Source organism: Streptomyces sp. NBC_01669, assembly GCF_026339735.1.
Lineage (GTDB): Bacteria > Actinomycetota > Actinomycetes > Streptomycetales > Streptomycetaceae > Streptomyces > Streptomyces yanii.
Window position 1 is genome coordinate 3795049 of the sequence record NZ_JAPEQG010000001.1, and the last position, 57671, is coordinate 3852719.

General features: G+C 71.4%; 47 protein-coding genes, 1 pseudogene and 1 riboswitch (2 of these 49 only partly in view). Of the genes and pseudogenes, 17 read left to right on the forward strand and 31 right to left on the reverse strand.

Features of this window, described 5'->3' with window-relative positions:
- On the reverse strand, positions 1–705 hold the 5' portion of the coding sequence (locus tag OG972_RS16715) for a PLP-dependent aminotransferase family protein (RefSeq protein ID WP_266982386.1). The gene continues 699 nt to the left of window position 1, outside the view; the window shows 705 of its 1404 coding nt (coding positions 1–705); the start codon lies at positions 703–705; the stop codon falls past the left edge of the window.
- Positions 706–752: 47 nt separating this feature from the next.
- On the opposite strand from OG972_RS16715, the gene OG972_RS16720 reads away from it, so the two are divergent.
- Positions 753–1265 carry a carboxymuconolactone decarboxylase family protein gene (locus OG972_RS16720; protein WP_266982388.1) on the forward strand — a complete coding sequence of 171 codons (513 nt, stop codon included), beginning with the start codon at positions 753–755 and terminating at the stop codon, positions 1263–1265.
- Between the two features lie 70 nt (positions 1266–1335).
- Positions 1336–2064 (forward strand): isocitrate lyase/phosphoenolpyruvate mutase family protein, encoded by a 729-nt coding sequence (locus tag OG972_RS16725; RefSeq protein ID WP_266982390.1) that lies wholly within the window; start codon positions 1336–1338, stop codon positions 2062–2064.
- 16 nt (positions 2065–2080) lie between these two features.
- Here OG972_RS16725 and OG972_RS16730 read toward each other — a convergent pair whose 3' ends face one another.
- The 6 genes from OG972_RS16730 to OG972_RS16755 all read right to left on the reverse strand — a co-directional run bounded on the left by OG972_RS16730 (position 2081) and on the right by OG972_RS16755 (position 9414).
- Entirely contained in the window at positions 2081–3481 is a 1401-nt protein-coding gene (locus tag OG972_RS16730) for a radical SAM protein (RefSeq protein ID WP_266982391.1), read from the reverse strand.
- A gap of 149 nt (positions 3482–3630) precedes the next feature.
- Positions 3631–4620 carry a malate dehydrogenase gene (locus tag OG972_RS16735; RefSeq protein WP_266982393.1) on the reverse strand — a complete coding sequence of 330 codons (990 nt, stop codon included), beginning with the start codon at positions 4618–4620 and terminating at the stop codon, positions 3631–3633.
- A gap of 182 nt (positions 4621–4802) precedes the next feature.
- Complete coding sequence (locus OG972_RS16740; protein ID WP_266982395.1) at positions 4803–5849, reverse strand: XRE family transcriptional regulator; 1047 nt, start codon at positions 5847–5849, stop codon at positions 4803–4805.
- Positions 5850–6310: 461 nt separating this feature from the next.
- On the reverse strand, positions 6311–7531 hold the full coding sequence (locus OG972_RS16745) for an NADP-dependent isocitrate dehydrogenase (RefSeq protein WP_266982397.1): 1221 nt from the start codon (positions 7529–7531) through the stop codon (positions 6311–6313).
- Between the two features lie 160 nt (positions 7532–7691).
- Entirely contained in the window at positions 7692–8504 is an 813-nt protein-coding gene (locus OG972_RS16750; RefSeq protein WP_266982399.1) for a DUF3017 domain-containing protein, read from the reverse strand.
- Positions 8505–8535: 31 nt separating this feature from the next.
- The gene (locus OG972_RS16755) at positions 8536–9414 is read right to left on the reverse strand and encodes a bifunctional methylenetetrahydrofolate dehydrogenase/methenyltetrahydrofolate cyclohydrolase (RefSeq protein ID WP_266982401.1); all 879 of its coding nucleotides are present in this window, start codon (positions 9412–9414) and stop codon (positions 8536–8538) included.
- Positions 9415–9652: 238 nt separating this feature from the next.
- Here OG972_RS16755 and OG972_RS16760 point away from each other — a divergent pair, with 238 nt between their 5' ends.
- Together OG972_RS16760 and OG972_RS16765 are read left to right on the forward strand one after the other, a co-directional pair.
- Positions 9653–10243, forward strand: coding sequence for a hypothetical protein (locus tag OG972_RS16760; RefSeq protein ID WP_266982403.1), 591 nt, complete (start codon positions 9653–9655; stop codon positions 10241–10243).
- A gap of 134 nt (positions 10244–10377) precedes the next feature.
- The gene (locus OG972_RS16765) at positions 10378–10953 is read left to right on the forward strand and encodes a hypothetical protein (RefSeq protein WP_266982405.1); all 576 of its coding nucleotides are present in this window, start codon (positions 10378–10380) and stop codon (positions 10951–10953) included.
- Between the two features lie 240 nt (positions 10954–11193).
- Here the strand turns inward: OG972_RS16765 and purH are convergent, their stop codons facing one another.
- Together purH and purN are read right to left on the reverse strand one after the other, a co-directional pair.
- Entirely contained in the window at positions 11194–12747 is a 1554-nt protein-coding gene (gene purH, locus OG972_RS16770; RefSeq protein ID WP_266982407.1) for a bifunctional phosphoribosylaminoimidazolecarboxamide formyltransferase/IMP cyclohydrolase, read from the reverse strand.
- Entirely contained in the window at positions 12734–13390 is a 657-nt protein-coding gene (purN, locus tag OG972_RS16775; RefSeq protein ID WP_266982409.1) for a phosphoribosylglycinamide formyltransferase, read from the reverse strand. The genes purH and purN overlap by 14 nt, the downstream gene beginning before the upstream one ends.
- 321 nt (positions 13391–13711) lie before the next feature.
- Here purN and OG972_RS16780 point away from each other — a divergent pair, with 321 nt between their 5' ends.
- Positions 13712–14584, forward strand: a complete 873-nt coding sequence (locus tag OG972_RS16780) for a hypothetical protein (protein ID WP_266982411.1) — start codon at positions 13712–13714, stop codon at positions 14582–14584.
- On the opposite strand, the gene OG972_RS16785 is transcribed toward OG972_RS16780, so the two are convergent.
- Positions 14574–16271 carry a DUF6350 family protein gene (locus tag OG972_RS16785; RefSeq protein ID WP_266982413.1) on the reverse strand — a complete coding sequence of 566 codons (1698 nt, stop codon included), beginning with the start codon at positions 16269–16271 and terminating at the stop codon, positions 14574–14576. The genes OG972_RS16780 and OG972_RS16785 overlap by 11 nt on opposite strands.
- A gap of 125 nt (positions 16272–16396) precedes the next feature.
- Between OG972_RS16785 and OG972_RS16790 the strand changes: the two genes are divergently transcribed.
- Positions 16397–17617 (forward strand): helix-turn-helix domain-containing protein, encoded by a 1221-nt coding sequence (locus OG972_RS16790; protein ID WP_266982415.1) that lies wholly within the window; start codon positions 16397–16399, stop codon positions 17615–17617.
- Positions 17618–17725: 108 nt separating this feature from the next.
- Here the strand turns inward: OG972_RS16790 and sucD are convergent, their stop codons facing one another.
- From sucD to OG972_RS16830, 8 genes are all read right to left on the reverse strand, one after another.
- On the reverse strand, positions 17726–18610 hold the full coding sequence (sucD, locus tag OG972_RS16795) for a succinate--CoA ligase subunit alpha (protein ID WP_266982417.1): 885 nt from the start codon (positions 18608–18610) through the stop codon (positions 17726–17728).
- 21 nt (positions 18611–18631) lie between these two features.
- Entirely contained in the window at positions 18632–19813 is a 1182-nt protein-coding gene (sucC, locus tag OG972_RS16800; RefSeq protein ID WP_266982419.1) for an ADP-forming succinate--CoA ligase subunit beta, read from the reverse strand.
- Positions 19814–20176: 363 nt separating this feature from the next.
- Positions 20177–21307: a hypothetical protein gene (locus OG972_RS16805; protein WP_266982421.1), complete on the reverse strand. Its 1131-nt coding sequence runs from the start codon at positions 21305–21307 to the stop codon at positions 20177–20179.
- A gap of 106 nt (positions 21308–21413) precedes the next feature.
- On the reverse strand, positions 21414–22364 hold the full coding sequence (locus OG972_RS16810; RefSeq protein ID WP_266982423.1) for a hypothetical protein: 951 nt from the start codon (positions 22362–22364) through the stop codon (positions 21414–21416).
- A 104-nt stretch (positions 22365–22468) separates the two neighbouring features.
- Positions 22469–23611, reverse strand: a complete 1143-nt coding sequence (locus OG972_RS16815; RefSeq protein ID WP_266990537.1) for a VWA domain-containing protein — start codon at positions 23609–23611, stop codon at positions 22469–22471.
- A gap of 89 nt (positions 23612–23700) precedes the next feature.
- Positions 23701–26112 (reverse strand): DUF5682 family protein, encoded by a 2412-nt coding sequence (locus tag OG972_RS16820; RefSeq protein WP_266982425.1) that lies wholly within the window; start codon positions 26110–26112, stop codon positions 23701–23703.
- Positions 26109–27221, reverse strand: coding sequence for an AAA family ATPase (locus OG972_RS16825; protein WP_266982427.1), 1113 nt, complete (start codon positions 27219–27221; stop codon positions 26109–26111). Before OG972_RS16825 ends, OG972_RS16820 begins: the two co-directional genes overlap by 4 nt.
- A gap of 111 nt (positions 27222–27332) precedes the next feature.
- On the reverse strand, positions 27333–27779 hold the full coding sequence (locus tag OG972_RS16830; RefSeq protein WP_266982429.1) for a hypothetical protein: 447 nt from the start codon (positions 27777–27779) through the stop codon (positions 27333–27335).
- 133 nt (positions 27780–27912) lie between these two features.
- On the opposite strand from OG972_RS16830, the gene OG972_RS16835 reads away from it, so the two are divergent.
- Both OG972_RS16835 and OG972_RS16840 read left to right on the forward strand, forming a co-directional pair.
- The gene (locus OG972_RS16835; RefSeq protein WP_266982431.1) at positions 27913–29316 is read left to right on the forward strand and encodes an SWIM zinc finger family protein; all 1404 of its coding nucleotides are present in this window, start codon (positions 27913–27915) and stop codon (positions 29314–29316) included.
- A 377-nt stretch (positions 29317–29693) separates the two neighbouring features.
- Positions 29694–31292 (forward strand): DUF5691 domain-containing protein, encoded by a 1599-nt coding sequence (locus OG972_RS16840; RefSeq protein ID WP_266982433.1) that lies wholly within the window; start codon positions 29694–29696, stop codon positions 31290–31292.
- A gap of 167 nt (positions 31293–31459) precedes the next feature.
- Here the strand turns inward: OG972_RS16840 and OG972_RS16845 are convergent, their stop codons facing one another.
- Positions 31460–31873, reverse strand: coding sequence for a cobalamin B12-binding domain-containing protein (locus OG972_RS16845; RefSeq protein WP_266982434.1), 414 nt, complete (start codon positions 31871–31873; stop codon positions 31460–31462).
- A 351-nt stretch (positions 31874–32224) separates the two neighbouring features.
- On the opposite strand from OG972_RS16845, the gene OG972_RS16850 reads away from it, so the two are divergent.
- On the forward strand, positions 32225–33088 hold the full coding sequence (locus OG972_RS16850; RefSeq protein ID WP_266982436.1) for a triacylglycerol lipase: 864 nt from the start codon (positions 32225–32227) through the stop codon (positions 33086–33088).
- A 303-nt stretch (positions 33089–33391) separates the two neighbouring features.
- Complete coding sequence (locus OG972_RS16855) at positions 33392–34873, forward strand: M23 family metallopeptidase (protein ID WP_266982438.1); 1482 nt, start codon at positions 33392–33394, stop codon at positions 34871–34873.
- Positions 34874–34958: 85 nt separating this feature from the next.
- Here OG972_RS16855 and pcrA read toward each other — a convergent pair whose 3' ends face one another.
- A complete protein-coding gene (gene pcrA, locus OG972_RS16860; RefSeq protein ID WP_266982440.1) occupies positions 34959–37412 on the reverse strand; it encodes a DNA helicase PcrA in 2454 nt (817 codons plus the stop codon).
- Positions 37413–37669: 257 nt separating this feature from the next.
- Positions 37670–37834: riboswitch (cyclic di-AMP (ydaO/yuaA leader) on the forward strand.
- On the opposite strand from pcrA, the gene OG972_RS16865 reads away from it, so the two are divergent.
- Positions 37833–39005, forward strand: a complete 1173-nt coding sequence (locus OG972_RS16865) for a C40 family peptidase (protein WP_266982441.1) — start codon at positions 37833–37835, stop codon at positions 39003–39005. (Overlaps the previous riboswitch by 2 nt.)
- Before the next feature lie 71 nt (positions 39006–39076).
- Here the strand turns inward: OG972_RS16865 and OG972_RS16870 are convergent, their stop codons facing one another.
- Positions 39077–39430 carry a hypothetical protein gene (locus tag OG972_RS16870; protein ID WP_266982443.1) on the reverse strand — a complete coding sequence of 118 codons (354 nt, stop codon included), beginning with the start codon at positions 39428–39430 and terminating at the stop codon, positions 39077–39079.
- 354 nt (positions 39431–39784) lie between these two features.
- Here OG972_RS16870 and OG972_RS16875 point away from each other — a divergent pair, with 354 nt between their 5' ends.
- A complete protein-coding gene (locus OG972_RS16875) occupies positions 39785–40834 on the forward strand; it encodes a C40 family peptidase (protein ID WP_266982444.1) in 1050 nt (349 codons plus the stop codon).
- A gap of 19 nt (positions 40835–40853) precedes the next feature.
- Positions 40854–41201, forward strand: a pseudogene (locus OG972_RS16880) (GNAT family N-acetyltransferase); the annotation flags it as partial.
- A 1-nt stretch (position 41202) separates the two neighbouring features.
- Here OG972_RS16880 and OG972_RS16885 read toward each other — a convergent pair.
- A complete protein-coding gene (locus OG972_RS16885) occupies positions 41203–41898 on the reverse strand; it encodes a response regulator transcription factor (protein ID WP_266982445.1) in 696 nt (231 codons plus the stop codon).
- Positions 41895–43181 carry an ATP-binding protein gene (locus OG972_RS16890; RefSeq protein WP_266982447.1) on the reverse strand — a complete coding sequence of 429 codons (1287 nt, stop codon included), beginning with the start codon at positions 43179–43181 and terminating at the stop codon, positions 41895–41897. The genes OG972_RS16885 and OG972_RS16890 overlap by 4 nt, the downstream gene beginning before the upstream one ends.
- Positions 43182–43377: 196 nt before the next feature.
- On the opposite strand from OG972_RS16890, the gene OG972_RS16895 reads away from it, so the two are divergent.
- Positions 43378–44688, forward strand: coding sequence for a PspC domain-containing protein (locus OG972_RS16895; RefSeq protein ID WP_266982449.1), 1311 nt, complete (start codon positions 43378–43380; stop codon positions 44686–44688).
- A complete protein-coding gene (locus tag OG972_RS16900) occupies positions 44675–44938 on the forward strand; it encodes a hypothetical protein (RefSeq protein WP_266982451.1) in 264 nt (87 codons plus the stop codon). The genes OG972_RS16895 and OG972_RS16900 overlap by 14 nt, the downstream gene beginning before the upstream one ends.
- Here OG972_RS16900 and OG972_RS16905 read toward each other — a convergent pair.
- The 4 genes from OG972_RS16905 to guaA form a co-directional block, all read right to left on the reverse strand.
- Positions 44845–45354 carry a DoxX family protein gene (locus tag OG972_RS16905; protein WP_266982453.1) on the reverse strand — a complete coding sequence of 170 codons (510 nt, stop codon included), beginning with the start codon at positions 45352–45354 and terminating at the stop codon, positions 44845–44847. The genes OG972_RS16900 and OG972_RS16905 overlap by 94 nt on opposite strands.
- A 133-nt stretch (positions 45355–45487) precedes the next feature.
- A complete protein-coding gene (locus OG972_RS16910) occupies positions 45488–46753 on the reverse strand; it encodes a hypothetical protein (RefSeq protein ID WP_266982455.1) in 1266 nt (421 codons plus the stop codon).
- Between the two features lie 113 nt (positions 46754–46866).
- Complete coding sequence (locus tag OG972_RS16915) at positions 46867–47637, reverse strand: class II aldolase/adducin family protein (RefSeq protein ID WP_266982457.1); 771 nt, start codon at positions 47635–47637, stop codon at positions 46867–46869.
- 166 nt (positions 47638–47803) lie between these two features.
- Entirely contained in the window at positions 47804–49399 is a 1596-nt protein-coding gene (gene guaA, locus OG972_RS16920) for a glutamine-hydrolyzing GMP synthase (protein ID WP_266982459.1), read from the reverse strand.
- 383 nt (positions 49400–49782) lie between these two features.
- Here guaA and OG972_RS16925 point away from each other — a divergent pair, with 383 nt between their 5' ends.
- Complete coding sequence (locus OG972_RS16925) at positions 49783–50091, forward strand: chorismate mutase (protein WP_266982461.1); 309 nt, start codon at positions 49783–49785, stop codon at positions 50089–50091.
- A gap of 787 nt (positions 50092–50878) precedes the next feature.
- Entirely contained in the window at positions 50879–51895 is a 1017-nt protein-coding gene (locus tag OG972_RS16930) for an LAETG motif-containing sortase-dependent surface protein (RefSeq protein WP_266982463.1), read from the forward strand.
- 95 nt (positions 51896–51990) lie between these two features.
- On the opposite strand, the gene OG972_RS16935 is transcribed toward OG972_RS16930, so the two are convergent.
- The 4 genes from OG972_RS16935 to OG972_RS16950 form a co-directional block, all read right to left on the reverse strand.
- Positions 51991–53817: a GMC oxidoreductase gene (locus OG972_RS16935; RefSeq protein ID WP_266982465.1), complete on the reverse strand. Its 1827-nt coding sequence runs from the start codon at positions 53815–53817 to the stop codon at positions 51991–51993.
- A 48-nt stretch (positions 53818–53865) separates the two neighbouring features.
- Positions 53866–55482 carry a succinic semialdehyde dehydrogenase gene (locus OG972_RS16940; RefSeq protein WP_266982467.1) on the reverse strand — a complete coding sequence of 539 codons (1617 nt, stop codon included), beginning with the start codon at positions 55480–55482 and terminating at the stop codon, positions 53866–53868.
- Positions 55483–55660: 178 nt separating this feature from the next.
- Positions 55661–57205 carry a serine/threonine-protein kinase gene (locus OG972_RS16945; protein WP_266990538.1) on the reverse strand — a complete coding sequence of 515 codons (1545 nt, stop codon included), beginning with the start codon at positions 57203–57205 and terminating at the stop codon, positions 55661–55663.
- Between the two features lie 192 nt (positions 57206–57397).
- A protein-coding gene (locus OG972_RS16950; protein WP_266982469.1) for a serine/threonine-protein kinase crosses the window boundary here: on the reverse strand, positions 57398–57671 show its 3' portion. It continues 1373 nt past the right edge of the window; 274 of the gene's 1647 nt are visible here — the last part of the coding sequence; the start codon falls outside the window, past its right edge — the gene reads right to left on this strand; it ends in the stop codon at positions 57398–57400.

Genomic DNA, 57671 nt, shown 5'->3' on the forward strand with positions numbered 1-57671 from the left:
TTCCCCGGTCCGGGAGCCGAGTCCGTCGAGCGGCAGGCAGGGGGTGCGCAGTCCGGCGTCAGCGAGCAGCTTCCAGTGCATGTCCAGTCCGTACGACTCGACGGCCACCTCGCGCACCCGTCGCTGCCGCAGCACCTTCCCCATCAGCATCAGGCCATGGACGAAGCCGGAACAGATCACGATCCGCTCCGGGTCCGCGTACACGCCGCGCGCCCGCGCCAGATAACCGGCCAGTACGGTGCGCAGCTCGATGCGTCCGTGCGGATCGCCGTATCCGAAGGCGTCGTTGGGCGCGGCGGTCAGGGCGCGCCGGGCCGCCTTGAGCCAGTCGGCGCGCGGGAACGTGGAGAGATCCGGCGAGCCGGGCATCAGGCTGTACGCGGGCCGTCGGCGCACCGGCCTGGAACGCGGCGCCGTCGTGGCCACCGGACGCGGTTCGGCCCGCTGCGCGACCCTCGTACCGGAGCCCTGCCGGGCGGTGAGCCACCCCTCGGCGACCAGTTCGGCGTAGGCGTCGGCGACGGTGTTCCGGGCGATACCCAGGTCCGCGGCGAGGGTGCGGGAGGACGGCAACCGGGTACCGGGTGCCAGCCGCCCGGTCCGTACGGCCTCCCGCAGCGCGTCCATCAGCCCGGCCCGCAGCCCTGCCGCACCGGTCGGGTCGATGTGCAGGTCGGCTCCGAAAGTGGCCCAGGAATCCGTCATGGAAATGGACCATACCCGTGCGCCATCCACCCCGTAGCGTCGTACCCATGACCACGAACGAGCACTCCCACCCGAGCTCCGACCACGCCCCCGAGCACAGCGCCCGCCTGCACTGGGCCCAGCTCGCCCCCGATGTCTACAAGGCCATGGTCCGGCTGGACGCCGCGTCCCGTAAGGGCCTCGACCCGGTCCTCGCCGAACTGGTGAAGGTCCGCGCCTCGCAGCTGAACCACTGTGCGTTCTGCCTCGACATGCACACCAAGGACGCGCTCGCGGCGGGCGAGTCCGTCGAGCGGATCGTTCAGCTCAGTGCGTGGGAGGAGTCGCAGCACTTCTACACGGAGAAGGAGATCGCGGCGATCGAACTGACGGATGCCGTGACGGTCCTGACCGACGGTTTCGTGCCGGACGAGGTGTACGAGAAGGCCGCGAAGCACTTCGAGGAGGCCGAGCTCGCCCAGCTGATCGCCGCCATCACGGTGATCAACGCCTGGAACCGGTTCGGTGTGACCACCCGGATGGTCCCGGGTCACTACACCCCGGGCGCCAGCAAGCACTGACCCGGATCCGGCAGATCCGGTCCGGGCCGCGCCCCGGTCCGTCAGCTCACCCCACCCCAGGAGCCCCGCGATGACTGTGTCCGTCCTCCGCGCGCTGCACCACGGCCGCGCCCCCGGCGATCCGCTGGTCCTCCCCGGCCCGTGGGACGCCGCGAGCGCCCGCGTCTTCGCCGACGCGGGCTTCCCGGCGCTCGCCACCCCGAGCGCCGGGGTCGCGGCCTCGCTCGGGTACGAGGACGGGGCGACGCCCGCCGCCGAGATGTTCGCGGCCGTCGCCCGGATCGTGCGCGCCGTCCCCGTACCCGTGTCGGCGGACATCGAGGCCGGTTACGGACTGCCGCCGAAGGAGCTCGTGGAGCGTCTTCTGGCCACCGGAGCGGTCGGCTGCAATCTGGAGGACTCCGCGGACGGTGTCCTCCTCGACCCGCAGCGGCAGGCGGACCGGCTGGCGGAGGTACGGGCGGTGGCGGGCGAGGACCTCTTCGTCAACGCCCGCGTCGATACGTACGTACGCGGCGTCCCGGACGGCACGGACCCGGAGGCGGAGACGATCGCCCGCGCCCGGCTGTACGCGGCGGCCGGCGCGGACTGCGTCTACCCGATCGCCGCGCCGCCCGAGTCCCTTCCCCGCCTGGCCGCCGCCATCGCGGCCCCGCTCAACGCACTGGCGCTGCCGGACGGCCCGACCCCGCGCCGGCTCGGCGAGCTGGGCGCCACGCGCATCACCTTCGGCCCCGGCCTGCAGCGCCGGGCCATGGCAGCCGTGCGGGAGATGGCCGACCGGCTGCACGCCGGCTAGCCGGCCGGGCGGCGCATCACCGCGAGTCGGGCGAGCCGGCCGTGGCCTGTCGTCCGCCGAAGGCCGCCAGGGTCCGCTCCAGCATGGGCATGGCCCGCACCACGTTGCGGGAGCGGATCAGGGCGTCCCAGGCGGGTTCGAACTTCTTCCAGCCGCCGGCGTACGCCAGGTGCCGCAGCCGCTCGTGCGTGCCCGGCTGGGCGGACGCGCCGCGCCAGATGTTGGACCACCGGTAGAAGTCCCGGTAGGCGCGCCAGTAGCCGTCCTCCAGCTGACGCGGAGTCATCCCCGTCGGCCGGTACACGACATGGCGGGTGTCGTAGAGGTCCCAGTCCCGATGGACGATCCGGTCCTCGGCCTCCATCTGCTTCCACAGACCGGTGGACGGGTACGGCGTCATGATGTGGAAGGTGGCCGTCTCGATGCCCTGCTCGACGGCCCACTCCACCGTACGGTCGAAGACGTCCGGCCCGTCGTGGTCGAGTCCGAAGACGAAGCTGGCGTTGACCATGACACCGGTGTCGTGGAGCCGGCGGACGGCGGCGGCGTAGTCCTTGCCGATGTTCTGGTCCTTGCGGCGCTCGGCGAGATTGGCGCTGTTGACGGTCTCGAAGCCGACGAACAGGCTGCGCAGTCCCGCGTCGACGGCCCGTTCCAGCAGATCCGGCTGGAGTACGGACTTGACGGTTCCGGCCGCCTGCCAGAGCCTCCCCATGCCGGCCATCCCGTCGAAGAGCGCCTCCGCGAAGCGCCGGTTTCCGAGCAGATGGTCGTCGAGGAAATACAGATGGCGGCCGGGCAGCCGCTCGATCTCGGCGAGGGCGTCGTCCACGGCCTGGGTGTAGAAGGACTTGCCGCCCTCGAAGAAGGCGTCCTTGTAGCAGAAGTCGCAGTGGTGCGGGCAGCCGCGCGAGACGACGATCGAGTTGGGCACCAGATACAGGTGGCGCTTGATCAGATCCCTTCGCACAGGGGGCAGTCCGGCCAGCGTGCGCAGTGTGGAGTCGTAGCGGCGGCCCGGCACACCGTCCCGGAACTCCTTCAGGAAGAGGGGCCAGGTGTCCTCCCCCGGCCCGGTGAAAATCGTGTCGGCGTGCTCCGACGCCTCGTCGGGGAGCGAGGTCACGTGCAGGCCGCCCATGGCGACGTGCACGCCACGGGCGCGGAAGTGGTCGGCTATCTCGTAGCCGCGCCGGGCGGAAGTGATGTACGGCTGGACGACGAGCAGGTCGGGGCTGTCGAGCGCCTCGATGTCGACCCGCTCGACATGTTCGTCGAGGAGCGTCACCTCGTCGTCCGGGTCCAGGTAGCCGGCGAGGGTCGCCAGGCCGAGCGGCGGGAAGAGCGAGTACTTGATGGGCCGGAAGAGCGGGCTGGTCGCCTCGGTCAGGGCCGGAAGAATCATCGTCACACGCATGACCACACAGACCCGGTCGGGGCGCGATCAGTTCCCGGGCGGGGCGTACGGGTCCGCATACACGGCCGCCCCCGGCAGCAACGGCTGCCGGGGGCGGTGAGGTACGCGAAGGACGTACGGGCCGGATCGGGAACGACCGGATCCGACGGTCAGATCAGGCCGAGCTCGCGGACCGCGTCGCGCTCCTCGGTGAGCTCCTGCACCGACGCGTCGATGCGCGCGCGGGAGAACTCGTTGATGTCCAGGCCCTGGACGATCTCGTACTTGCCGTCCTTCGTGGTGACCGGGAAGGACGAGATGAGGCCCTCGGGCACACCGTAGGAGCCGTCCGACGGGATACCCATCGAGGTCCAGTCGCCGGCGGCGGTGCCGTTGACCCAGGTGTACACGTGGTCGATGGCGGCGTTGGCGGCCGAGGCGGCCGAGGACGCGCCGCGGGCCTCGATGATCGCGGCGCCGCGCTTGGCGACGGTCGGGATGAAGGTGTCGGCCAGCCACGCCTCGTCGTTGACGAGCTCGGCGGCGTTCTTGCCGGCGATCTCCGCGTGGAAGATGTCCGGGTACTGGGTCGCCGAGTGGTTGCCCCAGATCGTCAGCTTCCTGATGTCGGAGACGGCGGCACCGGTCTTGGCGGCCAGCTGCGAGATCGCGCGGTTGTGGTCCAGGCGGGTCATCGCGGTGAAGCGCTCGGCCGGTACGTCCGGGGCGGCGGCCTGCGCGATGAGCGCGTTGGTGTTGGCCGGGTTGCCGACGACGAGGACCTTGATGTCGTCCGCGGCGTTGTCGTTGATGGCCTTGCCCTGCGGCTTGAAGATGCCGCCGTTGGCGGAGAGCAGGTCGCCGCGCTCCATGCCCTTCGTGCGCGGGCGGGCGCCAACGAGCAGGGCGACGTTCGCACCGGCGAAGCCGACGTTGGCGTCGTCCGTGATCTCGATGTTGCGCAGCAGCGGGAAGGCGCAGTCGTCGAGCTCCATCGCGGTGCCCTCGGCGGCCTTCAGCCCCTGCGGGATCTCCAGGAGGCGCAGGTTGACCGGCACGTCCGGGCCGAGCAGGTGGCCGGAGGCGATGCGGAAGAGCAGCGCGTAGCCGATCTGGCCGGCTGCGCCGGTCACGGTGACATTCACGGGAGTGCGGGTCATGGCGATCTCCGTTAGACAGCTGGCGGTGGGGGTCCCTGCCCCTGGTGCTGGATATCCCCTGAATCTTGATGTGAAGAGATATCCAGCGATCAGGCTATCCGACCCGGGACCTCCCGGCCGCCCGGCCCCCTGTGGCACCGCACACAGCCGGTCACTCACCGCTCACCGAACCCCGCCCGTTCTCACTCGGCGGCGGCGGTGGTGCACCCCTTCGTACCGGAGGCGAGGGTCGCGCATGCCCTGGCGTCGGCGGCCTTCTTCACTGCGACCATTGGGGTGTACGCGTCCGCGTCGGCGTCGACCGTGCCGTCCTGCCGCGCGGCAGCGCCCGCGGTGATCCGTACCGTGTCCCCCCGGACGGCATCGGTGATGCGGGCCCACGCCGCGCCACACGTCCTGCTGTAGCGCACCTCGACGAGGCTTCCGCCGACCGTGGCGCTGGAGACCGTACGCGCGGACCGGCCGCCGCACCCCATGCCCTCCGGGTCCCGGCCCGTGCAGTCGGCGCCGCTGCACCCGACCCCGGCGGGCGGTGCGGACGCACCGGTCGTCGACGATGCGGACGACGGGTCGGCCGCGGCCTTCCCCCCGTTGTCGTCGCCGCCCGGACGGGTCAGGAGTACCGCGGCGGCCAGCACCAGCAGTGCGCCCACCACACCGGTGACCAACAGGGTCAGCCTGCGGCGGTCGGCCGGCTCCCTCCGGGCGCCGTCGGGCCGGCGCGGCCGGTTCTCCGACTCCGGCGCCCGTGGTGCGTTCCCATGCTGGATCGGTACGGATGGCGGGCGGCCCCCGCCGCCCGCACCCGCGCCTTCACCCTCGTCCACGGCCGTGCCGGTGGTCCGGCCGCCGAAGCGGCGGCTCCTGTCGTCGCCCAACGGGTTCGGCCCGAACTCGCCGAGCGCCGCACGCGCCTGCGCGACCCGGATGCCTTCCATCGTCAGGTCGTGGCGCATCTCGGAGCGGCTCCAGGCCCGCTCCGCCAACTCCCACATGGTGGCCAGATGCGCCTGGTCGGTGCCCGTGACCTCGGCCAGAGCGACGATCGCCCCTTCGGGCGCGAGCAACCGCCCGTTCAGATAGCGCTCCCACGACGTCTTGCTGTAGCCCGTGCGGTCGGCCACCGCTGCGACACTCAGCCCGGTGCGGTCGATGAGCCTGCGCAGCTGGCCCGCAAACTCCCTCACCTGCGGGTCGAGTTCATCCGGTAATGCCTTCCAACGAGGCATTGTTCCCCCCTCCGTTCCCCCGAACGTGCTTGGCGTGCCCCGCCCTTCCGTCGCCCTGTCGTTCCCCCTGCCCCGATACGGCGGTCACCGTTCCGGACTACCCAGAAGGATGCCCGGAGGCAGGCTGCCAGTTCCGGGAGAGGTGGCGCACGGTGGCATTCCGGGGGTCGGCGAGCGCCCTCGCGCGCCCCCTTCCGTGGTGCTCCGTCGCGCCGGACCGCCACCGTTGCGCAGCGATCACACCGTGGCGGAATGGTCACTTCCGTGCCACAGGCCCCTGACCTCCCTTGATCCCTGACACTCCGTCGACAAAGCTGACGTCAGGTCGGGGCAGGGCCGCTCAAGTCGCCACGCTCCGGGGACATCTGTGCTCCGGTGGGCTCCGGCCTCGGGTGTCCGTCCCTTCTCGGGGGAGGGGACGGACACCACAGATCAGCGTGCGGGCAGTCGGGGCGAGGCCATCAGAGCGACGCGATCTTCTTCTGCAGGTTCACATCGAGCACGTCCAGAAACTCCTCCGTGGTCAGCCACGGGGCGTCCGCGGAGATCAGCCGCGCCAGGTCCTTCGTCATCCGACCGCCTTCCACGGTCTCGACGCAGACCCGCTCCAGCGCTTCGGCGAACGCGACCACCTCGGGCGTGCCGTCCAGTCTGCCTCGGTGGGCGAGTCCGCGGGTCCAGGCGAAGATCGACGCGATCGGGTTGGTCGACGTCGCCTCGCCGCGCCGGTGCCGGCGGTAATGACGGGTGACCGTGCCGTGCGCGGCCTCCGCCTCGACGGTCCTGCCGTCGGGGGACGTCAGCACCGAAGTCATCAGGCCGAGCGAGCCGAACCCCTGCGCGACGACGTCGGACTGGACATCGCCGTCGTAGTTCTTGCAGGCCCAGACATAGCCGCCCTCCCACTTGAGCGCCGAGGCGACCATGTCGTCGATCAGGCGGTGCTCGTAGGTGAGACCCGCCTCCGCGAAGTCCGCACCGAACTCGGTGTCGAAGACTTCCTGGAAGATGTCCTTGAAGCGGCCGTCGTACGTCGTGAGGACGGTGTTCTTCGTCGACAGGTACACCGGGTAGGCGCGCGCCAGTCCATAGCGGAACGAGGCACGCGCGAAGTCGCGGATCGCCTCGTCGTGGTTGTACATCGACAGCGCGACACCGGCACCCGGGTACTCGTGGACCTCGACCTCGACGGGCTCGGAGCCGTCCTTCGGCGTGTAGGTCATGGTGAGGGTCCCCGGGCCGGGGATGTTCAGTTCGGTGGCGCGGTACTGGTCGCCGAAGGCGTGCCGTCCGACGACAACGGGCTTGGTCCAGCCCGGGACGAGCCGCGGCACGTTCTGCATGATGACCGGCTCGCGGAAGACGACGCCGCCGAGGATGTTGCGGATGGTGCCGTTCGGCGAGCGGTACATCGCCTTGAGCCCGAACTCCTCGACCCGCTCCCTGTCCGGCGTGATCGTGGCGCACTTGATGCCGACGCCGTACTTCTTGATGGCGTGGGCGGCGTCGACCGTCACCCGGTCGTCGGTGGCGTCCCGGTGCTCGATGCCCAGGTCGAAGTACTTCAGCTCGATATCGAGGTACGGCAGGATCAGCCGGTCCTTGATGAAGGACCAGATGATGCGGGTCATCTCGTCGCCGTCGAGCTCGACGACGGGGCTGGCTACCTTGATCTTGGCCATGGAGCGGACACATCCCTCTCACGCTTCGAGGATTTATCTCGATGCCAAGATACTCGACATCGAGATACATGGTGGCGGCTTTCTCCCCTGCACAGAACCGCGGCCCCCTCGCACCGGTCGGGTGCGAGGGGGCCGCGGCGGGGCCGGACGGGCGGCGATGTCAGCGGATCGTGAACCGGACCGCGTGCTCCAGAAAGGGGATGTCGAGCCATGGCTTGGGCTGCGCCACAAGTGCGAGCATCACGATCAGGACGCCCAGGAGCCCGTACGTCACCAGGTCCGTGAAGCGGGAACGGACCGCGAGCATGCCCACCGAGGGGACGACGCAGCGCAGCACGGCGCCCCCGACGAGGGCAGCGCCGATCAGTATCGTGCCGATCCGGAAGGCCTCGGCGAAGGGGTTCAGGGCGACGATCAGCAGTCCGACCCCGGCCGTGCAGAGCACGGCCAGCAGCGGCCACTGACGGGCCGGGGCCGGCGCGTCCCCGGAGGCGGCCCGGCCGCCGCCCTCGGGGCGGGCGGTGTCCCGGGTGAACGACGGGAACCGCCGCGACCGGCGCGGGGCACCATCGGGCGCGGGGGCGGAGACGGCGTCGTCCGGGCCCCGGTCCGAGCCGTTGCCGTCGGAGCCCTCGCCCTCGGCTCCGCTGTCCGGCTCGCCGCCGCCGGAGCCGCGCGCACCGCCGTCGAAGTCGCCGCCCGCGCCGGCATCCGCGCCGGAACCGGGTGCCGAGCCCGCATCGGCGCCGGAAGCCGGGCCCGCGTCCGCGCCGGGACCGTCCTCCGGCCCGGTTCCCGAGTCGCCGCCCCGCCGCACGTCCGCACCCCGGGCCGGCCGGGCACCGTCGCCCGATGCCGCCCCGCCGGAGGCCTCCACCGCAGTCACTCCCTCACCCGGCGGCGTCGGAATCGTCCGGTCCGCCGCGGCGGCCGGATCGGCCGGACTCGTACCAGGACTCGTACCAGCACCCATGGGGTTCCTTCCGGATCAGGTCAGCATCAGGTCAGCCGGCGGAGCCGGAAGACGCGGCAGCCGCATCGCGCTCGGCCGCCTCGACCACGTTGACGAGCAGCTGGGCGCGGGTCATCGGGCCCACACCGCCCGGGTTCGGGGAGATCCACGCGGCGACGTCGGCCACACCGGGGTGCACATCGCCGACGATCTTGCCGTGCTCGTCCCGGCTGACGCCGACGTCGAGCACGGCCGCGCCCGGCTTCACGTCCTCGGGCTTGATGATGTGCGGTACACCCGCAGCGGCGACGATGATGTCGGCCTGCTTGAGCTGGGCGGAGAGGTCACGCGTACCGGTGTGGCACTGGGTGACGGTGGCGTTCTCGGACTTACGGGTCAGCAGCAGCGGGATCGAGCGGCCGATGGTGACACCGCGGCCGACGACCACGACGTGCGCTCCGTTGATCTCCACACCATGGTGGCGGAGCAGCTGGACGACGCCCTGCGGGGTGCACGGCAGCGGACCCGTCTCGTTCAGTACGAGGCGGCCGAGGTTCATCGGGTGCAGACCATCGGCGTCCTTGGCCGGATCCATCAGTTCCAGGACACGGTTGGTGTCGATGCCCTTGGGAAGGGGAAGCTGCACGATGTAACCCGTGCAGTCGGGGTTCGCGTTGAGCTCCCGTACGACGTCCTCGATCTCCTCCTGGGTGGCGGTGTCGGGGAGTTCGCGCTGGATGGAGCCGATGCCGACCTGCGCGCAGTCGCGGTGCTTGCCGTTCACGTACCACCGGCTGCCCGGGTCGTCCCCGACGAGCAGGGTTCCCAGGCCAGGGGTGATGCCCTGCGCCTTGAGGGCCGCCACGCGGACGGTCAGATCGGACTTGATCGCGGCTGCGGTGGTCTTGCCATCGAGAATCTGGGCAGTCATGGTTCCCATCCTCGCGGATGACCCCGCCCGCATACCAATTCTGGGTGTCGCCGGTGGCCATCAGATTGCGCTTGCACAACACATACGGCTACTGACTGGACAAAAAGCTGATGTCAAGACCACGATGAGCCGCGCAGCACCGCGGGCAGTGTCGGGGGGACAGGCCGTTCTGATTGCGCACCATTCCTCCGCGCGGACCGCGTCGTCCCCGCACATTTTGCAACGGAGGAATTTCGCCATGAGCAACGGCGACCCGAACAACCCCTATGGCCAGCCGCAGGGCGGGCAGCCGGGCTACGGCTACCCCCAGCAGGCCCCGCAGGGCGTGCCGCAGCAGGGTTACGGCTACCCGCAGGCCCCGCCGGTGCAGGGCGGCTATGGCTTCCCCGGTGTGCCCACCGAGATGCCGGGCGGCGTGAAGGCGGCCCGGGTCATGCTCTACGTGATCACTGGCCTGCAGGTCATCGGCGCGGTCATCTTCGCGATCGCCGCTGCGGCCGTGCAGGCCGCCAAGAACGACGCGACGCTCAAGGACGACGTTCAGTTCCAGCAGCTTGCCGACTACTCCGGCAATGCCCTGTGGGGCGTCGTGGCCTTCGCAGTGCTGTGGGGCGTCCTTGCCGTATTCCTGGCCGTGAAGTTCGGCAAGGGGACCAATGGCATCCGCATCACGGCGATCATCTTCGGTGCGATCACCGCGATTCTCGGTATCTACCCGTTCGTCATCTTCGGTCTCGTCCACACGGTTCTCGCCGTGCTGATCATCGTCTTCGTCGCGAGGGCCGACGGCAACGCCTGGTTCAACCGCCAGCAGCAGCCGCAGTACTGATCCGGCCGCGGGCCTGTCGGCCCGCCCTCGCAGCACCGCGGGCAGTGTCGGGGGGACAGGTCGTTCTGATCATGCACCATTCCTCCGCGCGGACCGCGTCGTCCCCGCACATTTTGCAACGGAGGAATTTCGCCATGAGCAACGGCGACCCGAACAACCCCTATGGCCAGCCGCAGGGCGGGCAGCCGGGCTACGGCTACCCCCAGCAGGCCCCGCAGGGCGTGCCGCAGCAGGGTTACGGCTACCCGCAGGCCCCGCCCGTCCAGCCCGGTTACGGCTTCCCGGGCGCACCGGTCGAGATGCCGGGAGGCGTGAAGGCAGCACGGGTGATGCTGTGGGTGGTTGCCGCCTTCCAGATCATCGCCGCCATCATCGCGTTCGCGGGCATGAGCGCCGTCTCCGACGCGGTCGACAATGCCGGCACCACGGCGGCTGACACCCAGACGATCGAGAACTTCGGCAAGGGCATCCTGGCGTTCATCGCCGTGCTCGCCCTGATCTTCGCCGGACTCTCCATCGCGCTGGCGCTCAAGATGAAGTCCGGCGGCAACGCCACCCGCGTCTGCACCATCGTCTACGGCGCGTTCATCTGCCTCGGTGGCATCTTCCAGCTGCCGCTGGGCATCGTCACCATCGCGCTCGGCGTTCTGATCATCGTCTTCGTGGCGAAGTCGGACGGCGCCGCCTGGTTCCAGCGCCCGCGCGCCTGAGCCGAGCGACCGCTGCGGTCGACTCGGCGCACAGTGGCACATGGCCGAAGGCCGTAACCCGCGTGGGTTACGGCCTTCGGCCATTTCTGCGCCCCCGACCGGCGCCCCGGGTCGTACGGGCCCCGCCGGACAGTTCGGACCGCCGACCTGACCCGCGCCGCACGCGCCTCTTCGCCGGGGCAGCGCAAGGGGCGCCGCCCGGAGACCTGCTCCGGGAGACGCCCTCGGCGTTCGGACCGCTCAGTGGAAGAAGTGCCGCGTACCCGTGAAGTACATCGTCACGCCCGCCTTCCTCGCGGCCTCGACGACCAGCTCGTCACGGACCGAACCGCCGGGCTGGGCCACGGCCTTGATGCCGGCCGCGGTAAGGATCTCCAGGCCGTCCGGGAACGGGAAGAACGCGTCCGAGGCGGCGTACGCGCCGCGCGCCCGCTCCTCGCCCGCCCGCTCGACGGCGAGCTTCGCGGAGTCGACGCGGTTGACCTGGCCCATTCCGACGCCGACCGAGGCACCGCCCTTGGCGAGCAGGATGGCGTTGGACTTGACCGCGCGGCAGGCCTTCCAGGCGAAGGCGAGCTCGGCGAGCTCGTCCGCGGAGAGCGCCTCACCGGTGGCGAGGGTCCAGTTGGCCGGGTTGTCGCCGTCGGCCTGGAGCCGGTCGGTGACCTGAAGCAGCGCGCCGCCGTCGATCGGCTTGACCTCGACCTCGGAGCTCGGGGCGTCGGGGCAGCGCAGCACGCGGATGTTCTTCTTGCGGGTGAGGATCTCGACCGCGCCGTCCTCGTACGCCGGGGCGACGATGACCTCGGTGAAGATCTCCGCGACCTGCTCGGCCATGGCGACGGTCACCGGACGGTTGACGGCGATGACGCCGCCGAAGGCCGACAGCGGGTCGCAGGCGTGCGCGTTGCGGTGCGCCTCGGCGACGTCGTCGGCGATCGCGATGCCGCACGGGTTCGCGTGCTTGATGATCGCGACGCACGGCTCGGCGTGGTCGTACGCGGCCCGGCGCGCGGCGTCGGTGTCCGTGTAGTTGTTGTACGACATCTCCTTGCCGTGCAGCTGCTCCGCCTCGGCCAGGCCGCCGGAGCCGGAGGTGTAGAGCGCGGCGGGCTGGTGCGGGTTCTCGCCGTACCGCAGGACGTTGCTGCGCCCGTACGTCGTACCGAAGAAGTCGGGGAAGCCCGAGTCGTCGGCGGCGGCGTAGTCGTCCGCGAACCAGGAGGCGACGGCCACGTCGTACGCGGCGGTGTGCTGGAACGCCTCGGCGGCCAGCCGCTTGCGCGTGGTCAGGTCGAAGCCACCCGCCTCGACCGCGGCAAGCACGTCGGCGTACCGCTCGGGGCTGGTGACGACGGCCACGGACGGGTGGTTCTTGGCGGCGGCGCGGACCATCGACGGGCCGCCGATGTCGATCTGCTCCACGCACTCGTCGGCGGAGGCACCGGAAGCGACGGTCTCCTTGAACGGGTACAGGTTGACGACGACGAGGTCGAAGGGCTCGACACCCAGCTCGGCGAGCTGCTCGCGGTGGGCGTCCAGGCGCAGGTCGGCGAGGATGCCGGCGTGGACGCGCGGGTGCAGCGTCTTCACGCGGCCGTCGAGGCACTCGGGGAAGCCGGTGAGCTCCTCGACCTTGGTGACCGGCACACCGGCAGCGGCGATTTTCCCGGCGGTCGAACCGGTGGAGACGAGTTCGACGCCCGCCTCGTGCAGACCGCGGGCGAGGTCTTCGAGCCCCGTCTTGTCGTAGACACTGACCAGGGCGCGGCGGATGGGCTTATTCACCGACATGACCGAGATGAACCTTTCGTCCCTCAATGCGATAGCCGTTACGGGCGAGCCGCCCCACGACCTCGACGAGCAGCTTGCGCTCGACTTCCTTGATGCGTTCGTGGAGAGCGGCTTCGCCCTCCGGCGTGTCCTCTTCGGTCACTTCGACCACGCCCTGCGCGATGATCGGACCGGTGTCGACACCGTCGTCGACGAAGTGGACGGTGCACCCGGTGACCTTCGCGCCGTACGCGAGGGCGTCACGCACCCCGTGGGCACCGGGAAAGCTGGGGAGCAGGGCGGGGTGGGTGTTGACGAACCGGCCGCCGAACTCGGCGAGGAACCGCTTGCCCACGATCTTCATGAAGCCCGCGGACACCACGAGGTCCGGGCGGTGCGCTGCGGTGGCCGCGGCGAGCGCCGCGTCCCACTCCTCGCGGGTGCCGTAGTCCTTGACCTTGCAGACGAAGGTCGGCAGCCCGGCGAGCTCCGCCCGTTCCAGACCGACGATGTTGTCGCGGTCGGCACCGACCGCGACGACCTGGGCTCCGAAACCCGCAGGGTCGTCACCGATCGCGTCGAGCAGGGCTTGGAGGTTCGTACCCGAGCCGGAGACCAGCACGACCAGGCGGGCCGGGGCGGCGGAGGAGGGCGGGGAGGCCACGGCTGGGCCCTTTCTCGCGTGGTGAAGCCTCGCGTGGTGAAGCAGAGCGACGCTATTTGTACGGTCGTACGAAAGAATCGCTCCCCTCAATACGGGGAACTCTACGAAGGAGTCGACCGTCAGCAACGATACCGGCACATCGGGGGACCCCCACGGGACGGGGGTGAGGGGCCGGACCGAAGAGAGGAAGGGCGTCCGGGCGGAAGGCGCGGGCCACCGCCGCGCTCCCAGCTTTCGGCCCCTGACAGCCGGGAGGTAGCGTCAGGGGACAGCGAACCGTCCGCAGGGCGGAAATGACGAGATGGGGAAGACGTTCACCACATGCCGGACCGACGCCGCCGCACCGCCTTCCGCCTCCCGCTGCCCGAGCGGTCCTCAGTGCTGCTGAGGGAACGCCGGCCCCCCACGGGCCCCTCCTCTTCCCCGGACAAGGACGACAACCCGTTCGCCGCACCGCCGGAGAACCGCCCCGACCAGCCGTGGCAACCCCGCCACCCGTCGAACGGCGGGACCGACGGAGACGGCAACGGGAGCGGAAACGGCGACGGGGCACCCGAGGACGGCTCCTCCGACGACCGCCCCGTCTGGGGCAGTCAGTGGAGCAGCCACCAGCCGGGACGCCAGAGCGGCGGCTTCGGTGGCCGTCCCGGTGGCCAGGGCGGACCGAACGGCCCGGGTGGCCAGGGCGGACCCGAGAACACCCCCGGCGGACTGCGCTGGGACCCGACCGACCCCGCCCAGCGCCGCGCCCGCTACGCGCTGCTCTCCGGCATGTGGGCCTTCTTCTTCGCGATCTTCGATTTCCCGGAGATCGCCCTGCTGCTCGGCGCGCTGGCCGTGTACTGGTCGATCAGCTCACTGCGCGCCAAGCCCAGGAGCGCGACGGCGACGGGCAGCGCGGCCGGCGGCGCCGCCGGTTCCTCCGGTACGGGCTCCGCTCCGGCAGGCGCCCCGGCCTCCGGACCCGCTGCGCCGTACGCGCAGAACCAGGGCAGGCCGCAGACGACGGCCGCGGTCAGCGGGCTCGTCACGGCGCTGCTGGCACTGTCGATCGTCGCGATGACGTTCACGGTGCAGCTGGTCTACCGCGACTACTACACCTGCGTGAACGACGCGCTCACCAAGTCCGGGCAGCTGGCCTGCAACGATCTCCTGCCGAAGCCGCTGGAACCGTTCTTCGGCGTCAAGAAGTAGCGCTTTCTCCCGGCCCACTCGTCGGCCCGGCCTCCGGAGGCCGGGCCGACGGCGTTTCCGGCTCCGTGAGGAGCGGGACCCAAGGGGGATCCTCAACCGCTCGCCCCTGCCACGGATCGGTCGGCAGGAAGTCGTACGCGTCCCGGCCCGCGTGTTCCTCGTCGCGGGACGCGGAGGTGTGTGCGGGGGTGGGTACGGAGGCGTACGCAGGCGCGGTCGCGGACGGCTGTACGGTGCCTGCTCCAGCCGCAGGTCCGGTTCCGGACTCCGTGCCGGCGGCCGCGCCCTCGCCCCCGGGCCCGCGCCGCAGGCGCCACCACCGGCGCCGCTCCTCGCTCGGCCGCCCGGGCGCCTCCGCATCGGCCACCCCAGGTGTCACGGGGTTCACCGCTTTCTCCATCGCCTCGGCGCGCTCCCCCTCACTGCCGGGCTCCCGCAGCCGCCACGCCCTCAGCAGCAGCGCCCCCGGCACACCGAGCAGTGCCGTCCACGCCACCGCCGCCGCCCCGGTCAGCCACCACACGGGGCCGAACTCCGCCAGGGCCCCGGTCCCCAGCGGACCGCCCGCCGCCGCGGTCAGCACCGCCGTACACACGCCGCATCCCAGCGCAGCCAGGGCAGCCGTCAGCGCGGTCCCCCGCAGGCCCCATGCCGGCTCCCCCACGCCACGGGCAGGCGCTGCCCTCCGCACCGTGAACCAGGCGATCGTCACCCCGGCCGCGACCGGTACCGCCGCGGCCGCCCAGTTCGGAGCCGTTCCGGTCCCGTGGGCGGGGACCGCCGCCAGCAGCGGGAAGTTCGGCAGGGCCGGCCGCCCGGTGAAGGCGAGCGGGGTGACCGTGGACGCCGTACCGAGGGCGAATCCCGGCCCCATCCCGTACGCGGCACCCCACACCGCCGCGTCCGGCACGAGCACCAGCGCCAGCAGCAGGACCGCGGCCCGGCCCGCCCAGTCGCCGGAGAGCCCCAGGAACGAGTCCCGCACCGGCTGCTCATGCCACACCAGGGCCACCGCGACGAGCAGCGCCCCGCCACCCAGCAGCACCGCCGTCCCGGCCACCGCCGACCGGAGCACCGCGTCCGCCCGCTCCACGAACCGGGACCGTGCCAGCGCCTCGCGCACCCGCGCCGGCGCCCAGGCGGACGGCGGCCCGATCGGGCGCCCGGCCGCTGCCCACACCCCGGCGGCTGCTCCACCCCCCACCACGAGGGCCATCGGGTACAGGAGCGAGCCCGGCTGCGCGAACATCGGTCCGCCCTTCGCGTAGAGGGCGACCGCCACCGCGACCAGCAGGTATCCGGCCGTCACCAGGCAGAAGGCGCTCCCGCCCGACGGCGGTGTGCGCCCCTCGTCCGGCTCCATCACGTCGCGGGCGGCCCGGTGCACCAGCCACACCAGCACCCCGGTGAGCAGCAGCGGGACGATGCCGACGGGGGCGGGGGCGCCGCTGAGGGTGTCGGTCCTGACGAGTGCCGCGCCGTGCGCCAGCAGCCAGATCCCGGCCGCCGCGTGGAGGGCCCCGCCGGGGCCGCTGTCGGAGGCCGGGGAGCTGATCCACACCACCAGGGCGAGGACGGTGAGCGAGCCGAGTCCGAGCCCCGCGGCAAGCACCCCCCGAACAAAGGCGGATGCCAGTACGGCGGTCCTTCCCTGCTCTGCCGAGAACGACGGGGTGCGTTCGGTCATGTGGATCACATCGCCATGCTCCCAACGACACGCACTTAATCCATGTAACGGGCGATTAGCCGCTGTGTCGCCCAATATACGGTTATGTACATTTTCATCCCGTGGAGGCCTGCCGGGGGTTCCTCATGACTCAGAGCACCACCGACACGGCCGACTCCTCCCCCCTGCCCTCCCCCGAGGAGCGGCGCCGGCTGCGTGAGGCGCAGTCACTGAGTGAGGAGCAGGTCGCTGCGGCCATGGGCGTCACCCCGGCCACCGTCCGGGCCTGGGAGTCGGGCCGCACCAGCCCTCGGGGGCGGAAGCGTGAGGCGTACGCGAAGCTGATCGGCTCGGCCGGTACGGGCGGCACCGGGGCGCGGGGCGCCTCGGAAAGCACCCCTCCGGGCGCCCACGGCAAGCGGGCCGACCTGACGAAGCCGTCGTCGTCCCCGGCGCCGGCAGCGACACCGGAAGGAACGTCAGCGGGAACGGCGGAAACGGCACGGGCGGACGAGCCGCCGACCACCGACCGGCCGGACGCCCCCGTACCCGCCCTCACACCCGCGGAGGCATTCGACGCCCTGTACGTGAAGAACGCCGCCGCCCTTTTCCGCCAGACGTTCCTGCTGACCGGGCGCCGGAGCCTCTCCAGGGAGGCCGTCGAGCGGGCCTTCGAGCAGGCCTGGCAGCGCTGGCCCGAGGTCGCGGTGGACCGGGACCCCGCGGGCTGGGTACGGGCAGCCGCATACGAGTACGCCGTGTCGCCCTGGCACCGGCTGCGCCGGGCGCACCGCCACCCCGACCCGCCACCCGCCGCCCCCGGCGCGCGGGCCCTGCTCGACGCACTGCTCGACCTGCCGCCGTCCTACCGTCGCACCCTGCTGCTCTACGACGGTGTCGGCCTGGACCTGCCGGAGACCGCCGCGGAAACGGAGGCAAGCACACCGGCGGCTGCGAGCCGGCTGATGAACGCGCGTGCCGCGGTGGCGGAGCAGGTGCCCGAGCTGGCGGAACCCTCATCGCCCACCGGACAGTCGGCGCTGCTGCACGAGCAACTGGGCGCGCTCGCCCTCACTCAGCCGGTGGCCGCGATGCCCGCGGCCCGTGCGATCCGTGACGGCAGTGAGCACAAGGCCAGACTCTGGACGCGGGCAGCCCTCGCCCTGACGGCCCTGATCGTCGGGATCGCGCTGATCACCACGGTGACGTCTCCGGTGCGGTACGGGAATCCGCCCGCCGAGCAGGTCGGCGGTGCGTCTCCCCGCAGCGGCCCCCAGAAGCTGACCCCACAGGACCTGAAGCTGCAGAAGAAGCTCCGCGAAGAGCTCGTCCGTGGCCCGGCGCGACTGGTACCGGAGCTGAGGTGACCTCCGGCGCGCTCCGGCCTGCGCACAGGAAACGGCGCGGGCCCGTACCCCCGGAGGAGGGGTACGGGCCCGCGCCGTCTGTGCGGAGGCAGTCCCGCGAAGAGGTGATCAGGCGCCGAGGATCTCGCGCGCCAGCTTGGCGGTCTCGGTCGGCGTCTTGCCGACCTTGACGCCGGCGGCCTCGAGGGCCTCCTTCTTCGCCTGGGCGGTGCCGGAGGAGCCGGAGACGATGGCGCCCGCGTGGCCCATGGTCTTGCCCTCGGGGGCGGTGAAGCCCGCGACGTAACCGACGACCGGCTTGGTGACGTTCTTCGCGATGAAGTCCGCCGCACGCTCCTCGGCGTCGCCGCCGATCTCGCCGATCATGACGATCAGGTCGGTCTCGGGGTCGGCCTCGAACGCCGCGAGGGCGTCGATGTGCGTCGTACCGATGATCGGGTCGCCACCGATGCCGACGGCGGACGAGAAGCCGATGTCACGGAGCTCGTACATCATCTGGTAGGTCAGCGTGCCGGACTTCGACACGAGACCGATGCGGCCGGGCTTGGTGATGTCGCCCGGGATGATGCCGGCGTTGGACTGGCCGGGGGTGATCAGGCCGGGGCAGTTCGGGCCGATGATCCGGGTCTTGTTGCCCTTCGAACCGGCGTACGCCCAGAAGGCGGCCGAGTCGTGGACGGCGATGCCCTCGGTGATCACGACGGCGAGGGGGATCTCGGCGTCGATCGCCTCGACGACGGCGGCCTTCGCGAAGGCCGGCGGCACGAAGAGGACGGACACGTCGGCGCCGGTCTTCTCCATCGCCTCGGCGACGGAGCCGAAGACGGGAACCTCGGCGCCGTCGAAGTCGACGGTCGTGCCGGCCTTGCGCGGGTTCACGCCGCCGACGATGTTGGTGCCATCGGCCAGCATGAGCTTGGTGTGCTTCATGCCGGTCGCACCGGTCATCCCCTGGACGATGACCTTGCTGTCCTTGGTGAGGAAGATAGCCATGGTGTTGGAGTCCCTCGTCCCTTACTTCGCAGCCGCGGCGAGCTCGGCGGCCTTGTCGGCCGCGCCGTCCATGGTGTCCACACGCTGCACCAGCGGGTGGTTGGCGTCGGAAAGGATCCTGCGACCCAGCTCCGCGTTGTTGCCGTCGAGGCGCACGACCAGCGGCTTGGTGACCTCTTCGCCCTTGCTCTTGAGCAGCGCAAGAGCCTGGACGATGCCGTTGGCGACCTCGTCGCACGCGGTGATGCCACCGAAGACGTTGACGAAGACGGACTTGACGTCCGGGTCGCCGAGGATGATCTCCAGGCCGTTCGCCATGACCTCTGCGGAGGCGCCGCCACCGATGTCGAGGAAGTTGGCGGGCTTCACGTTGCCGTGGTTCTCACCGGCGTACGCGACGACGTCCAGGGTCGACATGACCAGACCGGCACCGTTACCGATGATGCCGACCTCGCCGTCGAGCTTGACGTAGTTGAGGTTCTTGGCCTTGGCGGCAGCCTCGAGCGGGTTGGCTGCGTCCTTGTCCTCGAGGGCCTCGTGGCCGGGCTGACGGAAGTCGGCGTTCTCGTCGAGAGACACCTTGCCGTCCAGCGCCAGGACGTCGCCGGAGGCGACCTTGGCGAGCGGGTTGACCTCGACGAGGAGCGCGTCCTCGGCGACGAACGTCTCCCACAGCGTCACCATGACCTCGGCGACCTTCTCGGCAACCTCGGCCGGGAACTTCGCCTGGGCGACGATCTCGCGGGCCTTCTCGATCGTGACACCGGTGTTGGAGTCGACCGGGACCTTCGCGAGGGCCTCGGGGGTCTTCTCCGCGACCTCCTCGATGTCCATGCCGCCCTGCACCGAGGCCATGGCCAGGAAGGTGCGGTTGGTGCGGTCGAGGAGGTACGAGACGTAGTACTCCTCAAGGATCTCCGGCGCGGTCTCGGCGATCATCACCTTGTGGACCGTGTGGCCCTTGATGTCCATGCCGAGAATGTCGGTCGCCCGGGCGACCGCCTCGTCGGGGGTGGCGGCCAGCTTGACGCCGCCGGCCTTGCCGCGGCCGCCGACCTTCACCTGCGCCTTGACGACAGACTTGCCGCCCAGCCGCTCGGTCGCCTCGCGGGCTGCCTCAGGCGTGTCAATGACTTCACCGGCCAGCACCGGTACACCGTGCTTGGCGAAGAGGTCCCTCGCCTGGTACTCGAACAGGTCCACGCGCGTCCGTCCCTTTTCAGTGGTCTCGCGGTTCGTTTTCAGCGTGGGCGTGCCGCGAGGGGCAACGTGACTGCTCGGTCACAAGGAAGGCGCACACGGTTACCGAGTACGCGGCATGTCCATCTCGCAGGTTATCCCCGAGCTCCGCAGGACCCTAAATCGCAGATCACACCTGGGCGGTGATTACGGTCACAGATCGTGCTGGCGGCCGGGTCGCAGTGGACAGAACAGCCCGGGCCGCGCCGGTGGAGCGAGGGGCGGCCCGCGGCCGGGCGGTGCCCACGGTCGGGACGCGGTGGTCCTGACACGGCGGGGAACCGCCCGGCCACGGGCCGGGAACTGCACTCGGCGTTCCGAGGGGTCTCAGATCCCCGGGGTCGGGTACTCCGGAGCGGTGAAGGCGGCCACCGCATCGCGCAGACAGGCGGGAGCGATCGAGTCCAGACCCGCCACTCCGTACACCGCGTGCTCGACGGCCGGACGGGCGTCGCCGCCCGCCGTGCCGACGAGACCGGCCGTGAACGGCTGCACCTGTGCCCCGACACCCTGCGCCAGCGGCTTCACCTGGGCCGTGACGCCCTGGGCGAACGGGGTGACCGCGTTCCCGGTCAGTCCCTGGGCGAGCGGCTGCACCTCGGCGACGACTCCCCCGGCGAACGGCTGGACCGCACCGGTCACCCCGTCGGCCAGCGGTCCGACCTCGGCCGTGACGCCGTACACGAAGGGCAGGGCGTCCTGCTCGACGACACCGTGGGCGAACGGCGAGACCTCGGAGACCACCCCCTGGACGAGGGTGCCGACATCCCCGAGCGCCTGGTCGACGACCGGCAGCACCGCGGAGACGGCGTCGACGACGACCGGCGGGAGCACGGAGTCGGAGGTCTGTCCGACAACCGGTCCGGCCTGCGCGACAGCGCCGTGGGCGGTGCTCTGTGCCGTGGTCACGGCGCCGGGGGCGGTGTTCTGCACGTAGCCGGGGATCTGCTCGATCGGACCGAAGAGGTAGTCGATCGGGGCGTCGGGCGCGGTCGGGATGTCGTACGTGGGGACGCCGTACGAGGAGACGTCGAACCCGGGAACGTCGTAGCCGGGGAGGCCCTGCGGGTCCTGCGTCCCATACGCACCGGACAGGCCGTCCTGCACGCCCTGCGCGTCCGCGCCGCCGGTGGCGCGGTCGACGGTGCCCGTGACCGTGCCGGTGGCGCCGGCGACCTTCCCCTTGAGGCCGGTCACCTGCCCGGCCTGCCCGGTGGCCTTGGAGACCGTGTCCCCGACAGCTGCCTTCGCCTCACCGGCCGTCGTCCGCACGGTGTCCTCGAGGCCCTCGACCCCGTCGACCCCATTGATCACGTCGGCCGCGTCGTCCGCGTGGTCGGGAGTGGACAGCGGGACGGAGACGGGCAGCTCGTCCGCGCTGGCTGCGGCGGTGCCGAGGGCCCACATCCCGGTGGCCGTGGCGGCGACAGCTATGGAACGGCGGATGTTCTTGTGCATGTGTGTCAGATCCTTCGAATACGTTTCGACGGTCCGGAGTCGTCCGGACAGCGGGCAGACCTGTTCCGCCCCCGCGCGGCAGGTCGAGGCGGGGGAACGGCCTGCCCTAGCCGGGGAATTCGACGATCTCGCCGGATCTGTCACGCATCGGGGCGGCGGTGGCCGGAAGACCGGCACCGCGTACGAGCCCGAAGGAAGCACCGCCCGCGAACGGGACGGCGTGCTGGTCGCCGCCGCGCGGCACATGCGTCACGGCGGTGGCGGGGCCGCCGAAGCCGCCACAGGGGTCGAGCGGCACCTGCCCGGGCGCCGGCCGGTACTGCGGCACGGCGCCCCGTCGCTCCGTTCCCTTCGCAGCCACGCCGCTCAGCAGGACGGCGAAGCCCCGGCCCGGATCGGCCGCAACGGTGTACGCGCCGGCAGGACGAGACGCGGGTGCGGAGGGGCGTGGGGCACTGCCTTCGGCAGAGCCGTGGGCGGGCGGCCCGATGGGGGGATGGGGAGGCAGCAGTCCTGTCGGCAGTGCCAACGGGTCCGGGAGCAGCCCGGCAGCCTGGCCGAGAGCCGGGCCGACGGCCTTTCCGACCAGTCGGCCGACCGGCCGGCCGAGGTCCTGGACCGTGGCCCGCGCCGCCCCGGCGACCGGCCGGAGGCCGGGAACGGCGTCGGGGCCCGCGGTGGCCGCAGAGGGAGCCGGTGGAGCAGTGGCGGTGGTGGCGGCCGCAGGCACGGCGAGCCTTGCGGCGGCCCGCGACCCCTCCGGCCGGGCAGCCGGAACGCGTGTCGCGACCGCGGCCGAGGCCTCGGTGGCGTCCGTGGCCGATTCGGCGTCCGGAACCGCTGTACGGTCGGCCATCGCATCGGACCCCCGTGCAACCGCCTTCTCCACGACGGCATGTGACGGAACGGGCACCTGCTCCGCGTGCGCCTCGGCCCCGAAGAGGACGCCGAGCGCCAGCAGTCCGCCCAGGAACAGCACCACCTGCAGCGTGCGTCGGCCGACCGGCCCACGCGCCGGGCGCGGGTCGGCGCCTGAACGTACAGCTGCTGTGGTCACGTCGGAGTGAGCCCTCCCAGAATGGCGCGGACTGCGGAACACAGTCCTCCGCGGGCGACGGGACGATGCTTGCACGACCCTCCCGGGTTGACGCAAGCCCCTTGTTACTGATGGGTCTCCTTGTCCGGTATGGGCAGTGGCCTCTTCTCCAGTGCCGCGGCCATCACCTCCGGAAAGAGGTCCGGGGTGCACGCGAATGCCGGTGCTCCGAGCGCGCCGAGCGCCGCCGCGTGCTCGCGGTCGTAGGCGGGCGCGCCCTCGTCGGACAGGGCGAGCAGCGTCACGAACTGCACGCCGGACGCCTTCATCGCGGCCACCCGCTTCAGCATTTCGTTGCGGATGCCGCCTTCGTAGAGGTCGCTGATGAGGACCACGACGGTGTCGGCGGGCCGGGTGATCTGGGACTGGCAGTAGGCGAGCGCCCGGTTGATGTCCGTGCCGCCGCCGAGCTGGGTGCCGAAGAGGACGTCGACGGGGTCGTCGAGCTGCTCGGTGAGGTCGACGACAGCCGTGTCGAAGACGACGAGCCTGGTCCGCAACGTACGCATGGAGGCGAGCACCGCGCCGAAGACGGAGGCGTAGACGACGGAGGCGGCCATCGACCCCGACTGGTCGATGCAGAGGATGACGTCCTTCTTCACCGCCTGCGCGGCGCGTCCGTAGCCGATGAGCCGCTCGGGGACGACCGTGCCGGCCCCGTCCCCGCCGGGAAGCAGGAGGTAGTTCTTGAGGTTGGCCCGGATGGTGCGGTCCCAGTCGATGTCGTGGTGACGCGGCCGGTTGATCTTCGCCGAGCGGTCGAGCGCGCCGGTCAGCGTGGCCCGGGTGCGAGTGGCGAGCCGCTTCTCCAGGTCGTCGACCACCTTGCGTACGACGGCTCGTGCCGTCTCCTTCGTCGTCTCGGGCATCGCCTTGTTGAGCGAGAGCAGTGTTCCGACCAGGTGGACGTCCGCCTCGACGGCCTCCAGCATCTCCGGCTCCAGCAGCAGCGCGGAGAGACCGAGCCGGTCGATCGCGTCGCGCTGCATGACCTGGACGACGGAGCTGGGGAAGTACGTGCGGATGTCGCCGAGCCAGCGGGCGACGGATGGGGCGGAGGCGCCGAGTCCGGCCGAGCGCTCGCTCCCGCCGCGGCTGCCGGGCCTGCCCCCGCCGCCGTACAGCGCGTTCAGCGCACCGTCCATCGCGGCGTCCTGTCCGGTCAGGGTGCACCCGGTGGACTCGGCGCTGTCCGCGCCCAGCACCATGCGCCACCGCCGGAGCCGTTCGTCGTCCGCCGCACCCCGCCCGGCGGCTCCCGGCCGCTCCGTGTCCGTGCCGGATTCCGTGACCGTCGTCATCCTGTTGCCCCCAGCGGTTCCATGGCGTTCTCGGCACCCTCGGCACCCTCGGCGTCCAGTCCCAGCAGCAGCCGCAGCACCGGCACCACCGCGTCCGCCCGCGCCTCGTCGAGGCCCGGGCCGAAGCCGGGCGCCGCCGTCCCGGCGACAGTCGCGGCCGGTGCCCCGGCGGCCGGACCGCGTCGTACGAGCTCGCCGAGCGTGCGCCGTACGCCTGCTTCGTACGCCGAGAAGGTGCGGCGCAGCAGCGGGAGCACATCGGTGAACGTGTCGGCGGGGACACCGGCCAGCCAGGCGTCGACCAGGCCGAGCAGCCGCTCGTCGTGGACAAGGAGCATGCCGCCCCCGTCGGCCCCGCCGACAAACCCCTCGATCCAGGCCGCCGCGTCGGCCGGGGGTGTGCCGGGCGAGAGGGCGAGGCCCATCAGCCGTGCCGCGTCGTCCTCTTCGAGCCGCCCGTCGTCGAGGAGCAGCCGCGTCGAACGGCCCCGGATGACGCCCGCGACCGTGTCCCGGGCGGCCAGCTTGTGCAGCACGGCGGCCCAGCGCTCGCGGAGTCCGCCGGCCGGCACGGTTCCGGCGAGCAGCCCGATCGCGGTGTGGACGCCGTCCACCTTGCGACGCAGTTCGGCGGCTCCGTCGGCGTCCAGCCCGGTGCAGGCGGGCGGCAGTCCGACACAGATCCGCTCGGCGAGCCCGGCCGCGACCTCGCCGAGCGCCGCGGTGTCCGTGGACCGCACATCCCCGTACCGCAAGGTGCGGGCGAGGGCGGGCAGGGCGTCGGCAAGGTGGCCGACGTCCACGTCGAGCGCGGCGCGGTCGGCGAGGGCCCGCATCACCACGGGCAGTGCCTCGGGCAGTTCGGCAAGGAGACAGCGCTCGGCGAGCGCGGTGACCTCGGCGAGGGCGGTCGCCGAGACCGCCTGGGCCCCGGCCTTGGCCGTCGCTGCGGAGAGCACGGTGGTGCCCCAGGTGCCGGCCTCCGCGACCTGTACGTACAGCTCGGGTTCCCAGCGCAGCCGCCAGCTCTCCCGGAAGGTGCCGGTGCTCCCCCGCCCGGTGGCCGGTTCGCCCCAGCCGACGGCGAGGATCCGCAGCCGATGGAGCAGCCGGCTGCGGGCCGCGTCGGTGTCCTTGCGCAGGTCGAGCTCCAACTCCCGCTCCAGCGCTTCCGGTTTGAGACGGAGCGTGCGCTGCTGTCGGGTGAGGTCCCTCTGCAGGGGCACGGCAGGGGCGGTGTCCGGCACTTCGCCGAGTGTCTCGCCGACGATCAGCCGGTCCCGGACGAGCGCGAGCGGCACATCGGAGCCTTCGCACATCACGGCCCGGATCGCATCGATCGTCTCGCTCAGCCCTGCCAGCGGGCGGCCGCGCAGGGCGGCGAGGGTCTCGGCGAGCCGGACGGCCTCGATGACATGGGCGGACGACACGAACCGGTCCTCGTCGCGCAGGAGTCCGGCAACCTTCGTCATCCACCGCTCGATCGGGCGGTCGGCGGCCCCGAAGAGGTGTCCGTACCAGCCGGGCGAGTCGATGCCCGCCCCGTATCCGCTGTGCCGGGCGAGCCGCCGATGCGACCAAGGCACCCAGGTCAGCTCGGCCTTGAGCTTGGGCAGCCCCTTGAGCAGGGCCCTGTCGGCGGCGAGTGTGGTCCTCGTGCCGAGCGCGGGCACATGCCAGGCACCGCAGACGACCGCGATGTCGTCACCGAACTCCTTCACCGCCTTGCGGAGTTGGATGCGCATGTACGCCTCGCGGACGGCGTCCCGGGGATGCCCGCCGTCCCCGTACACATCACGCAGGGCCGTCATCGCCTCGGCGAGCGCGGCGAACGCTGCCCGTGGGTCGACGGCCTCACCGCCCTGGGTGCGGTGTTCGACGACGTCCTCCCACCATCGCTCCGGGTCGTCGTATCCCGCTGTCCCGGCCAGTACGCCGATGGGGTCGATCGGGGCATGCCCGGGTGAGCATCCCGGAGCCGGCTCCCCGGCTACGCCCCCGTCCGTACCCCCGGTCCCGTCCGCTTCCCCGCCCCCGTCCCTGCCCGGTTCGCGTTCCGCTGCCTGTGTCATGGCCAGGGAGTTCGCCGCGGGCAGGTCGATGAAGCGGACCGGCACGTCGTGCGCCAGCGCCCAGCGGATCGCGACCCACTCGGGCGAGAAGGCGGCCAGCGGCCAGAACGCCGCCTGCCCCGGGTCGTCCACGGCATGGGCGAGCAGCGCGACCGGCGGTCGCATCCGCTCGTCGGCCGCCAGCGGCAGCAGTGCGTCACCCTCGGGAGGCCCCTCGATGAGCACCGCCTGCGGGCGGGTGGCTTCCAACGCCGCACGGACGGCTCGGGCCGAGCCCGGCCCGTGGTGCCGCACCCCCAGCAGCAGCGGTCCGACGGGACGCGCGGCCCGGGTCATGCGGATACCTCGCGGCAGGCGCGGTAGAAGTCCTTCCAGCCGTCCCGCTCCCGGACCACGGTCTCCAGGTACTCCTGCCAGACCACCCGGTCCGCCGCCGGGTCCCGGACGACCGCGCCGAGGATGCCGGCCGCGACATCGCCGGGGCGCAGCACTCCGTCGCCGAAGTGGGCAGCGAGCGCCAGGCCGTTGGTGACGACGGAGATGGCCTCGGCCGTGGACAGCGTGCCCGACGGGGACTTGAGCTTGGTGCGTCCGTCCGTCGTGATGCCGTCGCGCAGTTCGCGGAAGACCGTGACCACCCGTCGGATCTCGGCCATGCCGTCGGGTGCGGCCGGAAGGTCGAGCGAGCGCCCCATCTGGTCGACGCGCCGGGACACGATGTCGACCTCGGCGTCGGGCGTGGCGGGCAGCGGCAGCACGACCGTGTTGAACCGCCGGCGCAGCGCGCTGGACAGCTCGTTGACCCCGCGGTCGCGGTCGTTGGCGGTGGCGATGACGTTGAAACCGCGGACCGCCTGGACCTCCTGGCCCAGCTCCGGAACGGGGAGCGTCTTCTCCGACAGGATCGTGATGAGCGAGTCCTGCACATCGGCGGGGATGCGGGTGAGCTCCTCGATCCGCGCGGTCATGCCCTCGGACATGGCACGCATCAGCGGGCTGGGCACCAGTGCGTCGCGGCTGGGGCCGTGCGCCAGCAGCTGCGCGTAGTTCCACCCGTAGCGGACGGCTTCCTCGGGTGTGCCCGCCGTGCCCTGGACGAGCAGCGTCGAGTCGCCGCTGACAGCGGCCGCGAGGTGCTCGGAGACCCAGGTCTTGGCGGTGCCGGGAACACCGAGGAGCAGCAGGGCCCGGTCGGTGGCGAGTGTGGTCACGGCGACCTCGACGAGGCGGCGCGGGCCGACGTACTTGGGTGTGATCACCGTGCCGTCGGGCAGGGTGCCGCCGAGCAGGTAGGTGGCGACCGCCCACGGAGACAGCTGCCAACGGGCGGGCCGCGGGCGGTCGTCGGCTGCGGCAAGGGCCTTCAGCTCATGGGCGAAGGCGTCCTCGGCGTGCGGTCGCAGGGCCTGTACGCCGACGGCGGCGGTGGTTTCGGACACGGTCATGGATCCCCCTCCAGATCGGTCGACCTGATGTGGTTCCCACCGTGCACCATGCCACTGACAATCGGCCCCGACCGCAGGTCAGGGCCGATTCAGCGGCTACGGGCGGGGAGTTCAGCCGGCCACCGGTGAGACCGCGACGCAGCCGCCGGCGGTGATGAGTCCCTCGCCCTTGGCCTCCTTGATGACCTTGCCCTTGTGCGTGATCGAGCAGGCGACGTCGGCCCCGGTCTCGTCCAGGGCGATCGGCATGACGGCGGGCGGCATGATGCCGCGCAGCGTGACGGTCTTCCGCCACGGCAGGGTCGGGGACTTGACCGTCTCGATCTCCGGGTCCATGGCCTTGCCCCCGCCCGCGTGGAACTGGATCTCGTCGACGCTCGTACCGGTGACCTCGTAGGTGACTTCGTACGTCTCGTCCACGGCCTTGTCCACCTGATCGACGGACTCGGAGCAGGCCCCGAGGCCCACGGCGAGACCGAGGACGACGGCTGCGGAGACGGCAGTCCGGATGGTGCGGGCGTTACGGAAGTTGTGGACGCTGCGGACGGTGTGGCTCATCGGTCGATCCCCCCGGATTCAAAGGTCGGTACCTCGCAGCGAATCGCAAAGGAAGAGTAAAGTCAAGGTGCTTGCCCGACGACGAAATGGCAGGTCAGACTGATTGTCAGTGGTGCGTTCTACCGTCGTCCCCATGCTGCTATCTCACGAGGGAGAACCCTTGCGCACCGCTGCTCCGGCGGCGCGCTGGACGGTGGAGCAGGTCCTGGCCCTGGCTCCTGACGAGGCATCACGCAAGGCGGGGAGCAAGCTCGGTTCGACCGGCCCGTGGTCGGGTGGCGGGTGTGACGGTTCGGGTGCGGTGTGGGGGCTGTGCAAGGGCAGTGGAAGCAAGCCGTATCAAACCGTGGTCGACACGACCGGCCCTGCGTACAGGTGCAGTTGCCCCAGCCGGAAGTTCCCGTGCAAGCACGCGCTGGGTCTGCTGCTGGTCTGGGCTTCCGGCGCATCGGCTCTGCCCGCGGGCGAGGTGCCGGACTGGGCCGGCGAGTGGCTGACAGGCCGTCGCAAGCGCGCGGAGACCAAGGGGGAGAAGGGCGGGCCGGCGGCGGGCGGCGCCTCGGCCGCGGGCCCGGCCGACCGGGAGGCCGCCCGGCGGCGCGCCGAGCGTCGGGCCGAGCGGATCACCGGCGGTGCACAGGAGTTGGAGCAGCGGCTGATGGATCTGCTGCGCGGCGGTCTGGCGGCGGCCGACCAGTCGGGGTACGGGCTGTGGGAGGAGACGGCGGCCCGCATGGTCGACGCGCAGGCGCCGGGACTTGCGGGCCGGGTCCGGGAGTTGGGGGCGATCCCGGCGTCCGGCGCCGGCTGGCCGGCGCGGTTGCTCCAGGAGTGCGCGCTGCTGCATCTGCTGGACACCGCGTGGCTGGGCATCGACCGCCTGCCGGAGCCGCTGGCCGCGACGGTCCGTACGCGGGTGGGGCTGACATCCCCCGCCGACGGCCTCCCGGTCCGTGACCGGTGGCTGGTCCTCGCCCAGTACGACACGCCGGACGGCAAGATCGTCACGCGTCGGATCTGGCTGTACGGAAGAGACTCGGGCCGCACCGCACTGCTGCTGTCCTTCGGAGCGGCCGGGCGCTCCCCGGGGCAGGCCCTGCCGGTGGGCGTCACGCTCGACGCCGAACTCACGCCGTATCAGGGAGCCGGGCAGCTACGGGCCGAGCTGGGCGCGCAGTTCGGTGCGCCGGTGCCGTCCGGCACTCCCCCTCGGGGCTCCACGACCGCGGGCGCGGTCGCCTCGTACGGGCGCGCCCTACGGGACGACCCCTGGCTGGAGTCCTGGCCGGTGACCCTGCGCGAGGTCATACCGGTGCCGTCGGGCGACGGCTGGCAACTGGCGGATGCCACAGGCGGTACGGCCCTGCCCGTCATCCCGTCGGCGCTGTCCCGGCCGGGCCTGTGGAAGCTCGTCGCTCTGTCCGGCGGCGCGCCCCTCACGGTGTTCGGCGAATGCGGCCACCGCGGCTTCGACCCGCTCGCCGCCTGGGCCGATGGCTCCGACGGCGGTGCGGCCGAGACCGTACCGCTCATCTGACCGTTCCTGGGCGGTGGGCAGGAGTGAGTCCTGGCTCACCGGCACGCCCCGAACGGTCTTGGGCGCACTGGTCCTCCGCTTTCGCGTCCCGGTCGGCGACGCATATCCCGTATGCGGTCCGTCCCAGGCGGGCGGAATTCCTACGACCTGGCCATATGGGTGTGGCCGGAGGCGACGGGGGAAGCCCCGAACCATCTCGCTGGTGACACGGGGGCCCCGACTGCTGACACCACACCCTGCGTCCCAGATCGCACCGAGAACGTTACCCACACTCCACCGGGCATACCCGCAGATCGTCACACCGCTCACCCCATCGTGTTCATGTTCGCCAAAACGATGCACCTGCCCAGCAGTTGTGAACCCCTCGAGGAGGACCGATGTCCAGTACAACCACCCCGTGGGACGAGCTCGTCACCTCGGCGTTGCTCGGCACCGATCGCCGGCCGTCATCGGCGGGCGGCGATCGGGGGCCGGTCGCGCTCCTGGACGCGGCGGCGCTCCACACCGTGCGGCACAGAGCCGGACTGCTTCCCGCGCCCGCGGCCGCGCGGCCGGGGACGGCACCCGCCGACCACCGGCCGCCCCTGCCGCCGGCCGCGCGGCGCAGACTCGCCCAACTGCTCGCCGACCGGTCGGCGCCGAGCGGTGCGGGCGGTCGGCGCGGTGCCGCGCCGGATCTCACCGAGCTGATCCCGCAGTGGCTGGCCACAGCCGGTCTGCACGGCTACCGGGCGCCGGCGGCGCTGCTCCCGGCGCTTTTGGACGCGGCCCGCGCCCGTACCGACCTGCGGCCGCAGGCCCTGGCGTTCGCCGGGCCGCGTGGGCTGTGGCTGGCCCGGCTGAACCCCGACTGGAGGTTCGCGCTGCGCGGCTCGTCCGGCGGCGCGCCGCGGCCCGAGGTGACGGACCCGGAGGCGGTGCGCCGGCTGTGGGAGGAGGGCTTGTTCGCCGAGCGCGTCGCCCTGCTCGGGGCCGTACGCGCACATGATCCGGGGAGCGCGCTCGCGCTGCTGACCAGCACGTGGCCGACGGAGCGTGCCGAGGACCGGCTGATGTTCGTGGACTCGCTGCGTACCGGGCTGTCCGGTGCGGACGAACCGTTCCTGGAGCAGGCGCTCTCCGACCGCAGCCGCAATGTCCGCGCGACAGCCGCCGAGCTGCTGTCCGCGCTGCCGGAGTCGGCGCTGGCCGGGCGGATGGCGGCCCGTGCGGCGTCGTGCGTGAACCCGGACCTGACGGCCAGTTCCGCGTCCATCGCCGTGGAGGCGCCGCATGAATGCGATGCGGACATGCAGCGCGACGGCGTGGTCGCGGCGCCGCCGTCCGGCCGGGGCGAACGGTCGTGGTGGCTGGGCCAGTTGGTGGAGTCGGCCCCACTGTCCACCTGGCCGGCGCGGTTCGGCGGGCGTACGCCGCAGGAGATCGTCGCGCTGCCCGTCGCCGACGGCTGGGGTGAGGAACTGCACGCGGCGTGGTGCCGGGCGGCGGTCCGGCAGCGGGCCCCGGAGTGGGCCCGCGCTCTGCTGGGCGCCCCCTCCATACCCCCGTCGAACGGCCCCGGCACGGCGTCGCTCGCCGAGCGCTCCAAGCTCCTCGCCACACTGCCCGGTACGGAACGGGCCGCGTGGGTGGCCGACTTCATTGCCGCGCACGGGCTGTCCGAGGCGTTCCAGCTCCTGGGGGTCTGCACGGTTCCATGGGCGGAGCCGCTGGGCAGATCGGTCGTCGACGCGCTCGACATCGCCCGCGACGCGGGGAGCTATCCGTGGAGCTTCAGCGGCGTGATGGGTCTCGCCGAGCGCTGTCTGAACCCGGCGGAGGCAGACCGCCTGGAGGTCCTCACGACGACACCGGACGAGCCGGAGGGCGCGTCGCCGGGAGCCGCCGGCTACTGGTCGGAGGCATTCCAGCGCCTGGTCTCCACCCTGCGGCTGCGCGCGGCGATGGAGGCGGAGCTGCTGCCGGAGGCGGCGTAGGGGGTGCGGTGGTGCCGGCGGCGGATTGCGCTGCCTGCGCCGCGCTGCGTCCTCAATCCCCCCGTGGTCTCCAGGGCAGGGGGACCCCTTCGACGGACCCGGCCTCGCACCGGGCGGGCGACTGAGGACGCAGGGCACCGGACGGGCGAGCGCCCCGGCCCGCCCGGTCAGGCGTCTGCGGACTGGCGGACGTTGGCGTTCACCCAGTCGACGATCGAGCCCGTCGTCGCCCCCGGGGTGAAAATCGCCGCGACGCCCTGCTCCTTCAGCGGTGCGATGTCCGCCTCCGGGATGATGCCGCCGCCGAAGACCTTGATGTCCTCCGCGTCGCGCTCCTTCAGGAGCTCGATCACCTTGGCGAAGAGCGTGTTGTGCGCGCCGGAGAGGATCGAGAGGCCGATCGCGTCGGCGTCCTCCTGGATCGCGGTGTCGACGATCTGCTCGGGCGTCTGGTGGAGCCCGGTGTAGATGACCTCCATACCGGCGTCGCGCAGCGCCCGCGCGATCACCTTCGCCCCGCGGTCATGGCCGTCGAGGCCCGGCTTGGCCACCACCACACGGATCGGACCGGTCACACCCATCACTGCCTCCACATGCGTCTCCCGTGCCGGAAAGGGCCGGGGATGTGAACGAACGTTATCGACAGCATCCCGCAACCCGCCGTTTCGCGGTGGGCCGGGAGGGGGAAATCACACCTGGGACATGTTCGCCGGGCCCCGTTCCCGCATCACGCGGCATGCCTGCCGCGCGGGCCACGGAGGCCAGGGGAGCCGCTATGAGGTCGCCGTACCACCGCGCCGTCAGCCGCACGGCACGGTGGTACGGCTCATCAACAGGTGGTCCGACCAGCCACCCGCGCCTCTGCCACGGCACCCCATGAGGGCATACGGGGACTTGAGCCGCCTCCCGTGCGCCGAAGCAGGAGGTCGGCCATGAAGGTCCTGCCTTTTCTTCCGCTACTGCTGCGCCAGCCGTGTCTGCGTCGCACCTGGCTGTCATCGGCACTGCTGAGAGCCACAGCGTTGGAGCTGATCGTGCTCGTCGGGCACGTGCTCCTCTACCCCTCGGGCATGACCGGGGAGCGGCATGAGGCGACACCCCCGCCCGAACAGCCGCCCACCGCACCGGCCGGAACCCGGGCCCTGCCCACCGAGAGCCCCGAGCGGCGGCCCGTCGTGCTCCTGCACGGGTTCATCGACAACCGCTCCGTCTTCGTCCTGCTGCGCCGCTCCCTCGCCCGGCACGGCTGGCACCATCTGGAGTCCCTCAACTACTCACCGCTGACGTGTGACATCCGCACGGCCGCCGAACTTCTCGGCCGGCATGTCGAGGAGATCTGCACCCGCACCGGGCACCACGAGGTCGACGTCGTCGGCCACAGCCTCGGTGGCCTGATCGCCCGCTATTACGTGCAGCGACTCGGCGGTGACCGACGGGTCCACACCCTGGTCACGCTCGGCACCCCGCACGGCGGCACCGCCGTCGCCCCGGTGGCCAGTGCGCACCCGATCGTGCGCCAGATGCGCAGCGGTTCCGCCCCGATCGAGGAGCTGCGCCGCCCCGCACCCGGCTGCCGCACCCGGTTCGTGAGCTTCTGGAGCGAGCTGGACCAGGTGATCGTCCCGGTCGAGGCGGCCTGCATCGACCATCCGGACCTCGATGCGCTGAACGTGCGCGTCACCGGGATCGGTCACCTCGCACTGCCGGTCCACCCGGCGGTCGCCGCCGGGATCCGGCAGGCCCTGGAGTCCCCGGAATCGGCCACCGGACTCATGGGAGCCGCCTCGGTCGCCTGAGAGCCTGTCGGACCGGAGTCCCTCACGGGCACAAGGCCGCCACGCCGTGCCGGGGGCATGCCCCAGGGCACCATGGCCGCCCGGAGTGCGCTCACAAATAGAACGCGTTTCGAACATAGAGCCAAGGCTCTGTGCACAGTCCGCCGAAAGACGGCCGATTGCCCGTTTCCTGCGGGCCCGGAACCTGAGGAAGATTGTCGCCGTCACGTACTGCCGGGTACAGTCGCGGCCACTGCTTTCCCCCTGGGATTCCCCCACCGGACCCCAGACCCAGGTCCTGCTGCCGAGGCGAGAGAGAAGTTGGTGAACGACCAGCACCCCTACGCCGGGTATGTCGGTTACGACAGCCACTCCACGGGCAGCTTCGACAGCGACCCGCTCTTCGGCTCCCTCCCGGGCAGCCACGACGGCACGTACGACACCACCGGTTACAGCAGCGGCTACGACACCGGACAGGCCGGGTACAGCGGCCCGTACGACTCCACCCAGTGGGACACCGGCGCGCATCAGACCGCCGCGTACGACCCCTATGCCGCGTACGGGACCCAGCACCCGCAGCAGTACGACACCACCGCGACCTGGATGCCGGAAGCCCCGGGCATCCCCGCGCAGGGCGGCGCTCCGGACGCGTCGGGCCAGTGGGACACCAACGGCTGGCACCAGAACGGCCAGTGGGCGACGACCGGGACGGCCGCTTACGACACCGGCGCGTACGACGCCACTGCCTGGAACACCGGCGCCACGCCCGAGCACGAACAGCAAACCGCGCAAACCGCGCACGAGTCGTACGAACCCGAACAGGCCGCGCACGAGGTGTACGAGGACCAGGGTTCCTACGCTCCGTACGAGCCCTACCCGCCCGCCGGGACCGCGGAGCCCGCGGACATCACCGCGACCTCCGAGTTCGGCGTCGCCGACCTGGACCCGGACCTCGAGGCCGATGTGGACGACGCGGCAGACCGGGTGGACCACGCGGCGGAGCGCACCGCCGACATCCCCCGCGCTGCGAGCCGTTCCGTCACCCGCGGCGGCGGTGGCAGCCGCGGCCGGCGTCGCACCCCCGCCAAGCGTTCCGCTCTTCTCACCGTCGCGGTCCCCTCCGCCTGCGTGATGAGCGTCGCCGGTATCGCCGCCGCCTCCGTCGGCGGGCTCGGCAGCGGCGAGGACACCAAGGACGACACCACGTCGATGGCGGCCGCCGACCCCGGCAGCGTCAAGCCGGTCGCCGCCAACAACAAGCTGGACACCCAGCTCGCCAACCTCAGCGCCGACGCCGAGAACTTCGCCGACCGCGCCAGCCGCACCCAGGAGCGCATCGACCTGAGGGAGCGGCAGGCCGCCGAGAAGAAGAAGCGCGAGGAGGAGGCCGCCCGGAAAGAGGCGCTGCGGCCCAAGTTCCTCCTGCCGGTCAAGCAGCACGGCCTCAGCGCCTACTACGGCCAGGCGGGCGTCAACTGGATGTCCGTGCACACGGGCATCGACTTCCCCGTCTCGTACGGCACTCCGGTGATGGCCGCGACCGACGGCACCGTACGCACCCAGTGGAACAGCGCCTACGGGAACATGGCCATCGTCACCACGGCCGACGGTACCGAGACCTGGTATTGCCACCTCAGCAGCACCAGGATCCGCTCGGGCCCGGTCAAGGCCGGTGACGTCATCGCGTACTCCGGGAACTCCGGCAATTCCACCGGCCCGCACCTGCACTTCGAGGTCCGGCCCGGTGGCGGAGCGGCCATAGACCCGCTGCCCTGGCTCCGCAGCCACGGCCTCGACCCGACCTGAGCAGCAGAGCCCGACACGGCACAGGCCCCGCCCGTCGGCAGGGGCGGGCACCCGCGCCCGCCCCGTCGGCTCCGGAGCGGATCCCCTAGAGCTTCTCCACCGGCGCGTACCGCAGCAGCAGCTTCTTCGGTCGTTCGTCCCCGAAGTCGACCGTCGCCTTCGCCTGGTCGCCGATCCCCTCGACCGCCGTCACCGTGCCGAGCCCGAACTGGTCGTGCGTGACCCGGTCCCCGACCACCAGCGTGACCGTCGGCTTGTCCGAGGTACGCCGGGTCGCGAAGCCCGAGGGGCCCGAGCGGGCGCGCGACGAGGACAGCGACGACGTGATCCCCGACGTCGGACCGGCCGGGGCCGCCATCGGCCCGGTCCGCTTCCACTCCAGGTGCTGGTCCGGGATCTCCTCCAGGAACCGCGACGGCGGGTTGTACGAGGGCTGACCCCACGCACTGCGCATCGCCGCCCGGGTCAGGTAGAGCCGTTCACGGGCACGGGTGATGCCGACGTACGCGAGGCGCCGCTCCTCCTCCAGCTCCTTGACCTGTCCCAGGGCGCGCATGTGCGGGAAGACGCCGTCCTCCATGCCGGTCAGGAACACCACCGGGAATTCGAGCCCCTTGGCCGTGTGCAGCGTCATCAGCGTGATGACGCCGGAGCCGTCCTCGTCCTCGTCGGGGATCTGGTCGGAGTCGGCCACGAGCGCGACCTTCTCCAGGAACTCGGCGAGCGTGCCCGTGCCCGCACCTTCCTCCCCGGCGGACTCCCCCCGCTCCTGCTCGAATTCGAGCGCGACGGCGGCGAGTTCCTGGAGGTTCTCGATCCGCGTCTCGTCCTGCGGGTCCGTGGACGCCTGGAGCTCGGCGAGATAGCCGGTCCGTTCCAGCACCGCCTCCAGCACCACGGCGGGGCCCGCGCCGGACTCGACGATCGTGCGCAGTTCCTCCATCAGCGTGTTGAACCGCTTGACGGCGTTGGCCGAGCGGGCCGCCATACCGTACGCCTCGTCGACGCGGCGCAGTGCCTGCGGGAACGTGATCTTCTCGCGCAGCGACAGGGCGTCGATCATCGCCTCGGCGCGGTCGCCGATACCGCGCTTGGGCACGTTGAGGATGCGGCGCAGCGGGACGGTGTCCTCGGGGTTGGCGAGGACCCGGAGGTAGGCCAGGATGTCCCGGACCTCCTTGCGCTCGTAGAATCGCACGCCGCCGACGACCTTGTAGGGCAGGCCGACGCGGATGAAGATCTCTTCGAAGACGCGGGACTGCGCGTTCGTCCGGTAGAAGATCGCGACGTCGCCGGCCTTCGCGTCGCCCGCGTCGGTCAGCCGGTCGATCTCGTCGGCGACGAACTGCGCCTCGTCGTGCTCGGTGTCCGCGACATAGCCGGTGATCCGGGCGCCCTCGCCCGCGTTCGTCCAGAGGTTCTTGGGGCGGCGGCTCTCGTTGCGCTCGATGACCGCGTTGGCGGCGGAGAGGATCGTCTGCGTGGAGCGGTAGTTCTGCTCCAGCAGGATCGTCGTCGCGTTCGGGTAGTCCTCCTCGAACTGGAGGATGTTGCGGATGGTCGCGCCACGGAAGGCGTAGATCGACTGGTCGGCGTCACCCACGACGCAGAGCTCGGCGGGGGCGTCGGCCTCTCCGGCCGGGCCGACCAGCTCGCGTACGAGCGTGTACTGCGCGTGGTTGGTGTCCTGGTACTCGTCCACGAGGACGTGCCGGAAGCGGCGTCGGTAGTGCTCGGCGACGTCGGGGAACGCCTGGAGCAGATGGACCGTCGTCATGATGATGTCGTCGAAGTCCAGTGCGTTGGCCTCGCGCAGCCGGGACTGGTACATCGCGTACGCCTGGGCGAGTGTCTTCTCGAAGCCGTCCGCGGCCTGGCCGGCGAAGGTCTCCTCGTCGATCAGCTCGTTCTTCAGGTTCGAGACCTTGGCCGTGAACGACTTCGGCGGGAAGCGCTTCGGGTCGAGGTCCAGATCGCGGCAGACCAGGGCCATCAGCCGCTTGGAGTCGGCCGCGTCGTAGATCGAGAACGACGAGGTGAAGCCGAGCCGCTTCGACTCGCGGCGCAGGATCCGCACGCACGCACTGTGGAACGTCATGACCCACATGGCGTTGGCGCGCGGTCCGACGAGCTGCTCGACGCGCTCCTTCATCTCGCCCGCGGCCTTGTTGGTGAAGGTGATCGCCAGGATCTGGCCGGGGTGCACGCCGCGCTCGGCCAGCAGGTGGGCGATGCGGTGGGTGAGCACCCGGGTCTTGCCGGAGCCCGCGCCGGCGACGATGAGCAGCGGCGATCCGGCGTGCACGACCGCGGCGCGCTGCTCGGTGTTCAGCCCGTCGAGCAGGGCGGCGGAGTCGATGGCGGGGCGGTGGGCGCCGTCCCGGTAGTACGCGTCCCGAGGCGGCGGGGGCGCGTCGAAGACGCCCGCGAAGAGGTCCTCCGGCACCGCTTCGGGTGCGGAGTCCTCGGGGGGCGGCGGGGGTTCTTCCTCCGAGTGCTGGAGGCCGGCCAGGAAACTGTCGTCAAAGAGGCTGCTCATCGCCTCACGAGTCTAGGGCGACGCACCGACACTCTGCGGCCGCATGGGAAAGCGCGGCCGGAAGGCACCTACGTACGGAGAGCGCCCACCCACGCCCCGTAAGGAAATCGGGGCCCGGACCGACTCCTCCGGCCCCTCTTCACCGAGGTCACAAAAACGTATCGGGCATATCGAACATCAACCTTCCCAGCGGCACCACGGTTGGCTAGCGTGCTCCGTCGGGCGGCCCGTACCCCCTTGAGGCGAACCACGCCGAGCGGGCTCCCCCGCCGAATCCGGGCTGCCCACAGGGGAGTTCGGGACCGGGGACCCACATGCAAAACCGGGGTGAATCGGTCTGTATCCCCACTCGGACCGTAGGGCAGCCTTCCGTTCCGCCCGAACCCGACAGCTAACCCGGCAGGCGGTCCACGGAAGGAGATGCCGGCTTTGGCATCGCATCGCAAACCGCGCAGCCGGGTACGCACCACCACCCCCGCCGTCGGGCTCACGACGGCCGCACTGGCAGGCGTGACCCTGTTGTCGACCCAGAGCGCCACGGCCGCCCCGAGCGCACCCAAGCCCAGCATCGAGGACGTACAGAAGAAGGTCGACGACCTCTACCGGCAGGCGGGCACAGCGACCCAGCAGTACAACAAGGCGAAGGAGGCCTCCGCCACGCAGCGCGGCAAGGTCGACGCCCTGCTGGAGGACGTGGCCGAGCGAGCCGACAAGCTGAACGAGGCGCGCAGAACGCTCGGCAACTACGCGGCCGCGCAGTACCGCACCGGCTCCATCGCCCCGACCGCCACCTTCTTCCTGGCCGACGACCCGCAGTCGTACTTCGACCAGAACCAGCTGATGAACCGGATGACCGCCCAGCAGCAGAAGGCGGTCACGGACTTCCGTACGCAGGAGGCAGCGGCGGCGAAGAAGCGCACCGAGGCGACGAAGAGCCTGGAGACGCTCACCGAGTCCCAGGCCACGCTCCGGACCAGCAAGCAAGCCGTCCAGAAGAAGCTGGGCGAGGCGCGCGCGATGCTGTCGAAGCTGACGGCCGAGGAGAAGGCGCGGCTGGCGGCACTGGAACGCGAGAAGGAGGCGGAGGCCAAGCGCAAGGCGGAGGAACTCGCCCGCCGGCAGGCCGCCGCCAAGGCCGAGGCGGACCGCAAGGCCGAGGAGGCGGCGAAGCAGGCCGGCTCCACCGGCGGGACGGGCACGGGAACCGGGACCGGGACCGGGACCGGCTCGGACACCAGCGCCACCACGAAGGCCGAGAAGGTTCTCGCCTTCGCCCGCGACCAGATCGGCAAGCCCTACGTCTGGGGAGCGACGGGCCCCTCCTCGTACGACTGCTCGGGGCTGACCCAGGCTGCCTGGAAGGCGGCGGGCGTCGACATCCCCCGCACCACCTGGGACCAGGTGAAGATCGGCACCCGGATAGCCACGGCCGACCTGCAGCCGGGCGACCTCGTCTTCTTCTACGACGACATCAGCCACGTCGGTATCTACAAGGGCGACGGCATGATGATCCACGCCCCGAAGCCGGGGGCGAACGTCCGCGAGGAGTCGATCTACTACATGCCGATCTACGGCAGCGTGCGCCCGGCGTAACGCCGGGCCCGCATAAGAGGAGCCCCTGCCGGATCCGGCAGGGGCTCACTCCTTGTGCAAGTGGGTCCGGCTCAGGTCCAGAGTGTCGCGATGAAGATGTTGGCGACCGTCAGTCCGCCGACCGCCGCGAACACGCCCTTCTCGACCTTCTCCTCGTCCCGCTTGATGTAGACCAGCGCGAGGATCACCACCAGGACCGCCAGCTTCACGCCGATCTTGATGTTGTTGACCGGGTGGTCGTCGGCCTGGTTGAGCCCGACCAGCGCGACACCGGTGACCAGCATGGTCAGCGCGCCGTGCAGCATCGCCGGGACGAAGCGTGCCGTGCCCGCACCCATCGCCTTCATCTGGGTCAGGAAGCCGCCCAGGAGGGCGGCGATGCCGATGATGTGCAGCGCGACGAAGACATTGATGAGTACGTCCATGAGGCCGCAGCCTAGCCGGGGCTATATCACCCCCTTCGGCGAGGTGGGGGCTCCTCGGTATTTCACTCGCATCTGTACCAATTGCCTGACTCTGATGGAATTTTCCAGTCACTCGACGACAACACATTGCCAAATTCGGGCAATAGCCGTCATTGCGACTCTTCCTCGCGCCCCGGGCTTAGCGTCCCTGTCCAGGTGGCCGGCTTCACCACCGCTCCGCACCCGGACGGCAGTCCGGTCACCCCGCCGAGAAATCCGGCGGCGGGCCGCTCCCCCTGTTGGCGTCCCGCCGCCGGACCTCAGCGGCCCGCCGGTAGGCCCCGACGGGCAGTCGACGTAAGGAGCCCCGCCCCTGTGGCAGCGCATCGGAAACCCAGGCAGCGCCCGCACACCGGCTCCGCCGCCCGCACCGCAGCCACCCTCGCCTTCGCCGGGGCCGCGACCGCCGCCGTCCTGCCGGGCTCCGCGCACGCCGAACCACAGCCCACCCCCACCCGGATCAAGGCCGCGGTGGACCGGCTGTACCACGACGCCGAGGTCGCCACCGAGCAGTACAACGGCGCGAAGGAGGAGGCGACCGCCGCCGCCAAGTCCTTGAACGCACTGCGCGACGAGGCTGCCCGCAGGACCGAACGCCTCAATGCCTCCCGCGACGCACTCGGTTCGCTCGCCGCCGCGGAGTACCGCACCGGCGGCCTCGACCCCGCCGTGCAGCTGGCGCTGTCCTCGGACCCCGACCAGTATCTGCAACGGGCCTCGTACGTGGAGCGGGCCGCCGACCGCCAGGCGGCCGAGGTCTCCAACGTGCAGCGGCAGGTCACCGAGATCGCCCAGCTGCGCACGGAGGCGAAGGACGAGCTGGCGGCCCTCACCGCCCGCCGGGCCGACCTGAAGAAGCACCGGACGACGGTCAGGGCCAGACTGGCCGACGCCCAGAAGCTCCTGGACACCCTCTCACCCGCGGAGCGCGCCGAGTTCGAACGCGCGGACGCCGCCCGCGCCGCCGCCCGCGCGGATCGCAGCGCCCCGCGCTTAGGCACCGCCCAGGCTCCCAACGCCCGCGCCGCGGAGGCCGTCGCGTTCGCCTACGGGGCGCTCGGCAAGCCGTACGTCTGGGGCGCCACCGGACCGTCCTCGTTCGACTGCTCCGGGCTGACCCAGGCCGCCTGGCGTTCCGCCGGCGTCTCGCTCCCCCGCACCACATACACCCAGATCAACGCCGGCCGGCACATCCCCCGCTCCGAACTCGTCCCCGGTGACCTGGTGTTCTTCTACTCGGGGGTCAGCCATGTCGGTCTCTACATCGGCGACGGACAGATGATCCACGCACCGCACCCCGGAGCGCCGGTCCGCATCGCGCCGATCGACAACATGCCCTTCGCGGGAGCGACCCGGGTCGCATAGGCTCCCTCGCGCACCACGGGAACCCGAGGGCGGCCGCTCCGCGTGGCTGCGCGACACGGTGGCGGGCGGCGGAGTGGCGGTGCTCGCCACCCTCGACGGCGCCCCGGTGGGCGCGGGCGGCTGCTCGGTCCCGGTCGACGGCCTCACCGAACTGGCCGGTCTCGCCGTTGCCGACGCCTTCCGCCGCCGCGGCATCGGCGCGGCACTCTCCGCCCATCTGACCGCCGCCGCATTCGCGCGGGGCTGCCGGGTGGTGTGGCTGGAGCCGGCCGACGCCGCTGTGGAACGGATCTACGCGGGCATCGGCTACCGCAGGGTCGGCGAGAAACTCAACATCTCCATCGACCCCGAACGGGAGAACAGCTGACTCAGACCAGCCGTCGGGCCGTCGCCCACCGCGTCAGCTCGTGCCGGTTCGACAGCTGGAGTTTCCGCAGCACCGCCGAGACATGCGACTCGACCGTCTTCACCGAGATGAACAGCTGCTTGGCGATCTCCTTGTACGCATAGCCGCGCGCGATCAGCCGCAGCACCTCGCGCTCGCGCTGCGTCAGCCGGTCCAGGTCCTCGTCGACAGGCGGCGCGTCCGTCGAGGCGAACGCGTCGAGGACGAAGCCGGCCAGCCGGGGCGAGAACACCGCGTCGCCCTCCTGCACCCGGAAGACCGAATCGACCAGATCGGTGCCGGTGATCGTCTTGGTGACGTAGCCGCGGGCGCCGCCGCGGATGACACCGATGACATCCTCGGCGGCGTCCGAGACGGACAGCGCAAGGAACCGCACCGGGTTCTCGACCGCGCCCATCAGCGGGGCGCAGCGGCGCAGCACCTCGACGCCGCCGCCGCCCGGCAGGTGCACGTCGAGGAGGACGACCTCGGGGCGGGTCGCCGTGATGACGGTGACCGCCTGGTCGACATCGGCGGCCTCGCCGACGACCTCGACACCGGTCTCCTCGGTGCGGCCGATCTCGGCCTGGACTCCGGTGCGGAACATCCGGTGGTCGTCGACGAGCACGACCCGTACCCGGCGCTCCGGGCCCCCGGTCGCTTCGGTGGTCTCGGTCATTCGCTCGCCCTCTCCATCTCCAGCTCGACTTCCGTGCCCCCGCCGGGCACCGAACGCAGCCGCGCCGTACCGCCGTTGCGCTGCATCCGGCCGATGATTGATTCTCGTACGCCCATTCTGTCCCCCGGTACGGAATCCGGATCGAATCCCGGACCACGGTCCCGTACGGAGACGAAGACCGTGCGGCCCTCGACCTCCGCGTAGACCTGCACGGCGCCGCCCTCGCCACCGTACTTCGCGGCATTGACCATCGCCTCGCGTGCGGCCTGCATCTGCGCGGCGAGCTTCTCGTCGAGCGGGCAGTCGCCGACGACGACGACCTCCAGTGGGACACCGTGCTTGTCCTCGACCTCGGCGGCGGCGCGTTTGACCGCTTCGGCGAGGGTCTCCGGTTCGTCGCCCTCGTCCTTGCCGGTGCCCTCGGGGTTGTACAGCCAGTTGCGCAGCTCGCGTTCCTGGGCGCGGGCCAGTCTGCGGACCTCGCTGCCGTCGTCCGCGTTGCGCTGGATCAGGGTGAGGGTGTGCAGCACGGAGTCGTGGACGTGAGCCGCGACCTCGGCGCGTTCCTGGGCCCTGATGCGCATCAGGCGTTCCTCGGACAGGTCCTGGGTCATGCGGACGAGATAGGGACCCGCCAGCAGCGCGATGCCGGTGAGGACGGCGATCGCCGCGGTCAGCACATTGCCGAGCTGGGCCGCGGAGCCGCGTACCACCATGAAGACGGCGAGTCCCAGGCCGACCAGGGCGACCCCGGCCAGCGCCCGGGCCAGATGCAGCACCCGGCGGCGGCGGCCGACCTCCATCCAGCGGGCCCGGCGGGCGTTGTCGGCCTGCCGCCACACCAGGACGGAGCCCGCGCCGATCAGCAGCGTCGGCCAGATGTAACGGTCGGCCTTGCTGCCCATGTCGACGTTGCCGACGAAGATCACGGCGCCGATGAGCAGCGCGAGGAGGGCGAACACCTGCCCCTTGTCGGGCTTGCGGAGCCTGCGCCGGCCGTCGGGGGCCGTCTCGAAGACGGAGCGCGGCGCGTCGACGCCGCCGACGCCGAGGGGGACGACGATCCAGAACACGGCGTAGAGCAGAGCCCCGAGGCCGTCCGCGAAGAACAGTCCGAGGAAGACGAACCGCACCCAGGCGACGGGCAGCCCGAGATGTCCGGCGAGACCGCGCGCGACGCCGCCGAGCAGCCGTCCGTCGGCACTGCGGTACAGCTTGCGCAGCGGTGGCTCCTCCGGGTCGGAGCTGAGAGAGCTTGCGGCTCGGGGTGAGGCGGTCGGCATGCCACGATCGTCACATGGACGGGTGAGCGGCGGTATCAGGGTCTGCCCCCACTTCGACCCTGAGAGCCTGTCGGGCAGGTCCCACCCGCCGCACGCCCCGCGACGGCGCCCTTCAGGGTCCGGGGGAACCAATATCAGGGATCGGCCAGGGTCGCCGCGGGTCCCGTCGGCGCTTGCCGCCCGTCACCATGGAGCCATGACCGTTCCCCAGGACGCCGCGCCCGGCGTCGCACCGCCGCCCGCACCGAGACCGCAACTGCAGCGCAGCTCGCGGCAGAAAGTGGTGGCCGGGGTGTGCGGCGGACTCGGCCGGTACTGCGACGTGGACCCGGTGATCTTCCGGATCGTGATCGGTGTGCTGTCGGTGACCGGTGGCGTCGGCCTGATCTTCTACGGCTTCGCCTGGCTGCTGCTCCCGCTGGAGGGCGAGGAGGAGAACGAGGCGCGCAGGCTGCTGTCCGGCCGGGTCGAGGGGGCGTCGCTGGTCGCGGTGCTGTTCGCGCTGATCGGCTGCGGGCTCTTCCTGTCCATGCTGGGCAACGGGGGCACGCTGGCGTTCTCCGCGATGCTGACGCTCGCCGTCGTCGGCTTCAGCGTGTGGACGCAAGCCCGCAGGACCGCCGCGCCCGAGGACCCGCTGCACCCGACGGCCGCGCAGGCGGTGGCGGACGCCCCGCCGGAGGTGAAAGCACCGCCGTCGCCGGGCAGCCCGTCGTGGTGGCGGGATCCGATCATCAAGGACGGCACGTCCGGGCCGGTGGGACCGGGGTATCTGTGGGGCCCGGCGGATGCGGTGGCCGACAGTCCGCCGGTACGTCCCCGCAGGGCGGCGGAAACCCCGTACCGCGCGCCCGAGCCGGTCCGGACCAACCGGGGGCCACGCTCGATCGGCGGCCTGGTCTTCCTGTTCGCACTGATCGCGGGCGGTCTGGGCACGGGCCTGAGCTGGCACACGCATCCGTTCGGCACGAGCCTGCAGTTCGGCCTGGCCGCAGCGCTCGCCGTGTTCGGTGCGGGGATGGTGGTCAGCACCTTCCTCGGCAGGACCGGGTTCGGCACCGTCCTGCTGGCAATGATCACGGCGGCGCTGCTGGCGGGCGCGGCCGCGCTGCCGAAGGACATCAGCACCCATTGGGTACGGGAGGAATGGCGCCCGGCGTCGGTCGCCGCGGTCCAGCCGCGGTACGAGCTCGGCAGCGGTGTCGGCACGCTCGACCTGTCGAAGGTGCCGGTCCCGAAGGGGGACACGGTCCGGACGCAACTGGGGGTCGGCGCGGGCCGGGCGGTCGTCGTCGTACCGAAGGCGGTGACGCTCCGGGTGCGGGCGGACGCCGGGGTCGGCGACATCCGGCTGCCGGGCGATCCGCCGGGCGATGTGGACATCAGCCCGTCGCCGAAGGAACACCGCATGATCGCCCCGCCCGCGGGCGTCACCCCGGCGGGCACGGTCGAGCTGGACCTGGAAGTCGGTATCGGACAGGTGGAGGTCATTCGTGCTGCGTCATGAGATCCGGCCGGGCCGGGCGGTCGCGGGCATCGCGATGCTCGCCCTCGCCGCCGGTTACGCTGCGGACGCGGCGGGCACCTGGGACGCCCCCTGGGTCTTCTTCTTCCCGGTGTTCTTCGGCGGCCTCTGGCTCGCCGCGACCACGACGTGGATCGGCTACCGTATCCGTCGCCGTCGCGACGCGAGGAAGGCGTCCACGGAGAACGACGCGGCGCCGCCGAGCACCAGCGGCAGCCAGGCCATGAGGTAGGCCAGGTCGTTGCCGAAGTAGTACGGCTTGACCTGCCAGCTCACGGTCAGCCACAGGCTCAGCGAGATCAGCGCCCCGCCGAGTGCGGCAAGCCGGGCCCACAGCCCGATCAGGGTGCCGATGCCGACGGCGAGTTCACCGAAGGCGATGGCGTGTCCGAAGGCTCCCGGGCTCTTCAGCGCGAGGTCGACGAGGGCCGGGATCGCGGCCGAGTCGCGTACCGCGTGCATCGTCTCGCCGATGGAGCCGGGGCCGGTGGCGCGGAAGAAGGCACTGTCCGTCAGTTTGTCGAGCCCGGCATAGAGAAAGGTGACACCGAGAAAGATCCGGAGCGGCAGCAGGGCATGCTCCCGCGCCAGCTCCCGGATGCTTCTCACTTCGCCCAGACCTCGCGCATTCGTGCCATACGCACGCATAAGGACCCCATCCTTCCGTCGACCCGTCACCAGACCATACGTACGCGGCGAACGGGCTGCTCACCTGCCCTGCGGTTCGACCCGGTTCGATCGGACCCGAGTGGCGGCAGGGGGAAAGACGGTCGATCGGATCTCAGTCCGTGACGTCGATCTCGACCCGGTTCGTCTCCACCCCGGCGGCTGTCACGACCTGGACGTCAACCCGCCCGGGTTCCACCTCCACCGGGACCGGCACGGTGAGCACGGTGTCGGTCGGGTTGGCGAAGCCTCCCGTGACCGGGATCAGCGGGACATGGACATGGACCCGGCCGATCCGGACCACCATGCGGGCCAGCCGGTCCGGGGCCCCGGCGCCGGGCGGCACGAAGCCCGCGCCGCGGATCTCGATGTCGTCGCCGGTACGGATCGGCGCGTCCAGGTCACCGGCCTCCCGGGCCCGTACGACGGACAGCACGACGGGGCGCCCGCCCTCCGCGTACTTCCCCGCGAAGTACGTCGCCGCGGAGACCGCCACCAGCAGCGCCAGCCCCCACGGCAGATCGGGGAGCTGCTCGGGCCGGCGGGCCAGCCGGACCGCGGCGAAGAGGACGGCTACGGCGCTCACCAGCACGTACTGCACATCCGTGAAACTGCCGCGCCCGGAGTCGTCGGTGAGCAGATCGGCGGCGCGCGGCCGGTCCGCCCGCAGCTTCTGCAGGCGCTGCGCGAGGACGCGTACGGTCACCACCCGGCGTACGAGCACGGCGACGGCGCACACCAGCGCCAGCACGGTCAGCACCCCGACGCCACGCGCCAGCTCCAGACCGTCGATCAGCGCGTCGCGCTCCGCGTGGCCGGAGGCACCTGCCAGCTGCAGTGCGAGAACGAGTACGGAGAAGACGGTGAACAGCACCCAGGTGACGGCGACGGCGCGGGAGGTGGAGAGCCGGTTGTCCTCGCCGACCAGCGGGGCGAGGACGCCGCCGCGGGCCCGGTGGAAGCGGGCGGCGCCGGTCAGCAGTGCCGCGGTGACGAGCCCGGCGAGCAGACCGGCGGTGCGGGCGGTCGACCAGCCCGCGCCGATCGCGGTGACCGCCTCGCCGATGACGAGCACGGCGACGCTCCCCCAGACGACGGCCAGGGTGCGCTGCCAGACCCGGTGGAGCCAGGCGTCGCCCGCCTCCCGGCTGCGTTCGGCGACCGTGCGGGCCGACTCGGTCAGCTCGTCGGAGACCCACTGACGGGTCGCGGACGCGGACTGGGCGACGCCGGTCGGCAGTCCCTGGCCCGCGGCGAGTCCGTCCCGTTTGGCCAGGAAGGCGGCCACCGCGCGCCGGTGTCCCTCGCGCGCCCCGTGCGGGCAGTCGCCGCACGTACAGCCACCGCCGTGCGCGCCTTGTCGTGCCTCGTCCAACGCCACGGAGAACGCCGCCCTTTCCCGCCCCAGTACTGCCAACTGACCACCGATTGCTGCGAATTGTGCCGTACGGGACGGGCAGGTACCGCATCGGGGCGGTCCGCACGCGCAGATCGTCAGAACGTTCGAGCAATCCGCTTCCACAGCGGCTGGTAATTGATCCAGGCCACCAGGTCACTGCCGAGCTGTTCGCGGGTGGCGACGGCGTCCCGGTGCTCGATCAGCACCGGCTTCCCGGCCGCCCGCGCGGTCAGCTGCACCTGGCAGGAGCGCTCCATGGTCAGGAACCACCAGGCGGCCGCGTCCACCGAGTCACCGACGGTCAGCAGTCCATGGTTACGCAGAATGATCGCCTTGCGGGTGCCGAGCGCGGCCGCGATCCGGCGCCCCTCGTCCTCGTCGACCACGACCCCCGTGTAGGCCTGGTAGACCGCGTGATCCTCGTAGAACGCGCAGGATTCCTGGGTGATCGGCTCGATGAACTCACCGAGCGTGGACAGTGCCCGGCCGTGCAGGGAGTGGGTGTGCGCGACGGCGACGACGTCCGGGCGCGCCCGGTGCACCTGGGCGTGGACGGCGAACGCCGCCTGATTGACGTGGTGACGCCCCTCGACGACCTGCCCGTCGCCGTTGACCAGGATCAGGTCCTCCGGGCTCATCCCGTCGAAGGGGGCGCCGAACGGGTTGACCCAGAAGCAGTCGGCGAACTCCGGGTCCCGTGCGGTGAGGTGACCGGAGACCCCGTCCTCGTACCCGTACTCACCGAACAGCCGCAACGCCCCGGCCAGCCGCTCCTTGCGGTGCGCGCGTTCCTCGCCGACCGACTCGTGGACGGGCGGCATCGCGAACTGCAGCTGTTCGACAGGGATCGGCGTGGGCTCGGGCATGGCGACTCCTCGGGGCTCCCAGGGCATTCGGACGGAAGCTACCGCCGGTCACCGCAGGTGGCCAGAGCGATCACGTATCGATTCGCCGGTGCGGTGGCCCCGGACACGGCGATGCCGCCGCCCGGATGAAACGAGCGACGGCATCGGCGTTGGCCCTGCGGTGGGGTCACTCCCACTCGATGGTGCCCGGCGGCTTGCTCGTCACGTCGAGGACGACGCGGTTGACGTCGGCGACCTCGTTGGTGATGCGGGTGGAGATCTTCGCCAGGACCTCGTACGGCAGGCGCGACCAGTCGGCCGTCATCGCGTCCTCGGAGGAGACGGGGCGCAGCACGATCGGGTGACCGTAGGTGCGGCCGTCGCCCTGGACGCCGACCGAGCGGACGTCGGCCAGGAGGACCACCGGGCACTGCCAGATGTCGCGGTCGAGTCCGGCCGCGGTCAGCTCCTCGCGGGCGATGGCGTCGGCCTCGCGCAGCAGGTCGAGCCGGTCCTTGGTGACCTCGCCGACGATCCGGATACCGAGACCGGGGCCGGGGAACGGCTGGCGCTGGACGATCTCCTCCGGCAGGCCGAGCTCCTGGCCGACCATCCGGACCTCGTCCTTGAACAGCTGGCGCAGCGGCTCGACGAGCTGGAACTCGATGTCCTCGGGGAGGCCGCCCACGTTGTGGTGGGACTTGATGTTGGCGGTGCCGGTGCCGCCGCCGGACTCCACGACGTCCGGGTAGAGCGTGCCCTGCACGAGGAACGCGACGTCCTCGCCGGCCGCGCCCGCCTCGGCGACAAGCTCGGCCTGGGCCTGCTCGAAGACGCGGATGAACTCGCGGCCGATGATCTTCCGCTTCTGCTCGGGGTCGGAGACCCCGGCCAGCGCCTTCAGGAACCGCTCCTCCGCGTCGACGACCTTCAGCTGGACGCCGGTGGAGGCCACGAAGTCCTTCTCGACCTGCTCGCTCTCGCCCTTGCGCATCAGACCGTGGTCCACGTACACGCAGGTCAGCTGGGAGCCGATGGCCTTCTGGACGAGGGCCGCGGCGACCGCGGAGTCCACGCCGCCGGAGAGGCCGCAGATGGCGCGCTTGGTGCCGACCTGCTCACGGATCAGCGCGATCTGCTCCTCGACCACATTGGTCGTGGTCCAGGTCGGCTCGATGCCCGCGCCGCGGTAGAGGAAGTGCTCCAGGACCTGCTGGCCGTGCGTGGAGTGCAGGACCTCGGGGTGGTACTGGACGCCGTAGAGCTTCTTCTCGTCGTTCTCGAAGGCGGCGACCGGTACGACGTCCGTGGACGCGGTGACGGTGAAGCCCTCGGGGGCGGCGGAGCAGGCGTCGCCGTGCGACATCCAGACGGACTGCTCGGCGGGCGTGCCCTCGAAGAGCGTGGAGCCGGTCTTGGAGACGGTCAGCGGGGTGCGACCGTACTCGCGGGCGCCGTTGTCGTCGACGGTGCCGCCGAGCGTGGTGGCCATCAGCTGGAAGCCGTAGCACATACCGAAGACCGGGACCCCTGCCTCGAACAGCGAACGGTCGAGGCTGGGCGCGCCCTCCGCGTACACCGAGGAGGGGCCGCCGGACAGGATGATCGCCCGGGGGTTCTTGGCCAGCATCTCGGCCACCGGCATCGTGGACGGGACGATCTCGCTGTAGACCCGGGCCTCACGGACGCGTCGGGCGATGAGTTGGGCGTACTGCGCGCCGAAGTCGACAACAAGGACCACGTCGGGTGTGGTGTCGGGGGCGGCGGGGGGTGCTGCTGGCACGGGGGCGGCCTTCCGGCGGTGAGAGGGGGGGTCGGTTCTCCGATTCTACCGGGGTTGCGAGGGAGACCCACTTCTGCGTCTTCCGGGGTACGGGCGAAGACCCTCCGGGCGTCGGCCGGAACGGGTGCGCGGCCGTGGCGCCGGCGGCGTCTCAGCATCCGGGCCCCACGTTGGCCCACCGCCCGGCACGGGTCCATACTGACGTCATGCATCAGCACACGACCTTCGTCTTTACCTATGGCATCCGGCCCGCCGGCTGCCATGGTCGTGCTGCTTGAGCAACTGACAAGCAACGTTCCAGGCGCCCCGGGCCGACAGGCCCGGGGCGTTCTGCGTTCGGGGCCCGACCGCTCCGGGGACCACATCCCCCCAGGAGTCACACCATGAACAACAGCACCGCCGCCGCCGCGAAGACCCTCATCGAGAGGACCGGTGCGAACACCGATGAGGCCGCCGAGCTGATCGGTGACGCCCGCGAGCGCATCGACGCCCTCGACGACCGGATCATCGGGCTCGTCCAGGAACGGATGGCCGTCTCGGCAGTCATCCAGGAGGCGCGGATCACCTCCGGCGGCCGCCGGGTCAACCTCTCCCGCGAGATGGAGATCCTCGGCCAGTACCGGAAGGCGCTCGGCAAGCCCGGTACCTCGCTCGCCATGACGCTGCTGGAGCTGTGCCGCGGCCGCGTGTGACTTCCGCAGGACGGCCGCGCGCAACCACCCGCAGGCCGGGCGCGCGGCGGCCGACGGGGGCTCCGGTGGCGTATCTGAGTTCGGACCGACTCTCACCCGTACGGCGCGTGACCGGGACCTCGGTGGCTTCGTTGGTCCCGGTGTCCGTGCCAGCCAGGGGCGGCTCAGGAAGAAACCACGCGTGGCTCCGCTGGAGCGTGTGGCGTACTGCAGGTACGCCGTGGGACCGCGCCCCAGCGTGCGTGACCGGTCGGCAGGGGACAGCAGCCCGGTCACCCCAAGAGCGGTCGGCTCCGGGGACGCCCGGAGCCGACCGTATCCGGTCGAAACGGTTGTGCGGGACGCAGCCGATCCAGCACGATGCAAGGGGCAAGTCCCCCATATCGCACCACTCACGACGTGGGTCGACACCTCGTACGCGCCCCCCGCGCGCCGGGGGCGCCGACCCGAGGCGCCACCTTCCCGCGGCGCCACCCCCCGGCGCCGCCTCTCGGCACCGGCGCTGCCCTGACGTCGGTGCTGATCGCCAAGGGCCCCGTGGACCGGTTCACACCGGACCGCGGGGCCCTTGGTCATGGAGCGGCGGCGGATTTCCGCAGGCCGCGGAGGCACAGCAGAACATTTGTGACACGTGTCACATAAGGATTCTGTGAACACCGAGGCAACCATTGCGGCGGGTGGCTGGTCATGCATGCAGAACAAAGGCCCCGCCCGTGACCCCACCGCGGAAGGCCCGCCACACCCCCGTACCGCGGCCACAGCGGTACACCGGACTTCTGAGGTCTTCATGAAGCTTCGCCGCGCCATGGCGGTGGCCGCCGCCACCGCAGTCATAGCACCCGCAGCCATCCTGGCCGCCCCGGTCGCGTTCGCCGACGAGACCGTCACCACCGTCGAGTCGACGAGCCCGGAGCCGACCGAGAGCACCGAGACCACGCCCAGCGGTACGCCGTCCGACGAGGTCACCACCACAGCTCCCGCCGAGAACACCTCCTCGCCCGCCGAGGAGACCGGCAAACCCGCGGAGAAGACGGACGAGCCCGCCGCCGAGACGTCCGGCAAGCCCTTCGCGGACGCCGGCGCCACCCCGTCCGGTACGCCCTCCGGCACGCCGTCCGAGTCCGAGGACCCGCAGGAGCCGACCGAGTGCGAGAAGTCCGACCTGGACATCTCGATCAACGGCCTGCCCGGCAAGATCGCCCGTGGCAGCGGCTGGCACAAGTTCAAGATGAACGTCTACAACTCGTCGAAGACGACCGTGCGCGAGATCGACTACTTCGCGGGCGCCTCCTCCGACAAGGACGGCAACGACCTGTTCAAGTCGAAGCAGGTCAGCCTCCAGGCCCTCGCCCCGGACACCAACACGTGGGAGGACCTCAGCGAGGACGGCCGCGCGGTCGGTTACGTCGGTCAGTCCGACGAGATCCAGGCGGGCTACGAGGTCGACATCCCGCTCCGCATCAACGTGAAGTCGACCGCCCCGGTCGGCGCCGGCTTCACCCTCGGCGCCGGACTGTACGTCGGCGACAAGGACTGCATGGGCGTCAGCGACGTCGCGTACAAGTTCCAGATCGTGAAGTCCGGCGGCAGCGGTTCGACGCCGCAGACCGGCGGCACCGCTCCGGTTCCGGCCGAGAAGCCGTCCTCCAACAACACCACGGGCCACGTCTCCGGCACGCTCGCCGAGACCGGTTCGTCCTCCGCAGTGCCGATGTTCGCCCTCGCGGGCGGCGCGGCCGTAGTGCTCGGCGCCGGTGCGATGTTCGTCGTGCGACGCCGCAGGAACGGTGACGCCGCCGCATAACGGGCGACGACACCGGTAGGCGTGAGGGGCTGCACTCGGAGGGGGGTGCAGCCCCTTTCCGCTGTCCTGATCCGGCCCGGTCCGACAGAGAGGCCCTACCGCTTCTTCTTCGGCGGGACCGTCGGCAGACCCAGGAACGGCAGCTTCAGCGCGCCGAACGCCTCCTTCGGCACCGCCGGTGCCTTCGGCTCGACCGCGGCCAACCGCTCGTACGCCTCGCCCTGCGCCGGGCGCGGGTCCGCCTCGCCCTTGTTGGGCCAGAACGACATGGCCCGCTCCGCCTGAGCGGTGATGGTCAGCGACGGGTTGACGCCGAGGTTCGCGGAGACCGCCGAGCCGTCCACGACCGAGATGCCCGGGTGCCCGTACAGCCGGTGGTACGGGTCGATGACCCCGTCCTCCGCGCTCGCACCGATCGGGCAGCCACCGAGGAAGTGCGCGGTGAGTGGGGTGCCCATCAGTTCGCCGACGTTCGACCCGGCGAAGCCGTTGATCTCGTCGGCGAGCAACGAGGCGCTGCGCGTCGCCTCCTCGATCTGGGTGGGGTTGGGCGCCCCGTGCCCCTGCCGGGCGGTGAGCAGGCCCTTTCCGATACCGCTGGGCTTGCGGTATGTCGTCAGGGAGTTGTCCAGCGACTGCATGACGAGACCGATGATGGTCCGCTCCGACCAGCGACGGTTGGAGAGCGACCGGACGGCGAGGGTCGGATGCTTGGCCATGTTCCCGAGCCAGCCCAGCACCCGGCGGCTGCCGTACGGGACCTGGAGGATCGACAGGGAGCCCATGGCGTTGGAACCCTTGCCGTAGCGGACCGGCTCGATGTGGGTGTTCTCGTCGGGGTGGATCGAGGACGTGATGGCGACGCCCTGGGTGAAGTCGGCCTTCGCGGTGCCGTGCTTCCTGCGGTAGCGGCGGTCGCTGGTCTGGGAGCCGACGAGCGCCTCGGAGTTGGTGCGGGTCAGCTCGCCGAGCCTGGCGGAGAGCCGGGGCAGCAGCCCCTTGTCCTTCATGGTGTGGAGCAGGGTCTGGGTGCCGTACGTGCCCGCCGCGACGACCACCTTGCGGGCGCGCAGCAGTGTCGGCCTGCCCTTCTTCCGGCGGTCCGTCGGGACGGTCGTGACGTGGTACCCGCCCTCCGGGTCGTCCGTGATCGCGACGACGGAGGTCATCGGGTGGATGACGGCTCCGGCCTTCTCGGCGAGGTGGAGGTAGTTCTCGTTGAGGGTGTTCTTCGCGCCGTGGCGGCAGCCTGTCATGCATTCGCCGCACTCGGTGCAGGCCTTGCGGGCGGGGCCCGCGCCGCCGAAGTACGGGTCGGCGACCGTTCCGCCGGGCTTCGCCTTCGCCGCGCCGTCGGCGTCCTTGCCGTCGCCGAAGAAGACACCGACCGGGGCGAGATGAAAGGTGTCGCCGACGCCCATGGCCTGCGCGGCCGCCTTCAGATGGACGTCGGACGGGGTCATCGTGGGGTTGAGCCGCACCCCGAGCATCCGCGTGGCCTGGTCGTAGTACGGCGCCAGCTCGTCCTGCCAGTCGGTGATGGAAGCCCACTGTCGGTCCTCGAAGAACGGGGCCGGCGGGACGTACAGCGTGTTGGCGTAGTTGAGGGAGCCACCGCCGACGCCCGCCCCGGCGAGCACCATCACCTTGCCGAGCAGATGCACGCGCTGGATGCCGAAGAGCCCGAGGGCGGGGGCCCACAGGTAGTTCTTGATGTCCCAGGAGTTCTTGGGGAGGGTGCCGGGGGTGAAGCGGCGGCCCGCCTCCAGGACCCCGACCCGGTACCCCTTCTCGCTCAGCCGCAGGGCGGACACCGCGCCGCCGAAGCCCGAGCCGACGACGAGGACGTCGTAGTCGTACGCCGCGTCGTCGCTCTCATCGGCCGGTCCGGCCTGATTCTGGGCAGGGCTGTCCTGGGACATGGCTCTCCTCGGTGCGAAAAGGACAGAACGTGCTGCGGTGTTACGGGGTCAGCGCAGGCGGAACGCCTTCATCGCCTTCAGGCTGCGGCTCATGAACGCCGCGTACTTCTCGTCGTCCATCCCGAAGGACGGGGCGAGCGGGATCAGCCTCTGCTGGGCGACGGTCTGGGCCTCGGTGTACTTGAGGATGCCCTCGGAGCCGTGCCGCCGGCCGAGACCGGAGTCCTTCATGCCGCCCATCGGGGACTGCACGCTGCCGTACGCGGGGGCGTACCCCTCGTTGATGTTGACCGTGCCGGTCCGCAGCCGGGCGGCGACCTGGTGGCCGCGCCTGGAGTCCTTGGTCCAGACGCTGGAGTTCAGGCCGTACGGGGTGGCGTTGGCGAGGGCGATGACCTCGTCCTCGTCGGAGAAGCGGTAGAGGGAGACGACCGGGCCGAAGGTCTCCTGGGAGCAGACGGCCATCGGTGCCTCGACGCCGTCGAGGATGGTCGGCTCGTAGAACAGCGGGCCGATGTCGGGGCGGGCGACGCCGCCCGCGACGAGTGTGGCGCCCTTCTCGACGGCCTCCGCGACATGCTGCGTGACGGTCTCCAGCTGGCGTTCACCGACGAGCGAGCCCATGTCGGCGCCGTACGCGAGGGAGCTGCCGAGCCGCATGGCCTTGGTACGGGCCGCGAACCGCGCCACGAAATCGTCGGCGACCGACTCGTGCACGTACAGCCGCTCGATGGAGATGCAGAGCTGTCCGGCGGAGGAGAAGCAGGCGCGGACGGCGCCCGCGGCGGCCTTCTCCACGTCGGCGTCCTTCAGGACCAGCATGGCGTTCTTGCCGCCGAGCTCCAGCGAGACGCCGACCAGGCGGGCGGCGGCTCCCTGGGCGACCTCGCGGCCGGTACGGGTGGAGCCGGTGAACGAGACGTAGTCGGCGTGCTTGACGACCTCGGGACCGACGACCGGTCCGTCACCGAGGACGACCTGGAACACCTCGGCGGGCAGCCCGGCCTCGATCAGCAGGTCACGGGCCCAGAGCGCGGTGAGCGCGGTCTCCGTGTCGGGCTTCATCACGAGGGCGTTGCCGGAGACGAACGCGGGCAGCGCGTCGCCGACGGACAGCTCGAACGGGTAGTTCCACGGCGCGATCTGGCCGACGACGCCGCGCGGCTGGCGCAGTTCGGTGACCTTGGTCAGCGTCGGTACGACGCCGGTGTGCCGCTTCGGCTTCAGATACGAGGACGCCTTGCGCCCGTAGTGCCGGGCGGCGACGGCGACCGCCTGTATCTCCTCGTGGGCGTGCAGGCGGGCCTTGCCGGTCTCCAGCTGGATGAGGTCGAGGACCTCGGCCTGGCGCTGGAGTACGAGGTCGTGGAAGCGGAGCAGGACGGCGGCCCTGGCCCGGACGGGGGTGGCGGCCCAGGCGGGCTGGGCGGCGCGGGCCCGCGCGAAGGCTTCGGCGACGTCCTCGGGGGTGGACTCCGGCAGGTCGGCGAGCTTCTCCCCGGTGAAGGGGGTGTGGTTCGCGGTACGGCCGGAGCCGACGACGCCACGGGTCAACTGGGCGACCACCTCGGGCGTCACCACATCGGCGGCTGTGCGCGCGCCCGCGGGAGCGGCGGCCACAGGGTTCGAACCAAGGTGGGCCACAGAGGCCTGCGAGTCCGTCATGGGGCGAGAGTATGTCCAGCCGCACACTTTGGGTACCCGCCGGTAACAGCTTTTCACAGTCCCCACAAATCGAGCCAGCGATCACTGGCTGCATATTTGCTGATCAGGGGCTATCTACCGAGCCGGACGGGCCGGCCGGCCGTTCGCCAAACAACCGCGCGGCAGCGGAACGCAGTCCTCAGCGGGCCGCGGTGAAGGCGTCCAGTGCCGCGTCGAACTGCTCCTGCGCCGCGTCGAGCCGGCCGACCGGCGCCGACACCCAGACGTCGTACATCAGACCGTCCTCCTCCCAGCACAGGTCGTACGTGTGCCGGGCACCCTCCGCCTTCGAGAAGCCGTTCCAGGTGAACTCCCAGATGGCGCCGGGATGCCCCTGGTGGTTGACCGGGGTGACCTTGCCGTCGCGGTAGCCGGGGTTGGTGTCGGGGCCGCCGGCGTCAGCGATCCGCATCGCGCCCAGCGGTCCGCTGGACACCGGGGTCTGGGCCCGGATGCCCACCCGGAACGCCTGGTCCGCCGACATGTAGAAGACCCGCTTGTCGTCCGTGGAGCGGGTGAAACCGTTCGGCACGGCCAGCGAGAAGCCTGCCGGGTCGTGGACGCGGTGGTAGCCCTCGGGGAGCGGGGCGGACGGGCCGGTGCGGGTGCCGGGGCTGTTCGGCGAGGCGGCTGCGCCGGGCGCGGGCGCAGCGGCCGTCCCGGATGCCCCTGGTGGCCGAGGGGCGGGTGTGGTGGACGCGGTGCGGCGTGGGGCTGCGTCCGTACGGCTCCGGTCGGTGCCGTCGCCGCCGGACAGCAGCTGAGCGGCCACCAGCGAGGACGCGAGCGCCACGACCACGGCGGCGACGGTCAGCCCGACGCGCGCCCGGCGCGGGCTGCGTGGCCGGGTCGGATGCGCAGGTGTGGGCCGGGGCGTGGGTGCGGGCGCCGGCCGGCCGATCGGGGAAACCGGCGGCGGAGCCCCGACGGGCCGTGCGTCCTGTGGAACGCCTCCGCTCCCGGCATACGCACGCAGCAGCTCCTCCGCCTGCGCCGCCCCCAGCCGCAGCTCCGGATCCCGGTTCAGCAGCCCCCGTACCACCGGCAGCAGCGGCGCTACGGCCTCCGGTGGCCGGATCTCGTCGGCCACCACCGCATGCAGCACACCGCCCAGCGAATCTCGGTGGAACAGCGACCGGCCGCTGAGCACCGTGCAGAGCAGGGCATCCAGCGACCAGAGATCGGACGCGGGTCCGGCCGGTTCGCCCGCCATCCGCTCCGGCGCCGTGTATTCGGGCGAGCCGACGAAGGCACCGGTCCCCGTGATCGTCGTCGCGCCGGAGAGCCGGGCGATCCCGAAATCGGTGAGGACGACCCGGCCGGTCCCGTTCTCGATCAGGACGTTGGCCGGCTTGAGGTCCCGGTGCAGCACGCCGAGCGCGTGGGCGGCGCGCAGTGCGCCCAGCAGCGCCATCCCGATCCTGGCCGCTTCCGCGGCGTCGACGGGCCCCCGGTCCGCGAGCTGCTCGGCGAGCGAGATGCCGTCGACCAGCTCCATGACGATGTACGGCCGCCCCTCGTCCTCGACGACGTCGTGGACGACGATCACATGCGGATGTCTGATCCGGGCGCCCGCCCGGGCCTCGCGCAGCGCCGAGGCGGTTGCGCTCTCGCCGAGATGCAGTTCCTTGACGGCCACGGATCGCCCGAGGAGGCCGTCGTCCGCCCGCCACACGGTGCCCATGCCGCCCTGCCCGAGCCGTTCCCGCAACCGGTAGCGTCCCGCGACCCGGCGGCCCCCGGCCGACGGATCCTCGTGTGCCCGAGCCTCCGCACAATCCCCCGGCCGGTCTTCCGCGGGTTGGTTCTCGGCCACCGCAACTCCCCTGCTCCCCCTGGTTTCCGTGCGCTCATCCTGCCGCACGCGCAGGCACCGTCAGCCGGCGTCACCCGGGGCGCGCCAGCCCCGCAGCATCGTGTCGAACTGGTCCCGCGTCGTGTCCCAGTCCTCTGCCGGACCCGACATGTACAACGCGTACTCCGGGCCGCCGTCCTCCGCGAAGTACATCTGGTCGATCGCGTGGCGCGGGCCGGGGTGATCCTTGGACTCGGTCCAGGTGAACTCCCAGAGGGAGCCGGGACGATCGCGGTAGAGGTTGGAGTGGAGGGTCTTGCGCTCATAGGCGGGCAGCCGCTCGGTGAGCGTCTTC

What these genes read in the sequence shown, in the direction of transcription:
- OG972_RS16720 (WP_266982388.1), top strand. Translation starts at nt 753, where the DNA reads ATGACCACGAACGAGCACTCCCACCCGAGCTCCGACCACGCCCCCGAG.
- OG972_RS16725 (WP_266982390.1), top strand. Translation starts at nt 1,336, where the DNA reads ATGACTGTGTCCGTCCTCCGCGCGCTGCACCACGGCCGCGCCCCCGGC.
- OG972_RS16730 (WP_266982391.1), bottom strand. Translation starts at nt 3,481, where the DNA reads ATGCGTGTGACGATGATTCTTCCGGCCCTGACCGAGGCGACCAGCCCG.
- OG972_RS16735 (WP_266982393.1), bottom strand. Translation starts at nt 4,620, where the DNA reads ATGACCCGCACTCCCGTGAATGTCACCGTGACCGGCGCAGCCGGCCAG.
- OG972_RS16740 (WP_266982395.1), bottom strand. Translation starts at nt 5,849, where the DNA reads ATGCCTCGTTGGAAGGCATTACCGGATGAACTCGACCCGCAGGTGAGG.
- OG972_RS16745 (WP_266982397.1), bottom strand. Translation starts at nt 7,531, where the DNA reads ATGGCCAAGATCAAGGTAGCCAGCCCCGTCGTCGAGCTCGACGGCGAC.
- OG972_RS16750 (WP_266982399.1), bottom strand. Translation starts at nt 8,504, where the DNA reads ATGGGTGCTGGTACGAGTCCTGGTACGAGTCCGGCCGATCCGGCCGCC.
- OG972_RS16755 (WP_266982401.1), bottom strand. Translation starts at nt 9,414, where the DNA reads ATGACTGCCCAGATTCTCGATGGCAAGACCACCGCAGCCGCGATCAAG.
- OG972_RS16760 (WP_266982403.1), top strand. Translation starts at nt 9,653, where the DNA reads ATGAGCAACGGCGACCCGAACAACCCCTATGGCCAGCCGCAGGGCGGG.
- OG972_RS16765 (WP_266982405.1), top strand. Translation starts at nt 10,378, where the DNA reads ATGAGCAACGGCGACCCGAACAACCCCTATGGCCAGCCGCAGGGCGGG.
- purH (WP_266982407.1), bottom strand. Translation starts at nt 12,747, where the DNA reads ATGTCGGTGAATAAGCCCATCCGCCGCGCCCTGGTCAGTGTCTACGAC.
- OG972_RS16780 (WP_266982411.1), top strand. Translation starts at nt 13,712, where the DNA reads ATGCCGGACCGACGCCGCCGCACCGCCTTCCGCCTCCCGCTGCCCGAG.
- OG972_RS16785 (WP_266982413.1), bottom strand. Translation starts at nt 16,271, where the DNA reads ATGACCGAACGCACCCCGTCGTTCTCGGCAGAGCAGGGAAGGACCGCC.
- OG972_RS16790 (WP_266982415.1), top strand. Translation starts at nt 16,397, where the DNA reads ATGACTCAGAGCACCACCGACACGGCCGACTCCTCCCCCCTGCCCTCC.
- sucD (WP_266982417.1), bottom strand. Translation starts at nt 18,610, where the DNA reads ATGGCTATCTTCCTCACCAAGGACAGCAAGGTCATCGTCCAGGGGATG.
- OG972_RS16805 (WP_266982421.1), bottom strand. Translation starts at nt 21,307, where the DNA reads ATGCACAAGAACATCCGCCGTTCCATAGCTGTCGCCGCCACGGCCACC.
- OG972_RS16815 (WP_266990537.1), bottom strand. Translation starts at nt 23,611, where the DNA reads ATGGTGCTGGGCGCGGACAGCGCCGAGTCCACCGGGTGCACCCTGACC.
- OG972_RS16820 (WP_266982425.1), bottom strand. Translation starts at nt 26,112, where the DNA reads ATGACCCGGGCCGCGCGTCCCGTCGGACCGCTGCTGCTGGGGGTGCGG.
- OG972_RS16825 (WP_266982427.1), bottom strand. Translation starts at nt 27,221, where the DNA reads ATGACCGTGTCCGAAACCACCGCCGCCGTCGGCGTACAGGCCCTGCGA.
- OG972_RS16830 (WP_266982429.1), bottom strand. Translation starts at nt 27,779, where the DNA reads ATGAGCCACACCGTCCGCAGCGTCCACAACTTCCGTAACGCCCGCACC.
- OG972_RS16835 (WP_266982431.1), top strand. Translation starts at nt 27,913, where the DNA reads ATGCTGCTATCTCACGAGGGAGAACCCTTGCGCACCGCTGCTCCGGCG.
- OG972_RS16840 (WP_266982433.1), top strand. Translation starts at nt 29,694, where the DNA reads ATGTCCAGTACAACCACCCCGTGGGACGAGCTCGTCACCTCGGCGTTG.
- OG972_RS16845 (WP_266982434.1), bottom strand. Translation starts at nt 31,873, where the DNA reads ATGGGTGTGACCGGTCCGATCCGTGTGGTGGTGGCCAAGCCGGGCCTC.
- OG972_RS16850 (WP_266982436.1), top strand. Translation starts at nt 32,225, where the DNA reads ATGAAGGTCCTGCCTTTTCTTCCGCTACTGCTGCGCCAGCCGTGTCTG.
- pcrA (WP_266982440.1), bottom strand. Translation starts at nt 37,412, where the DNA reads ATGAGCAGCCTCTTTGACGACAGTTTCCTGGCCGGCCTCCAGCACTCG.
- OG972_RS16865 (WP_266982441.1), top strand. Translation starts at nt 37,833, where the DNA reads ATGCCGGCTTTGGCATCGCATCGCAAACCGCGCAGCCGGGTACGCACC.
- OG972_RS16870 (WP_266982443.1), bottom strand. Translation starts at nt 39,430, where the DNA reads ATGGACGTACTCATCAATGTCTTCGTCGCGCTGCACATCATCGGCATC.
- OG972_RS16885 (WP_266982445.1), bottom strand. Translation starts at nt 41,898, where the DNA reads ATGACCGAGACCACCGAAGCGACCGGGGGCCCGGAGCGCCGGGTACGG.
- OG972_RS16890 (WP_266982447.1), bottom strand. Translation starts at nt 43,181, where the DNA reads ATGCCGACCGCCTCACCCCGAGCCGCAAGCTCTCTCAGCTCCGACCCG.
- OG972_RS16895 (WP_266982449.1), top strand. Translation starts at nt 43,378, where the DNA reads ATGACCGTTCCCCAGGACGCCGCGCCCGGCGTCGCACCGCCGCCCGCA.
- OG972_RS16905 (WP_266982453.1), bottom strand. Translation starts at nt 45,354, where the DNA reads ATGCGTGCGTATGGCACGAATGCGCGAGGTCTGGGCGAAGTGAGAAGC.
- OG972_RS16915 (WP_266982457.1), bottom strand. Translation starts at nt 47,637, where the DNA reads ATGCCCGAGCCCACGCCGATCCCTGTCGAACAGCTGCAGTTCGCGATG.
- OG972_RS16925 (WP_266982461.1), top strand. Translation starts at nt 49,783, where the DNA reads ATGAACAACAGCACCGCCGCCGCCGCGAAGACCCTCATCGAGAGGACC.
- OG972_RS16930 (WP_266982463.1), top strand. Translation starts at nt 50,879, where the DNA reads ATGAAGCTTCGCCGCGCCATGGCGGTGGCCGCCGCCACCGCAGTCATA.
- OG972_RS16935 (WP_266982465.1), bottom strand. Translation starts at nt 53,817, where the DNA reads ATGTCCCAGGACAGCCCTGCCCAGAATCAGGCCGGACCGGCCGATGAG.
- OG972_RS16940 (WP_266982467.1), bottom strand. Translation starts at nt 55,482, where the DNA reads ATGACGGACTCGCAGGCCTCTGTGGCCCACCTTGGTTCGAACCCTGTG.
- OG972_RS16945 (WP_266990538.1), bottom strand. Translation starts at nt 57,205, where the DNA reads ATGGGCACCGTGTGGCGGGCGGACGACGGCCTCCTCGGGCGATCCGTG.